The organism is Enterobacter cloacae complex sp. P13B (assembly GCF_014895915.1).
GTDB lineage: Bacteria > Pseudomonadota > Gammaproteobacteria > Enterobacterales > Enterobacteriaceae > Enterobacter > Enterobacter bugandensis.
Map to the genome: position 1 here is coordinate 1 of NZ_JADBQN010000037.1, position 56,972 is coordinate 56,972.

General features: G+C 55.6%; 57 protein-coding genes and 1 tRNA gene (1 of these 58 running past the window's edge). 37 read left to right on the forward strand and 21 right to left on the reverse strand.

Features of this window, described 5'->3' with window-relative positions; translation table 11 throughout:
- Window positions 1–83 precede the first annotated feature (83 nt).
- Window positions 84–158, forward strand: a tRNA-Gln gene (locus tag IM273_RS16020).
- Between the two features lie 108 nt (window positions 159–266).
- Here IM273_RS16020 and ubiF read toward each other — a convergent pair.
- Window positions 267–1,442 carry a 3-demethoxyubiquinol 3-hydroxylase gene (gene ubiF, locus IM273_RS16025; RefSeq protein WP_193051159.1) on the reverse strand — a complete coding sequence of 392 codons (1,176 nt, stop codon included), beginning with the start codon at window positions 1,440–1,442 and terminating at the stop codon, window positions 267–269.
- 135 nt (window positions 1,443–1,577) lie between these two features.
- On the opposite strand from ubiF, the gene miaB reads away from it, so the two are divergent.
- The 10 genes from miaB (at window position 1,578) to rihA (ending at window position 11,801) form a co-directional block, all read left to right on the forward strand.
- Complete coding sequence (miaB, locus tag IM273_RS16030) at window positions 1,578–3,002, forward strand: tRNA (N6-isopentenyl adenosine(37)-C2)-methylthiotransferase MiaB (RefSeq protein WP_028012350.1); 1,425 nt, start codon at window positions 1,578–1,580, stop codon at window positions 3,000–3,002.
- Between the two features lie 162 nt (window positions 3,003–3,164).
- Window positions 3,165–4,211, forward strand: a complete 1,047-nt coding sequence (locus IM273_RS16035; RefSeq protein WP_028012349.1) for a PhoH family protein — start codon at window positions 3,165–3,167, stop codon at window positions 4,209–4,211.
- Window positions 4,208–4,675, forward strand: a complete 468-nt coding sequence (gene ybeY / locus IM273_RS16040; protein WP_003858677.1) for an rRNA maturation RNase YbeY — start codon at window positions 4,208–4,210, stop codon at window positions 4,673–4,675. Before IM273_RS16035 ends, ybeY begins: the two co-directional genes overlap by 4 nt.
- Before the next feature lie 84 nt (window positions 4,676–4,759).
- Window positions 4,760–5,638: a CNNM family magnesium/cobalt transport protein CorC gene (corC, locus tag IM273_RS16045; RefSeq protein WP_021242574.1), complete on the forward strand. Its 879-nt coding sequence runs from the start codon at window positions 4,760–4,762 to the stop codon at window positions 5,636–5,638.
- A gap of 5 nt (window positions 5,639–5,643) precedes the next feature.
- On the forward strand, window positions 5,644–7,182 hold the full coding sequence (lnt, locus tag IM273_RS16050; RefSeq protein WP_193051157.1) for an apolipoprotein N-acyltransferase: 1,539 nt from the start codon (window positions 5,644–5,646) through the stop codon (window positions 7,180–7,182).
- Window positions 7,183–7,537: 355 nt separating this feature from the next.
- Complete coding sequence (locus IM273_RS16055) at window positions 7,538–8,443, forward strand: amino acid ABC transporter substrate-binding protein (RefSeq protein ID WP_014831086.1); 906 nt, start codon at window positions 7,538–7,540, stop codon at window positions 8,441–8,443.
- Between the two features lie 156 nt (window positions 8,444–8,599).
- Window positions 8,600–9,340: an amino acid ABC transporter permease gene (locus IM273_RS16060; protein ID WP_028012347.1), complete on the forward strand. Its 741-nt coding sequence runs from the start codon at window positions 8,600–8,602 to the stop codon at window positions 9,338–9,340.
- Complete coding sequence (gene gltK, locus IM273_RS16065; RefSeq protein ID WP_028012346.1) at window positions 9,340–10,014, forward strand: glutamate/aspartate ABC transporter permease GltK; 675 nt, start codon at window positions 9,340–9,342, stop codon at window positions 10,012–10,014. Before IM273_RS16060 ends, gltK begins: the two co-directional genes overlap by 1 nt.
- Window positions 10,014–10,739 (forward strand): amino acid ABC transporter ATP-binding protein, encoded by a 726-nt coding sequence (locus tag IM273_RS16070; RefSeq protein WP_014883001.1) that lies wholly within the window; start codon window positions 10,014–10,016, stop codon window positions 10,737–10,739. Before gltK ends, IM273_RS16070 begins: the two co-directional genes overlap by 1 nt.
- A 120-nt stretch (window positions 10,740–10,859) precedes the next feature.
- Complete coding sequence (rihA, locus tag IM273_RS16075; RefSeq protein ID WP_028012344.1) at window positions 10,860–11,801, forward strand: pyrimidine-specific ribonucleoside hydrolase RihA; 942 nt, start codon at window positions 10,860–10,862, stop codon at window positions 11,799–11,801.
- 54 nt (window positions 11,802–11,855) lie between these two features.
- On the opposite strand, the gene IM273_RS16080 is transcribed toward rihA, so the two are convergent.
- Window positions 11,856–12,338 carry a zinc ribbon-containing protein gene (locus tag IM273_RS16080; protein ID WP_028012343.1) on the reverse strand — a complete coding sequence of 161 codons (483 nt, stop codon included), beginning with the start codon at window positions 12,336–12,338 and terminating at the stop codon, window positions 11,856–11,858.
- A gap of 216 nt (window positions 12,339–12,554) precedes the next feature.
- Between IM273_RS16080 and leuS the strand changes: the two genes are divergently transcribed.
- The 14 genes from leuS (at window position 12,555) to lipA (ending at window position 27,512) form a co-directional block, all read left to right on the forward strand.
- On the forward strand, window positions 12,555–15,137 hold the full coding sequence (gene leuS / locus IM273_RS16085) for a leucine--tRNA ligase (RefSeq protein WP_048338851.1): 2,583 nt from the start codon (window positions 12,555–12,557) through the stop codon (window positions 15,135–15,137).
- A gap of 14 nt (window positions 15,138–15,151) precedes the next feature.
- The gene (gene lptE, locus IM273_RS16090) at window positions 15,152–15,721 is read left to right on the forward strand and encodes an LPS assembly lipoprotein LptE (protein ID WP_045630867.1); all 570 of its coding nucleotides are present in this window, start codon (window positions 15,152–15,154) and stop codon (window positions 15,719–15,721) included.
- Complete coding sequence (holA, locus tag IM273_RS16095) at window positions 15,721–16,752, forward strand: DNA polymerase III subunit delta (RefSeq protein WP_028012340.1); 1,032 nt, start codon at window positions 15,721–15,723, stop codon at window positions 16,750–16,752. The genes lptE and holA overlap by 1 nt, the downstream gene beginning before the upstream one ends.
- Entirely contained in the window at window positions 16,745–17,410 is a 666-nt protein-coding gene (nadD, locus tag IM273_RS16100; protein WP_028012339.1) for a nicotinate-nucleotide adenylyltransferase, read from the forward strand. Before holA ends, nadD begins: the two co-directional genes overlap by 8 nt.
- Window positions 17,411–17,678: 268 nt before the next feature.
- The gene (gene rsfS, locus IM273_RS16105) at window positions 17,679–17,996 is read left to right on the forward strand and encodes a ribosome silencing factor (RefSeq protein ID WP_003858696.1); all 318 of its coding nucleotides are present in this window, start codon (window positions 17,679–17,681) and stop codon (window positions 17,994–17,996) included.
- A gap of 3 nt (window positions 17,997–17,999) precedes the next feature.
- Entirely contained in the window at window positions 18,000–18,467 is a 468-nt protein-coding gene (rlmH, locus tag IM273_RS16110; RefSeq protein WP_003858701.1) for a 23S rRNA (pseudouridine(1915)-N(3))-methyltransferase RlmH, read from the forward strand.
- 28 nt (window positions 18,468–18,495) lie between these two features.
- Window positions 18,496–20,397, forward strand: a complete 1,902-nt coding sequence (gene mrdA / locus IM273_RS16115) for a peptidoglycan DD-transpeptidase MrdA (protein ID WP_028012338.1) — start codon at window positions 18,496–18,498, stop codon at window positions 20,395–20,397.
- A 2-nt stretch (window positions 20,398–20,399) separates the two neighbouring features.
- Window positions 20,400–21,512, forward strand: coding sequence for a peptidoglycan glycosyltransferase MrdB (mrdB, locus tag IM273_RS16120; RefSeq protein WP_013097590.1), 1,113 nt, complete (start codon window positions 20,400–20,402; stop codon window positions 21,510–21,512).
- A 16-nt stretch (window positions 21,513–21,528) separates the two neighbouring features.
- On the forward strand, window positions 21,529–22,638 hold the full coding sequence (gene rlpA, locus IM273_RS16125) for an endolytic peptidoglycan transglycosylase RlpA (RefSeq protein ID WP_193051155.1): 1,110 nt from the start codon (window positions 21,529–21,531) through the stop codon (window positions 22,636–22,638).
- 139 nt (window positions 22,639–22,777) lie between these two features.
- Complete coding sequence (gene dacA / locus IM273_RS16130; protein ID WP_193051153.1) at window positions 22,778–23,989, forward strand: D-alanyl-D-alanine carboxypeptidase DacA; 1,212 nt, start codon at window positions 22,778–22,780, stop codon at window positions 23,987–23,989.
- Between the two features lie 105 nt (window positions 23,990–24,094).
- Complete coding sequence (gene ybeD, locus IM273_RS16135) at window positions 24,095–24,358, forward strand: DUF493 family protein YbeD (RefSeq protein ID WP_003858718.1); 264 nt, start codon at window positions 24,095–24,097, stop codon at window positions 24,356–24,358.
- 94 nt (window positions 24,359–24,452) lie between these two features.
- Complete coding sequence (lipB, locus tag IM273_RS16140; protein WP_028012335.1) at window positions 24,453–25,094, forward strand: lipoyl(octanoyl) transferase LipB; 642 nt, start codon at window positions 24,453–24,455, stop codon at window positions 25,092–25,094.
- A gap of 291 nt (window positions 25,095–25,385) precedes the next feature.
- On the forward strand, window positions 25,386–26,339 hold the full coding sequence (locus IM273_RS16145) for a YbeF family transcriptional regulator (RefSeq protein ID WP_047367726.1): 954 nt from the start codon (window positions 25,386–25,388) through the stop codon (window positions 26,337–26,339).
- Window positions 26,340–26,546: 207 nt separating this feature from the next.
- Window positions 26,547–27,512, forward strand: a complete 966-nt coding sequence (lipA, locus tag IM273_RS16150; protein ID WP_028012333.1) for a lipoyl synthase — start codon at window positions 26,547–26,549, stop codon at window positions 27,510–27,512.
- Window positions 27,513–27,593: 81 nt separating this feature from the next.
- On the opposite strand, the gene tatE is transcribed toward lipA, so the two are convergent.
- Window positions 27,594–27,794, reverse strand: coding sequence for a twin-arginine translocase subunit TatE (tatE, locus tag IM273_RS16155; RefSeq protein ID WP_028012332.1), 201 nt, complete (start codon window positions 27,792–27,794; stop codon window positions 27,594–27,596).
- Between the two features lie 125 nt (window positions 27,795–27,919).
- On the reverse strand, window positions 27,920–28,708 hold the full coding sequence (locus tag IM273_RS16160; RefSeq protein WP_193051152.1) for a deaminated glutathione amidase: 789 nt from the start codon (window positions 28,706–28,708) through the stop codon (window positions 27,920–27,922).
- Window positions 28,709–28,775: 67 nt separating this feature from the next.
- On the opposite strand from IM273_RS16160, the gene crcB reads away from it, so the two are divergent.
- On the forward strand, window positions 28,776–29,159 hold the full coding sequence (gene crcB, locus IM273_RS16165) for a fluoride efflux transporter CrcB (protein WP_041910922.1): 384 nt from the start codon (window positions 28,776–28,778) through the stop codon (window positions 29,157–29,159).
- Window positions 29,160–29,377: 218 nt separating this feature from the next.
- Here crcB and cspE read toward each other — a convergent pair whose 3' ends face one another.
- Window positions 29,378–29,587 carry a transcription antiterminator/RNA stability regulator CspE gene (gene cspE / locus IM273_RS16170; protein WP_002439184.1) on the reverse strand — a complete coding sequence of 70 codons (210 nt, stop codon included), beginning with the start codon at window positions 29,585–29,587 and terminating at the stop codon, window positions 29,378–29,380.
- Window positions 29,588–29,777: 190 nt separating this feature from the next.
- Window positions 29,778–30,395 carry a lipid IV(A) palmitoyltransferase PagP gene (gene pagP / locus IM273_RS16175; RefSeq protein ID WP_047363730.1) on the reverse strand — a complete coding sequence of 206 codons (618 nt, stop codon included), beginning with the start codon at window positions 30,393–30,395 and terminating at the stop codon, window positions 29,778–29,780.
- Window positions 30,396–30,789: 394 nt separating this feature from the next.
- Between pagP and dcuC the strand changes: the two genes are divergently transcribed.
- Together dcuC and rna are read left to right on the forward strand one after the other, a co-directional pair.
- On the forward strand, window positions 30,790–32,157 hold the full coding sequence (gene dcuC / locus IM273_RS16180) for an anaerobic C4-dicarboxylate transporter DcuC (RefSeq protein WP_028012328.1): 1,368 nt from the start codon (window positions 30,790–30,792) through the stop codon (window positions 32,155–32,157).
- A gap of 94 nt (window positions 32,158–32,251) precedes the next feature.
- Window positions 32,252–33,061 (forward strand): ribonuclease I, encoded by an 810-nt coding sequence (gene rna, locus IM273_RS16185; RefSeq protein ID WP_193051150.1) that lies wholly within the window; start codon window positions 32,252–32,254, stop codon window positions 33,059–33,061.
- Here rna and IM273_RS16190 read toward each other — a convergent pair.
- Window positions 33,055–33,675, reverse strand: a complete 621-nt coding sequence (locus tag IM273_RS16190; RefSeq protein ID WP_193051149.1) for a flavin reductase family protein — start codon at window positions 33,673–33,675, stop codon at window positions 33,055–33,057. The genes rna and IM273_RS16190 overlap by 7 nt on opposite strands.
- Window positions 33,676–33,945: 270 nt before the next feature.
- Between IM273_RS16190 and rnk the strand changes: the two genes are divergently transcribed.
- On the forward strand, window positions 33,946–34,356 hold the full coding sequence (gene rnk / locus IM273_RS16195; RefSeq protein WP_028012325.1) for a nucleoside diphosphate kinase regulator: 411 nt from the start codon (window positions 33,946–33,948) through the stop codon (window positions 34,354–34,356).
- 123 nt (window positions 34,357–34,479) lie between these two features.
- Here the strand turns inward: rnk and IM273_RS16200 are convergent, their stop codons facing one another.
- Window positions 34,480–35,718, reverse strand: a complete 1,239-nt coding sequence (locus IM273_RS16200; RefSeq protein WP_193051148.1) for a zinc-dependent alcohol dehydrogenase — start codon at window positions 35,716–35,718, stop codon at window positions 34,480–34,482.
- 181 nt (window positions 35,719–35,899) lie between these two features.
- On the opposite strand from IM273_RS16200, the gene uspG reads away from it, so the two are divergent.
- Complete coding sequence (gene uspG, locus IM273_RS16205; protein WP_028012323.1) at window positions 35,900–36,328, forward strand: universal stress protein UspG; 429 nt, start codon at window positions 35,900–35,902, stop codon at window positions 36,326–36,328.
- 39 nt (window positions 36,329–36,367) lie between these two features.
- Here uspG and IM273_RS16210 read toward each other — a convergent pair whose 3' ends face one another.
- From IM273_RS16210 to ahpC, 6 genes are all read right to left on the reverse strand, one after another.
- Window positions 36,368–37,135: a DmsC/YnfH family molybdoenzyme membrane anchor subunit gene (locus IM273_RS16210; RefSeq protein WP_069733587.1), complete on the reverse strand. Its 768-nt coding sequence runs from the start codon at window positions 37,133–37,135 to the stop codon at window positions 36,368–36,370.
- Window positions 37,135–37,692: a 4Fe-4S dicluster domain-containing protein gene (locus tag IM273_RS16215; protein WP_028012321.1), complete on the reverse strand. Its 558-nt coding sequence runs from the start codon at window positions 37,690–37,692 to the stop codon at window positions 37,135–37,137. Before IM273_RS16215 ends, IM273_RS16210 begins: the two co-directional genes overlap by 1 nt.
- Window positions 37,689–39,965 (reverse strand): molybdopterin-dependent oxidoreductase, encoded by a 2,277-nt coding sequence (locus IM273_RS16220; protein ID WP_063154718.1) that lies wholly within the window; start codon window positions 39,963–39,965, stop codon window positions 37,689–37,691. The genes IM273_RS16215 and IM273_RS16220 overlap by 4 nt, the downstream gene beginning before the upstream one ends.
- The gene (locus IM273_RS16225) at window positions 39,962–40,468 is read right to left on the reverse strand and encodes a molecular chaperone (protein ID WP_052683007.1); all 507 of its coding nucleotides are present in this window, start codon (window positions 40,466–40,468) and stop codon (window positions 39,962–39,964) included. Before IM273_RS16225 ends, IM273_RS16220 begins: the two co-directional genes overlap by 4 nt.
- A 258-nt stretch (window positions 40,469–40,726) precedes the next feature.
- On the reverse strand, window positions 40,727–42,292 hold the full coding sequence (gene ahpF, locus IM273_RS16230) for an alkyl hydroperoxide reductase subunit F (RefSeq protein ID WP_028012318.1): 1,566 nt from the start codon (window positions 42,290–42,292) through the stop codon (window positions 40,727–40,729).
- 126 nt (window positions 42,293–42,418) lie between these two features.
- Complete coding sequence (gene ahpC, locus IM273_RS16235; RefSeq protein WP_008501015.1) at window positions 42,419–42,982, reverse strand: alkyl hydroperoxide reductase subunit C; 564 nt, start codon at window positions 42,980–42,982, stop codon at window positions 42,419–42,421.
- A gap of 619 nt (window positions 42,983–43,601) precedes the next feature.
- Between ahpC and IM273_RS16240 the strand changes: the two genes are divergently transcribed.
- The 3 genes from IM273_RS16240 (at window position 43,602) to IM273_RS16250 (ending at window position 46,482) form a co-directional block, all read left to right on the forward strand.
- A complete protein-coding gene (locus tag IM273_RS16240; RefSeq protein WP_193051840.1) occupies window positions 43,602–44,507 on the forward strand; it encodes a LysR substrate-binding domain-containing protein in 906 nt (301 codons plus the stop codon).
- Window positions 44,508–44,647: 140 nt separating this feature from the next.
- Entirely contained in the window at window positions 44,648–45,871 is a 1,224-nt protein-coding gene (locus tag IM273_RS16245) for a phosphoadenosine phosphosulfate reductase (RefSeq protein ID WP_047367717.1), read from the forward strand.
- The gene (locus tag IM273_RS16250) at window positions 45,856–46,482 is read left to right on the forward strand and encodes a ParB/RepB/Spo0J family partition protein (RefSeq protein WP_028012316.1); all 627 of its coding nucleotides are present in this window, start codon (window positions 45,856–45,858) and stop codon (window positions 46,480–46,482) included. The genes IM273_RS16245 and IM273_RS16250 overlap by 16 nt, the downstream gene beginning before the upstream one ends.
- Here the strand turns inward: IM273_RS16250 and IM273_RS16255 are convergent, their stop codons facing one another.
- A complete protein-coding gene (locus tag IM273_RS16255; RefSeq protein ID WP_193051841.1) occupies window positions 46,483–47,643 on the reverse strand; it encodes a pyridoxal phosphate-dependent aminotransferase in 1,161 nt (386 codons plus the stop codon).
- 121 nt (window positions 47,644–47,764) lie between these two features.
- Between IM273_RS16255 and IM273_RS16260 the strand changes: the two genes are divergently transcribed.
- From IM273_RS16260 to IM273_RS16270, 3 genes are read left to right on the forward strand one after another with little or no spacing between them, the layout of a single operon-like run.
- Window positions 47,765–48,379, forward strand: coding sequence for a methylthioribulose 1-phosphate dehydratase (locus tag IM273_RS16260; RefSeq protein WP_048961266.1), 615 nt, complete (start codon window positions 47,765–47,767; stop codon window positions 48,377–48,379).
- Window positions 48,376–49,065 (forward strand): acireductone synthase, encoded by a 690-nt coding sequence (mtnC, locus tag IM273_RS16265; RefSeq protein ID WP_047367714.1) that lies wholly within the window; start codon window positions 48,376–48,378, stop codon window positions 49,063–49,065. Before IM273_RS16260 ends, mtnC begins: the two co-directional genes overlap by 4 nt.
- On the forward strand, window positions 49,062–49,604 hold the full coding sequence (locus IM273_RS16270) for an acireductone dioxygenase (RefSeq protein WP_193051842.1): 543 nt from the start codon (window positions 49,062–49,064) through the stop codon (window positions 49,602–49,604). Before mtnC ends, IM273_RS16270 begins: the two co-directional genes overlap by 4 nt.
- Before the next feature lie 53 nt (window positions 49,605–49,657).
- Here IM273_RS16270 and IM273_RS16275 read toward each other — a convergent pair whose 3' ends face one another.
- Together IM273_RS16275 and mtnA are read right to left on the reverse strand one after the other, a co-directional pair.
- Window positions 49,658–50,128, reverse strand: coding sequence for an SRPBCC family protein (locus IM273_RS16275; RefSeq protein WP_193051843.1), 471 nt, complete (start codon window positions 50,126–50,128; stop codon window positions 49,658–49,660).
- A gap of 42 nt (window positions 50,129–50,170) precedes the next feature.
- A complete protein-coding gene (gene mtnA / locus IM273_RS16280; protein ID WP_193051844.1) occupies window positions 50,171–51,187 on the reverse strand; it encodes an S-methyl-5-thioribose-1-phosphate isomerase in 1,017 nt (338 codons plus the stop codon).
- A gap of 104 nt (window positions 51,188–51,291) precedes the next feature.
- Here mtnA and mtnK point away from each other — a divergent pair, with 104 nt between their 5' ends.
- Complete coding sequence (gene mtnK, locus IM273_RS16285) at window positions 51,292–52,491, forward strand: S-methyl-5-thioribose kinase (RefSeq protein WP_193051845.1); 1,200 nt, start codon at window positions 51,292–51,294, stop codon at window positions 52,489–52,491.
- 40 nt (window positions 52,492–52,531) lie between these two features.
- On the opposite strand, the gene IM273_RS16290 is transcribed toward mtnK, so the two are convergent.
- The 4 genes in view from IM273_RS16290 to IM273_RS16305 are tightly spaced (at most 20 nt apart) and all read right to left on the reverse strand, a layout consistent with a single transcriptional unit that may run on beyond the window.
- Window positions 52,532–53,773 (reverse strand): LVIVD repeat-containing protein, encoded by a 1,242-nt coding sequence (locus IM273_RS16290; RefSeq protein ID WP_193051846.1) that lies wholly within the window; start codon window positions 53,771–53,773, stop codon window positions 52,532–52,534.
- Window positions 53,770–54,834, reverse strand: a complete 1,065-nt coding sequence (locus IM273_RS16295) for a sugar ABC transporter substrate-binding protein (RefSeq protein WP_193051847.1) — start codon at window positions 54,832–54,834, stop codon at window positions 53,770–53,772. Before IM273_RS16295 ends, IM273_RS16290 begins: the two co-directional genes overlap by 4 nt.
- Window positions 54,835–54,854: 20 nt before the next feature.
- On the reverse strand, window positions 54,855–55,850 hold the full coding sequence (locus IM273_RS16300; protein WP_193051848.1) for an ABC transporter permease: 996 nt from the start codon (window positions 55,848–55,850) through the stop codon (window positions 54,855–54,857).
- Window positions 55,847–56,972: the 3' portion of a sugar ABC transporter ATP-binding protein gene (locus tag IM273_RS16305; RefSeq protein WP_193051849.1), read on the reverse strand. The gene runs 377 nt beyond the window's last position; only the last 1,126 of its 1,503 coding nucleotides appear in the window; its start codon lies beyond the right edge, outside the window — the gene reads right to left on this strand; its stop codon occupies window positions 55,847–55,849. Before IM273_RS16305 ends, IM273_RS16300 begins: the two co-directional genes overlap by 4 nt.

Genomic DNA, 56,972 nt, shown 5'->3' on the forward strand with positions numbered 1-56,972 from the left:
GGATTCTGATTCCGGCATTCCGAGGTTCGAATCCTCGTACCCCAGCCAATTTAAAAGTCGTTAAGCAGTCTGTTTAATGCAATTGGGGTGTCGCCAAGCGGTAAGGCTCTGGTTTCTGATACCAGCATTCCGGGGTTCGAATCCCTGCACCCCAGCCACTTAAAACAAACAAGCCCGCTCTGCGGGCTTTTTTGTTTTTGTTGCTCAGAATAGTGCGGCCTGATGCCCTCACCCTACCCCTCTCCCACGGGGAGAGGGAATTAAGATTAAAGTCCGAGGGCGTATTTCAGCGCCTGAAGCTTCAGCCCACCGGCACGCTCTGCCGCCATTAAGCCAATGTTACGCAGAATGCGCACCGGGGCCAGGTCATTGCTGAAACCGGCATAGAACAGATCCATCCCTGACTGCATGATGAAGTTATCCGCCATACGGCGCGTCTGGTAGCGCTTCAGTACCTGATGGCTGGCCCAGGCTTCCGCGTGAGCGCGTGCGTTGCCCAGCACGTCCAGTAACGCATCGACGTCACGGTATCCAAGATTGACTCCCTGCCCCGCCAGCGGGTGGATAGTGTGTGCCGCATCGCCCACCAGCGCCAGCCCTTCTCGGGCATACTGTAAAGCATGACGGCGCGTGAGCGGGAATGCACCTGCGGTGACTGGCGTCACGTTGCCAAGGCGGGTCGGGAAGTGAAGCAGGATCTCGCGCTGCAGCTGCTCCATCGACAGCCCCTGCAGCTGGCGAATGCGCGCCGGTTTGTCGTACCACACCAGCGAAGCCCAGTTATCAAACAGCGGCAAGAATGCATGCGGGCCGTTCGGCGTAAAGTGCTGCCAGGTGCTTTCGCCCGGCGCATTCTCACACTGAACGGTGATTAACATGCAGGATTGCTGATATTGCCAGGCATGAACCCCAATACCCGCCATCTCCCTGACCTGCGAGTTAGCGCCATCGGCCCCGACGACCAGCTTCACGGCCAGTTCATCGCCGCTGTCGAGCGTCAGCAAATAGCCGCTTTCATGAGGATGCAGTGCCTTAAGTGACGCAGGCATACGCAGCGTCACCTTCGGATGTGCCTCCAGCGCCTGCCAGAGCGCCAGCTGGAGCACGTTGTTTTCCACCATATAGCCCAGGCGCGGCAGCTTCAGCTCGGCGGCGTCAAACGACACGTGGGCATTTTCCCACTCCCAGGTTTCAAGGCGGCTGTAAGGGTGCGCGCGCATCGCCTGCACCGCCTCCCAGACGCCCAGGCCGCGCAGCAGATCGACGGACGCCGCGCTGATGGCGGAAATGCGCACGTCCGGTTTGCTGGCGGGATCGAATGCCGGGGGAGCCGCCTGTTCAATAACGGTTACATCAAATCCCTGCTGCGCCAGCCCCAGCGCCAGCGCGCCGCCGACCATACCGCCGCCGACAACGGCAACTTCGGTGTGTTGGAGTGTCATGGTCAATTTTCCTTATTGGAGAATCCCTTAAGTTTACCGGATTTTTGCGGTCCTGAGACACACAACCTTCATACTGGTCACAACCCCACCAAAGCATTACAATACGCGGCTTGCAATCCTGAGCTGAGCAAGTCGATGACTAAAAAACTCCATATAAAAACCTGGGGCTGTCAGATGAACGAATACGATTCATCCAAGATGGCCGATCTGCTGGATACCACCCACGGATACCAGCTGACTGAAAATGCGAAAGAAGCCGATGTGCTGCTGCTGAACACCTGTTCAATTCGTGAAAAAGCACAGGAAAAAGTCTTTCATGTGTTAGGCCGCTGGAAGCTTCTTAAACGGAAAAATCCGGACCTGATCATTGGCGTCGGTGGCTGCGTCGCGTCGCAGGAAGGTAAGCTGATCCGCCAGAGAGCCCCGTATGTGGATATCGTCTTTGGTCCTCAGACCCTGCACCGCCTGCCGGAGATGATCAATCAGGTTCGCGGTAACCGTAGCCCGGTCGTTGACGTCAGCTTCCCGGAGATCGAGAAATTTGACCGTCTGCCAGAGCCGCGCGCCGATGGCCCGACCGCCTTCGTCTCGATCATGGAAGGCTGCAACAAATACTGTACCTACTGCGTGGTGCCTTACACCCGCGGTGAAGAGGTCAGCCGCCCGGCGGACGACATTCTGTTTGAAATTGCCCAGCTTGCCGCGCAGGGCGTTCGCGAAGTGAACCTGCTGGGCCAGAACGTTAACGCCTGGCGCGGCGAGAACTACGACGGCACCACCGGCAGCTTTGCCGAACTGCTGCGCCTGGTGGCCGCGATTGACGGCATCGACCGTATTCGCTTTACCACCAGCCATCCGATGGAGTTTACCGACGACATTATTGACGTCTATCGCGATACGCCAGAGCTGGTGAGCTTCCTGCACCTGCCTATTCAGTGCGGATCTGACCGCGTGCTGAACCTGATGGGCCGCCCGCATACGGTGCTGGAATATAAATCCACCATCCGCAAGCTGCGCGAAGCGCGCCCGGATATCCAGATTAGCTCTGACTTTATCGTCGGCTTCCCAGGCGAAACCGCTGATGACTTCGAGCGCACCATGAAGCTCATCGGTGAAGTGAACTTTGACGTCAGCTACAGCTTCATCTTCTCAGCGCGTCCCGGCACGCCTGCGGCCGATATGGTTGACGATGTGCCGGAAGAGGAGAAAAAGCAGCGTCTGTATATTCTTCAGGAACGCATCAACCAGCAGGCCAACGCCTGGAGCCGCCGTATGCTCGGCACCGTCCAGCGCATTCTGGTGGAAGGTACTTCCCGCAAGAGCATCATGGAGCTGTCCGGTCGTACCGAGAACAACCGCGTGGTGAACTTCGAAGGCACCCCGGACATGATCGGTAAGTTTGTGGACGTCGAAATTGTCGAAGTGCTGACCAACTCGCTGCGCGCGAAGGTGGTACGCACCGAGGACGAAATGGGCCTGCGTATCGCAGAGTCACCGGAATCCGTTATTTCTCGTACCCGCAAAGAAAACGATTCTGGCGTTGGGATTTACCAGCCTTGATCCTTAGGCCTGCCTTCCTGGCAGGCCTTGTATTTCCTCTCATCACCCCCAATATCTACCGCAACGCTTGCGCCTTTATTCTGTGGCGTGAATAATTTCGGTAATGACCGTTCTATTGCGCCGTGTGGCAGCGGGTCAGTTAACCATTTAAAGAGGAACAGTTTGAACATAGATACGCGTGAAATTAGCCTTGAGCCCGCAGACAACGCTCGCCTGCTGAGCCTGTGCGGGCCGTTTGATGACAACATCAAACAACTGGAGCGACGTCTGGGTATCGAAATCAATCGTCGCGATAACCATTTCAAACTCACCGGACGCCCTATCTGCGTCAACGCGGCAGCAGATATTCTACGCAGCCTGTATGTCGATACCGCCCCGATGCGCGGCGAAATTCAGGATATCGAGCCGGAACAGATCCACCTCGCCATTAAAGAGGCGCGCGTGCTTGAGCAGAGCGCGGAAAGCGTGCCGGACTACGGCAAGGCGATCAATATCAAGACCAAGCGTGGCGTCATCAAGCCGCGTACGCCGAACCAGGCGCAGTACATCGCCAACATTCTTGACCATGACATCACCTTCGGCGTGGGTCCCGCGGGTACAGGTAAAACCTATCTTGCGGTTGCCGCTGCGGTGGATGCGCTGGAGCGTCAGGAGATCCGTCGTATCCTGCTGACCCGTCCTGCCGTTGAAGCGGGTGAAAAACTCGGCTTCCTGCCGGGCGATTTGAGTCAGAAAGTGGACCCCTATTTGCGCCCGCTGTACGACGCGCTGTTTGAAATGCTCGGCTTCGAGAAAGTGGAGAAGCTGATCGAACGTAACGTGATCGAAGTGGCCCCGCTCGCCTACATGCGCGGCCGCACGCTCAACGACGCGTTCATCATTCTCGATGAAAGCCAGAACACCACCATCGAACAGATGAAAATGTTCCTGACGCGTATCGGCTTCAACTCGAAAGCGGTGATCACCGGTGACGTCACCCAGATCGACCTGCCGCGCAGCACTAAATCAGGCCTGCGCCACGCCATTGAGGTGCTGTCAGAGGTAGACGAAATTAGCTTTAACTTCTTCCACAGTGAAGACGTCGTTCGCCACCCGGTGGTCGCGCGCATCGTTAACGCCTATGAAGCCTGGGAAGAGGCGGATCAAAAACGCAGGGCCGAACAGGCCGCGGAACGTAAGCGCGAAGCGCAGGAGCAAGAACAGAAATGAGTCAGGTGATCCTCGATTTACAGCTGGCATGTGAAGACAATTCCGGCATGCCAGAAGAGGCACAGTTTCAGAAATGGCTGGATGCGGTAATCCCCCAGTTTCAGGAAGAATCAGAAGTCACGATTCGCCTGGTGGATGAAGCGGAAAGCCATGAGCTTAACCTGACCTACCGCGGGAAAGATAAGCCAACCAACGTGCTCTCTTTCCCGTTCGAAGCGCCGCCGGGTATTGAGATGCCGCTGCTGGGCGATCTGATCATCTGCCGTCAGGTGGTTGAGCAGGAAGCCAAAGAGCAGCAGAAACCGCTGGAAGCCCACTGGGCGCATATGGTGGTACACGGCAGCCTGCACCTGCTGGGCTACGACCACATTGAAGATGACGAAGCGGAAGAGATGGAGTCCCTTGAGACAGAGATAATGCTTGCTCTGGGCTATGAGGATCCGTACATTGCCGAGAAAGAATAGTCAGTTACTGACTACCATGCCGCCGCGCAGGGACATAGCGCGGCGGTTAACATTGAACTAACAAGAGAACCCTTAACAAACGCCATGAGCGACGACAATTCACACAGTAGCGACACGACAACCAGTAAAAAGGGATTTTTCTCCCTCATTCTGAACCAGCTTTTCCACGGCGAGCCAAAAAACCGTGATGAACTGCTGGAGCTGATTCGTGATTCCGGGCAGAACGACCTTATCGACGAAGATACGCGCGAAATGCTCGAAGGGGTCATGGACATTGCCGACCAGCGCGTCCGCGACATCATGATCCCCCGCTCGCAGATGATCACCCTGAAACGTAACCAGACGCTGGACGAGTGCCTTGATGTGATCATCGAATCCGCCCACTCGCGTTTCCCGGTCATCAGCGAAGATAAAGATCACATCGAAGGGATTTTGATGGCCAAAGATCTGCTGCCGTTTATGCGCAGCGATGCCGAAGCCTTCAGCATGGAAAAAGTGTTACGCCAGGCCGTGGTCGTGCCGGAAAGTAAACGTGTGGATCGAATGCTGAAAGAGTTTCGCTCTCAGCGTTACCACATGGCGATTGTTATTGATGAATTCGGCGGTGTCTCAGGTCTTGTCACGATCGAAGATATTCTTGAGCTGATCGTGGGCGAAATCGAAGACGAGTACGACGAAGAAGAAGATATCGACTTCCGTCAGCTTAGTCGCCACACCTGGACCGTGCGCGCGCTGGCCTCGATTGAAGATTTCAACGACGCCTTCGGTACTCACTTCAGCGATGAAGAGGTCGATACCATTGGCGGGCTGGTGATGCAGGCCTTTGGCCATCTTCCGGCGCGCGGTGAGACCGTTGACATCGACGGTTACCAGTTCAAAGTGGCAATGGCCGACAGCCGACGTATTATACAGGTTCACGTCAGAACGCCGGACGATTCACCGGTGCCAAAACTGGAAGATTAATGTAAATGGCATTTGCCCCATTGCTTGAACGCCAGCGCGTCCGTTTGCTGCTGGCGCTGATACTCGGAGCCAGCGGTACGCTGGCTTTTTCTCCTTACGATATCTGGCCCGCGGCCATTCTCTCCCTGATGGGGCTTCAGGGGTTAACCCTGAATCGTCGTCCGGTACAGGCCGCTGCGATCGGCTACTTCTGGGGGCTGGGGCTATTTGGCTCCGGCATTAACTGGGTCTACGTCAGCATCGCACAATTTGGCGGGATGCCGGGGCCGGTTAACGTCTTCCTGGTCGTTCTGCTCGCCGCCTATCTCTCGCTCTATACCGGTCTGTTCGCCGGGATTCTCTCTCGCCTGTGGCCTAAAACCACCTGGCTGCGTGTCGCCATTGCCGCGCCGGTGGTCTGGCAGATTACCGAGTTCCTCCGCGGCTGGGTGCTGACCGGCTTCCCGTGGCTGCAGTTCGGCTACAGCCAGATTGACGGCCCGATGAAAGGTCTGGCACCGGTAATGGGCGTTGAAGCCATTAACTTCCTGCTGATGGTGGTAAGCGGCCTGCTGGTACTGGCGCTCGTCACGCGCGGCTGGAAGCCGCTGGCTGTGGCGCTGGTGCTGTTCGCTCTGCCCTTCCCGCTGCGCTACATCCAGTGGTTCACGCTCGAGCCCGAGCGCGCCATGCAGGTTTCCATGGTGCAGGGGAATATCCCGCAGTCCATGAAGTGGGACGAAAAAGAGCTGCTGAACACGCTGAAGATCTACGCCAACGCCACCGAAGAGGTGATGGGCAAATCGCAGCTGATTATCTGGCCAGAATCCGCTATTCCCGATCTGGAAATTAACCAGCAGCCGTTCCTCAACATGATGAACGATCTGCTGGTGGCGCGCGGCAGCACCCTGATTACCGGCATTGTTGATGCGCGCCTGAATCAGCAGAACCGCTACGACACCTACAACACCATTATTACGCTAGGCAAAGACAGCGAATACAGCTACCACTCCACCGACCGGTACAACAAGAACCACCTCGTGCCGTTCGGTGAATTTGTGCCGCTAGAGTCTATTTTGCGTCCTCTGGCACCGTTCTTTGATCTGCCGATGTCCTCCTTCAGCCGCGGTCCGTACGTTCAGCCCCAGCTTCACGCGCACGGTCTGGCCCTGACGGCCGCCATCTGCTACGAAATCATCCTCGGCGAGCAGGTGCGCGATAACTTCCGCCCGGACACCGACTATCTGCTGACCATCTCCAACGATGCGTGGTTCGGTAAATCGATTGGCCCGTGGCAGCACTTCCAGATGGCGCGCATGCGTTCTCTGGAGCTGGCGCGTCCGCTGCTGCGTAGCACCAATAACGGCATCACCGCCGTGATTGGCCCGCAGGGCGAAATCCAGGCCATGATCCCGCAGTTCACCCGTGAAGTGCTGACAACCAAAGTCACGCCAACCACGGGCCTGACGCCGTACGCCCGCACCGGCAACTGGCCGCTGTGGATCCTGACCGCGCTGTTCGGCTTTGGCGCCGTGCTGATGAGCCTGCGTCAGCGTCATAAATAATCTTGCCTTCTGATGCCGGGTGGCGGCTGCGCCTTACCCGGCAATTTCCTCCCAATCTTCAATTCTGGCACGCCTGTTGCTTTATTTATTCATGTAAACGCTGTCTGGCTTAACGTGCAACCTTGTCGCACCAGTGTAGATCGTCGCTAGCACCGAAACGGTGCAACGGGAGATTATTGCCTCTGAATGGTGCGGCGCGCTTCGCAAAAATAAACAATAACGCAGCAAAATCTTTACATTAAGCCAGACTAAATGTTAACAAGCTTGCATAACACTGCACTCGCATTGCGCGAGATATAACAACATCACAATGGGTATCTATGCGTCACTGGCGCTGATAAGAAAGGAGTTGGGTATGCAATTACGTAAACTGGCCACAGCAATGCTGGTTATGGGAATGTCCGCAGGCGTGGTTCACGCTGAAGACGCTCCGGCAGCAGGCAGCACTCTCGACAAGATTGCCAAAAACGGCGTCATCGTGGTCGGCCACCGTGAATCTTCCGTCCCGTTCTCTTACTACGACAACACGCAAAAAGTCGTGGGCTATTCACAGGATTACTCCAACGCTATCGTTGAAGCTGTGAAGAAAAAGCTGAACAAACCTGACCTGCAGGTGAAGCTGATCCCAATCACTTCACAGAACCGTATTCCACTGCTGCAAAACGGCACCTTTGACTTCGAGTGTGGTTCCACCACCAACAACCTCGAGCGTCAAAAACAGGCGGCCTTCTCTGACACCATCTTTGTCGTGGGCACCCGTCTGCTGACCAAGAAAGGCGGCGCGATCAAAGATTTTGCGGACCTGAAAGGCAAAGCGGTCGTTGTGACCTCCGGTACCACTTCTGAAGTCCTGCTGCACAAGCTAAACGACGAGAAGAAAATGGATATGCGCATCATCAGCGCGAAAGACCATGGCGACTCCTTCCGTACGCTGGAAAGCGGTCGTGCCGTCGCGTTTATGATGGATGACGCCCTGCTGGCGGGCGAACGTGCGAAGGCGAAGAAACCAGACAACTGGGATATCGTCGGTACCGCGCAGTCCAAAGAAGCCTACGGCTGCATGCTGCGTAAAGACGATCCGCAGTTCAAAAAGCTGATCGATGACACTATCGCCCAGGTGCAGACCTCCGGCGAAGCGGAAAAATGGTTCGACAAGTGGTTTAAGAACCCGATTCCACCAAAAAATCTCAATATGAACTTTGAACTGTCTGACGACATGAAAGCGCTGTTCAAATCTCCAAATGACAAGGCTCTTAACTAATTAGAACAACAGGGGCGGGATCTCCTGCCCTCTCGATTGTCGGGAAGCATGGACAGACATATACGCTGAGTGGTCGTTCCCCACTAAGCGCGAAAAAAGAGCTTCTCACCAATCTTCGAGGGTAGCGCTGCTACCCTCTTTTTTCTGGAGTTTATTATGTCAATAGACTGGAACTGGGGCATCTTCCTGCAACAAGCCCCGTTCGGCAACACCACCTATCTTGGCTGGCTGTGGAGCGGCTTTCAGGTTACCGTGGCATTATCGATAACGGCGTGGATCATCGCGTTTCTTGTCGGTTCGCTGTTCGGTATTCTGCGCACCGTCCCTAACCGTTTTCTTTCAACAATTGGCACACTGTATGTGGAACTGTTCCGTAACGTTCCGCTCATCGTGCAGTTCTTTACCTGGTATCTGGTCATCCCGGAACTGCTGCCGGAAAATATTGGCATGTGGTTCAAGTCGGAGCTGGATCCGAACGTGCAGTTCTTTGTCTCCTCCATGATGTGTCTGGGGCTGTTTACCGCTGCGCGCGTTTGCGAGCAGGTGCGTGCCGCCATTCAGTCATTGCCACGCGGACAAAAAAATGCGGGCCTGGCGATGGGCCTGACCCTGCCACAAACCTACCGCTACGTGCTGCTGCCTAACGCCTACCGCGTTATCGTTCCACCGATGACCTCTGAGATGATGAACCTGGTGAAAAACTCGGCCATCGCCTCAACCATCGGCCTGGTGGATATGGCTGCACAGGCGGGCAAGCTGCTGGATTACTCCGCTCACGCGTGGGAATCCTTCACCGCGATCACGCTCGCGTATGTTCTGATTAACGCTTTCATCATGCTGGTGATGAACCTGGTTGAACGCAAAGTACGCCTGCCGGGCAATCTGGGAGGCAAATAATGTACGAATTTGACTGGAGTTCTATTGTTCCATCCATGCCTTACCTGCTCGATGGCCTGGTGATTACCCTCAAGATCACCGCGATCGCTATCGTCGTGGGTATCGTCTGGGGCACCCTGCTGGCCGTCATGCGCCTGTCGAGCTTTAAGCCGCTCGCCTGGTTTGCGACTGCCTACGTTAACGTCTTCCGCTCCATCCCGCTGGTGATGGTGCTGCTGTGGTTTTACCTGATTGTTCCAGGCTTCTTACAGAATGTGCTGGGACTGTCGCCGAAAACCGACATCCGCCTGATCTCTGCGATGGTGGCGTTCTCGATGTTTGAGGCCGCTTACTATTCAGAGATTATCCGTGCGGGTATCCAGAGTATCTCCCGTGGGCAGTCCAGCGCCGCGCTGGCGCTGGGAATGACGCACTGGCAGTCCATGCAGCTCATCATTCTGCCTCAGGCGTTTCGCGCCATGGTTCCGCTCCTGCTGACCCAGGGTATCGTGCTGTTCCAGGATACCTCTCTGGTTTACGTTCTGAGTCTGGCGGACTTCTTCCGTACCGCGTCGACCATAGGTGAACGTGATGGTACGCAGGTCGAGATGGTGCTCTTCGCGGGTGCGGTCTATTTTGTGATTAGTTTAAGCGCGTCGCTGTTGGTCAGCTGGCTGAAGAAAAGGACGGTATAATGATTTCCCTGAAAAATGTTTCTAAATGGTATGGGCACTTTCAGGTGCTGACCGACTGCTCCACCGAAGTCAAAAAAGGCGATGTGGTGGTGGTGTGCGGGCCGTCCGGTTCCGGTAAGTCTACGCTGATCAAAACGGTTAATGGTCTGGAGCCTGTGCAGCAGGGCGAAATTGTTGTTAACGGCACGAAAGTGAACGACAAGAAAACCAACCTGGCCCAGCTTCGCTCTCACGTCGGCATGGTGTTCCAGCATTTTGAGCTGTTCCCTCATCTGTCCATTATTGAGAACCTGACGCTGGCTCAGGTCAAAGTGCTCAAGCGTGATAAAAAAGCGTCGCGCGAAAAGGGGCTCAAGCTTCTGGAGCGCGTGGGGCTTTCTGCACATGCCGATAAGTTCCCGGCACAGCTTTCCGGCGGCCAGCAGCAGCGTGTGGCGATTGCGCGCGCGCTGTGCATGGATCCGGTGGCGATGCTGTTCGATGAGCCCACGTCAGCGCTCGATCCTGAAATGATCAACGAAGTGCTGGACGTGATGGTCGAGCTGGCGCACGAAGGGATGACCATGATGGTGGTGACGCACGAAATGGGCTTCGCCCGTAAAGTGGCCAACCGCGTGATCTTCATGGACGAAGGGAAAATTGTCGAAGACTCACCGAAAGAAGAGTTCTTCGCCAACCCGAAATCCGAACGCGCCAAAGATTTCCTCGCGAAAATTCTGCACTAATCTTCTCGGTGCGCAATCTGCGGATTGCGCACTGCTTCACGCTTTAGATCTCTTTTTCTATTCGGCGTCACATCGCAGCGTTAACCTTGTCACAAAATAATGCTAAGAATGGAGAACGCTATGGCACACCCTATAATTCTCGACTGCGATCCGGGTCATGATGACGCGATCGCGCTCGTCCTCGCGCTTGCCTCCCCTGAACTGGACGTGAAAGCGGTCACCTCGTCCGCTGGAAATCAGACGCCGGACAAAACCCTGCGCAACGTTTTACGAATGCTGACGCTGCTGAAACGCACCGATATTCCTGTCGCAGGCGGCGCCGTTAAGCCGCTGATGCGCGAGCTGATCATTGCCGACAACGTTCACGGTGAAAGCGGGCTGGATGGCCCGGCGCTGCCGGAGCCGGGCTTTGCACCGCAAAACTGCACCGCCGTGGAGCTGATGGCGAAGGTGCTGCGTGAAAGCGCAGAGCCCGTCACCCTGGTGGCTACCGGCCCGCAGACCAACGTTGCGCTCCTGCTGAACAGCCATCCTGAACTGTACAGCAACATCGCCCGTATCGTCATCATGGGCGGATCAATGGGGCTGGGGAACTGGACGCCTGCGGCCGAATTCAACATCTTTGTTGATCCGGAGGCTGCGGAGATCGTCTTCCAGTCGGGCCTGCCGATTGTGATGGCGGGGCTGGACGTGACGCATCGGGCACAGATTATGGCAGACGATATTGAGCGCTTCCGCGCCGTGGGCAACCCGGTTGCGACAACCGTAGCCGAGCTGCTCGACTTCTTTATGGAGTATCACAAAGCCGAGAAATGGGGCTTTCACGGCGCGCCGCTGCATGACCCGTGCACCATCGCCTGGCTGCTGAAGCCTGAAATGTTTACCACGGTGGACAGATGGGTTGGCGTGGAGACGCAGGGGAAATATACCCAGGGGATGACGGTGGTGGATTACTATTCGCTGACGGGAAATAAACCGAATACGACGCTGATGGTGGATATCGACCGGGAGGCGTTTGTGGATTTGCTGGCGGAAAGACTTGCTTACTATTGTGCGGCCTGACGCCCTCACCCTGGCCCTCTCCCACGGGGAGAGGGAACTAAACTGCGCTTTTACTTATGGCTCAAACGGGCGACGCTGGAACTGATCGTGCCCGCACTTCGGGCACAGCGGCAACACATCCGGCGTATATACCGCAATATGGTGATGGCACTTCTCGCACACCAGATTCCCCAGCCCCACCACTTCACCGCTCTGGTACACGCCGTGATGATTTAAATCCTGGAACACCTCGCGCCACTCCAGCTGGGTTTTATCGGTAATATCCGCCAGCTCCTGCCACAGGCTCTCTTTGATCACCCGCATAAAGACGCTGTCGGCGATCTCATCCTGGCTCTCTTCGTAGCTGCGCGCGAACTCTTCCAGATCGCGGCGTACGGCGCGCGTCACCTCTTCCACTTCGGTTCGCGTTAACTCACCCGTTTGCGTCACCCGTTCACGCGCCTGTTCGACCAGCGCGTCAATATCGCGCTCGCCGTTACGCAGCCGTTCCGTCAGTGTCGCCACCAGTTCGCGGTAAAATTGAGCAACCTTGTTCATCATTTTGCCTCCCGGGTAAGTAACTATTTCTAATAATAGACCTTATTTCGCCGCCGCTTTGTCAGGTGAAGCACAGACCCGGTAAATTCCTGCAAAGTGCAATTGCGCGAAAGGCTGTTTTGACGCGGGCGTTTGGGCTATGCTATGCGGATCTGAATTACCACATCCATTGGCTACATTTTTGTAGCTGTATTGAACACAGGACCACTGGCTGCCATGCAAGAGCAATACCGCCCGGAAGAGATAGAATCAAAAGTCCAGCAACACTGGGACGAGAAGCGCACCTTTGAAGTAACCGAAGACGAGAGCAAAGAGAAGTATTACTGCCTGTCGATGCTTCCCTATCCTTCTGGTCGACTACACATGGGCCACGTGCGTAACTACACCATCGGTGATGTGATCGCCCGTTACCAGCGCATGCTCGGCAAAAACGTTCTGCAGCCAATCGGCTGGGATGCGTTCGGCCTGCCTGCAGAAGGCGCAGCGGTAAAAAACAATACCGCTCCGGCACCGTGGACGTACGACAACATCGCGTACATGAAAAACCAGCTCAAAATGCTGGGCTTCGGCTATGACTGGAGCCGCGAGCTGGCGACCTGTACCCCGGAATACTACCGCTGGGAGCAGAAGTTCTTCACCGAGCTGTACAAAAAAGGCCTGGTGTACAAGAAGACCTCTGCCGTTAACTGGTGCCCGAATGACCAGACCGTTCTGGCGAACGAGCAAGTTATCGACGGCTGCTGCTGGCGCTGCGACACCAAAGTTGAGCGTAAAGAGATCCCACAGTGGTTTATCAAAATCACCGCTTACGCTGACGAACTGCTGAACGATCTGGATACGCTGGATCACTGGCCTGACACCGTTAAGACCATGCAGCGCAACTGGATCGGCCGTTCTGAAGGCGTGGAAATTACCTTCAACGTTGAGAACTACGACCAGACCCTGACCGTCTACACCACCCGTCCGGACACCTTCATGGGTGCGACCTATCTGGCCGTGGCCGCAGGTCACCCGCTGGCGCAGAAAGCGGCAGAGAACAACCCGGAACTGGCGACCTTCATCGACGAATGCCGCAACACGAAAGTGGCCGAAGCCGACATGGCGACGATGGAGAAAAAAGGCGTTGCGACGGGCTTCTATGCTAAGCACCCGCTGACGGGCGAAGCGATCCCGGTCTGGGCAGCAAACTTCGTTCTGATGGAGTACGGTACTGGTGCTGTCATGGCCGTTCCGGGTCACGATCAGCGCGACTACGAGTTTGCCACCAAATACAACCTGCCGATTAAAGCCGTTATTCTGGCCGCCGATGGTTCTGAACCTGACCTGTCCGAGCAGGCGTTGACCGAAAAAGGCACCCTGTTCAACTCCGGTGAGTTCAGCGGCCTCAGCTTCGAAGAGGGCTTCAACGCCATCGCCGATAAGCTGGCCTCACTGGGCGTGGGCGAGCGTAAAGTGAACTTCCGTCTGCGCGACTGGGGCGTGTCCCGTCAGCGTTACTGGGGTGCGCCAATTCCAATGGTGACCCTGGAAGACGGCACCGTCATGCCAACGCCTGAAGATCAGCTGCCCGTGATCCTGCCGGAAGACGTGGTCATGGACGGCATCACCAGCCCGATCAAAGCCGATCCTGAGTGGGCCAAAACCACCGTCAACGGCCAGCCTGCGCTGCGTGAAACTGACACCTTCGATACCTTTATGGAGTCCTCCTGGTACTACGCGCGCTACACCTGCCCGCAGTACAAAGAAGGCATGCTGGATTCTGACGCCGCCAACTACTGGCTGCCGGTAGATATCTATATTGGTGGTATCGAACACGCCATCATGCACCTGCTCTACTTCCGCTTTTTCCATAAGCTGATGCGCGATGCCGGCATGGTGAACTCTGACGAGCCCGCTAAACAGCTGCTGTGCCAGGGTATGGTGCTGGCAGACGCCTTCTACTATGTTGGCGCGAACGGAGAGCGTAACTGGGTTTCTCCGGTTGATGCGATCGTTGAGCGCGACGAGAAAGGCCGTATCGTGAAGGCGACAGACGCTGAAGGCCATGAACTGGTTTATACCGGCATGAGCAAGATGTCCAAGTCTAAAAACAACGGCATCGACCCGCAGGTGATGGTTGAGCGTTACGGCGCGGACACCGTACGTCTGTTCATGATGTTTGCTTCTCCGGCTGATATGACCCTTGAGTGGCAGGAATCGGGCGTAGAAGGCGCGAACCGCTTCCTGAAACGCGTCTGGAAGCTGGTGTACGAACATACCGCACAGGGTGATGCTCCGGCACTGAACGCCGCTGCGCTGAGCGAAGATCAGCAGGCGCTGCGTCGTGATGTTCATAAAACGATCGCGAAAGTGACCGATGATATTGGCCGTCGTCAGACCTTCAATACCGCAATTGCGGCTATTATGGAACTGATGAACAAGCTGGCGAAAGCCCCGCAGGACGGCGAGCAGGATCGTGCCATCATGCGTGAAGCGCTGCTGGCCGTGGTTCGCATGCTTAACCCGTTCACGCCACACGTCAGCTTCACCCTGTGGCAGGAGCTGAAAGGCGAAGGCGATATCGACAACGCGCCGTGGCCGGTGGCTGACGAAGCAGCGATGGTGGAAAACACCACGCTGGTGGTGGTCCAGGTCAACGGCAAAGTCCGTGGTAAAATTACCGTGGCGGTCGATGCAACTGAAGATCAGGTTCGCGAGCGCGCGGGCCAGGAACCTCTGGTTGCGAAATATCTTGAGGGCGTTACCTTACGTAAAGCGATCTACGTACCGGGTAAACTGCTCAATCTGGTCGTTGGCTAAGCGCGGGAGGAAACGTGCGACAACTGGCAACAATACTCTTATCTCTGGCGGTGCTTGTCACCGCTGGCTGTGGCTGGCACCTGCGCAATACCACGGCGGTGCCTGCTGAGATGAAAACAATGATCTTTGATTCCGGGGATCCAAACGGACCGCTCAGCCGGGCCATTCGTAATCAGCTGCGCCTGAACGGCGTTGAGCTTATTGAGAAAGGTACGCTGCGCCAGGATGTACCGTCTCTGCGCGTACTGGGAATGACGCTGGGCCAGGATACGGCGTCCATCTTCCAGGACGGCCGCACGGCTGAATATCAGATGGTGCTGTCGGTCAACGCGGCTGTACTGATCCCGGGTAAAGACATCTATCCGATCAGCGCAAAAGTGTATCGTTCGTTCTTTGATAACCCGCAAACCGCGCTGGCAAAAGATGCCGAACAGCAGATTATCATCAACGAAATGTACGACAAGGCGGCGGAACAGCTGATCCGCAAACTGCCGGGTATTGCAGCGTCTAACCGAGAAGGCTCTGACATTATTGAAAAACCGGATGCCAGTACGCCTCCTGTTTCTACCTCTCTGGGTAAATGATGATCAGGCTGTATCCTGAACAACTCCGCGCGCAGCTCAATGAAGGGCTGCGCGCGGCGTATCTGCTGCTCGGAAACGACCCGTTACTACTTCAGGAAAGCCTGGATGCCGTGCGGCATGCGGCCGCGGCTCAGGGCTTTGATGAACACCATACCGTTCAGGTGGATAACGCCACCGACTGGAACGCCCTCTTCTCACTCTGTCAGGCGATGAGCCTTTTTGCGTCGCGCCAGACAATCCAGATCCTGCTGCCGGAGAACGGCCCTAACGCTGCCATCAATGAGCAACTCGCCACGCTGGTCAGCCTGTTACACAGCGATCTGCTGTTGATTGTGCGCGGCAGCAAGCTCACCAAAGCGCAGGAAAACGCGGCATGGTTCACCCAGCTCGCGACCCACGCGGTGCTGGTCACCTGCCAGACGCCTGAGCAGGCGCACCTGCCTAAATGGGTCGCCGCGAGAGCGAAGCAGCACAACCTTCAACTGGACGATGCGGCGAACCAACTGCTCTGCTACTGCTATGAAGGCAACCTGCTGGCACTGGCACAGGCGCTGGACAGGCTCTCCCTGCTCTGGCCGGACGGCAAGCTGACTTTACCGCGCGTTGAGCAGGCGGTTAACGATGCCGCACACTTCACGCCGTTCCACTGGGTGGATGCTCTGTTGTCGGCGAAAAGCAAACGCGCCCTGCATATTCTCCAGCAGCTGCGCCTGGAGGGCAGTGAACCCGTCATTCTGCTGCGCACGCTGCAGCGCGAGCTGTTGCTGCTGATAACGCTCAAGCGCCAGTCGGCCCATACGCCGTTACGCTCCCTGTTTGATAAACACCGGGTGTGGCAAAACCGGCGGGCAATGACCACCGAGGCCATCAACCGCTTGAGCCATGAACAGCTGCGCCAGGCGGTGCAGCTTCTGATGCGCGCCGAGCTCACCCTAAAACAAGATTACGGCCAGTCGGTGTGGGCGGAGCTGGAAAGCCTTTCCCTGCTGCTCTGCCACAAGGCGCTGGCTGACGTATTTATTGATGGATAGTATGCACTCTTTACAGGCCCTGTATGGCGGCACCTTTGACCCGGTACACTACGGGCATCTGAAGCCGGTAGAAATTCTGGCAAATCTGATCGGCCTGCAGCGCGTTACCATCATGCCCAATAATGTTCCGCCGCACCGCCCCCAGCCTGAAGCAACCAGCGAGCAGCGCAAAGAGATGCTCGCTCTGGCTATCGCGGATAAGCCGCTCTTCAGGCTGGATGAACGGGAATTGCGTCGCGACACCCCCTCGTGGACGTCGCAAACGCTGCAGGAGTGGCGGGCCGAGCAAGGGCCTGACCAGCCGCTCGCCTTTATCATCGGTCAGGACTCCCTGCTCAACTTCCCCACGTGGCACAAGTATGAAACCATTCTGGGGAACAGCCACCTGCTCGTCTGCCGCCGTCCGGGCTACCCGCTGACCATGCGCGAAGCGCAATATCAGCAGTGGCTTGAAGACCATCTCACCGATAACGTTGAAGATCTTCACAACCAGCCCGCCGGGAAGATTTATCTGGCGGAGACGCCGTGGTTCGACATCTCTGCGACCGTTATTCGCGAACGTTTACAGCAGGGTTTAGCCTGTGACGATCTGCTGCCTGCCCCGGTGCTGGCGTATATTCATACGCACGGGTTGTATCAGAAAACCGCAGATAAATAGCCGGAGGGCATAAAAAGCAGCATATTGATTATCCTGCCTTGACAGGTTAAGCCATACTGTTATCCTCCGCTGCCAGACTTTCCCGCCGATCGTTGCTTTACAGAAATTGTTTTACAAAAATGGCGATGCAATCTCAGGCGGAGGGTGGGATGATACCCGCCTTCAAAAGCCCGGACGGTGACATTTGTCCCGACAGGGGCGTCAGTTCAGGTATACTGTCTGGCCACGAATTCATAGTTGTACAATCTCATTCACCCAGGGGGAAAACTTGCAGGGTAAAGCACTCCAGGATTTTGTTATCGACAAAATTGATGACCTGAAAGGTCAGGACATCATCGCTATCGACGTTAAGGGTAAATCCAGTATTACCGACTGCATGATTATCTGCACCGGTACCTCTACGCGTCATGTTGTTTCGATTGCCGACCATGTGGTTCAGGAATCGCGCGCAGCAGGACTCTTACCGCTTGGCGTTGAAGGTGAAGCGACCGCTGACTGGGTGGTTGTGGATCTCGGCGATGTGATTGTCCACGTCATGCAGGAAGAGAGCCGTCGCCTGTATGAGCTGGAAAAACTCTGGGGTTAATGCGTGAAGTTGCAGCTGGTCGCCGTCGGCACCAAAATGCCGGACTGGGTACAAACCGGTTTTACTGAATATCTGCGTCGTTTTCCCAAAGATATGCCGTTCGAACTGGTGGAGATCCCCGCCGGGAAGCGCGGTAAGAACGCGGATATCAAACGTATTCTCGACAAAGAGGGTGAACTGATGCTTGCTGCCGCAGGCAAGAACCGCATCGTCACCCTTGATATTCCAGGTAAACCCTGGGATACGCCGCAGCTGGCGCATGAACTGGAGCGCTGGAAGCAGGATGGCCGCGACGTCAGTCTGTTGATTGGCGGACCTGAAGGGTTATCCCCCGCCTGCAAAGCTGCAGCAGAACAAAGTTGGTCTCTCTCTGCGCTGACGCTGCCCCACCCGCTCGTGCGGGTCCTGGTGGCGGAAAGCTTGTATCGCGCGTGGAGCATTACTACCAACCACCCCTATCACCGCGAGTAATGACTGACCAGGGTAGATTAAGCAGCGGATGAAACTACAGAATTCTTTTCGCGACTATACGGCTGAGTCCGCGCTGTTTGTGCGCCGGGCGCTGGTCGCCTTTACGGGGATTTTGCTGCTTACCGGCGTGCTGATCGCCAACCTTTATAATCTGCAAATTGTCCGCTTTACCGATTACCAGACGCGTTCTAACGAAAACCGCATTAAGCTGGTGCCTATCGCACCCAGCCGCGGCATTATCTACGACCGTAACGGCACCCCTCTGGCGTTAAACCGCACCATCTATCAAGTCGAGATGATGCCGGAGAAGGTCGATAACGTGCAGAATACGCTGGAAGCGCTAAGGAGCGTTGTCGATCTTAACGATGATGATATCGCGGCCTTCAAAAAAGAGCGCGCCCGCTCTCACCGTTTCACCTCCATTCCGGTTAAAACCAATCTGACGGAAGTCCAGGTCGCCCGTTTTGCGGTGAACCAGTACCGCTTCCCCGGTGTGGAAGTGAAGGGTTACAAGCGTCGCTACTATCCTTACGGATCCGCGCTGACGCATGTGATTGGCTACGTTTCCAAGATTAACGATAAAGACGTCGAGCGCCTCGATAAAGACGGCAAGCTGGCAAACTACGCCGCGACGCACGATATCGGCAAGCTGGGGATTGAACGCTACTACGAAGATGTCCTGCACGGGCAGACCGGCTATGAAGAAGTTGAGGTTAACAACCGTGGCCGCGTCATCCGCCAGCTTAAAGAAGTGCCGCCTCAGGCGGGGCACGACGTCTATCTGACGCTCGATCTCAAACTGCAACAGTATATTGAAACCCTGCTGGCGGGCAGCCGCGCCGCCGTGGTGGTCACCGACCCGCGCACCGGCGGCATTCTGGCGATGGTTTCCATGCCAAGCTATGACCCGAACCTCTTTGTTGACGGCATCTCCAGCAAAGACTACTCCGGCCTGCTGAATGACCCTAACACCCCGCTGGTGAACCGCGCCACGCAAGGCGTTTACCCGCCGGCATCAACGGTTAAACCGTACGTGGCGGTCTCAGCGCTGAGCGCGGGCGTCATCAACCGCAATACCAGCCTGTTTGACCCGGGCTGGTGGCAGCTACCGGGCTCTGAAAAACGCTATCGCGACTGGAAAAAATGGGGCCACGGCCATCTGAACGTTACGAAATCTCTGGAAGAATCTGCGGATACCTTCTTCTATCAGGTGGCGTATGACATGGGCATTGACCGCCTGTCTGAGTGGATGAGCAAATTCGGCTACGGACATTACACCGGCGTGGATCTGGCTGAAGAGCGCTCCGGCAACATGCCAACCCGTGAGTGGAAGCTGAAGCGCTTTAAGAAGCCGTGGTATCAGGGTGATACCATACCGGTGGGTATCGGCCAGGGTTACTGGACGGCCACCCCGCTTCAGATGAACAAAGCGATGATGATCCTCATTAACGACGGCGTGGTGAAAGTTCCGCATCTGCTGCAAAGCACCGTTGAAGATGGCAAAAAAGTGCCGTGGGTGCAGCCCCATGAAGCGCCGGTAGGCGACATCCATTCCGGCTTCTGGGAAATAGCGAAAGACGGTATGTACGGTGTGGCAAACCGTCCAAACGGAACCGCGCACAAGTATTTCGCCGGTACGCCATATAAAGTGGCCGCGAAATCCGGTACGGCGCAGGTCTTTGGCCTGAAAGCCAATGAAACCTATAACGCACACCGCATAGCCGAACGTCTGCGTGACCATAAGCTAATGACGGCGTTTGCCCCTTATGATAACCCGCAGGTGGCGGTGGCAATGATTCTGGAGAACGGCGGCGCTGGCCCGGCAGTAGGGACCATCATGCGCCAGATCCTGGACCACATTATGCTGGGTGATAACAACACCGAACTGCCGGCTGAAAATCCGGCCGCCGCTGCGGCGGAGGACCAATAATCATGACGGATAATCCAAATAAAAAATCGCTGTGGGATAAAATTCACATCGACCCAGCCATGCTGCTGATCCTGCTGGCCCTGCTGGTTTACAGCGCCCTGGTTATCTGGAGCGCCAGCGGCCAGGACATCGGCATGATGGAACGCAAGATCGGCCAGATCGCGATGGGTCTGGTCATTATGGTGGTGATGGCGCAGATCCCGCCGCGCGTCTATGAAGGCTGGGCGCCGTATCTCTACATCTTCTGTATTATTTTGCTGGTGGCGGTAGATGCGTTCGGTGCCATCTCAAAAGGGGCACAGCGCTGGCTGGATCTGGGCGTTGTTCGTTTCCAGCCCTCGGAGATTGCCAAAATCGCAGTCCCGCTGATGGTGGCGCGCTTTATCAACCGTGACGTCTGTCCGCCGTCGCTGAAAAATACCGCTATCGCCCTGGTGCTGATATTCCTGCCGACACTGCTGGTTGCGGCGCAGCCTGACCTCGGCACCTCGATCCTTATCGCCCTCTCCGGCCTGTTTGTCCTGTTCCTGTCGGGCTTAAGCTGGCGTCTGATTGGTATCGCGGTGGTGCTGGTTGCAGCGTTTATCCCTATCCTGTGGTTCTTCCTGATGCATGACTACCAGCGCCAGCGCGTCATGATGCTTCTCGATCCGGAAACCGATCCGCTCGGTGCGGGCTATCATATTATTCAGTCCAAGATTGCGATTGGCTCCGGCGGCCTGCGCGGTAAAGGCTGGCTGCACGGCACCCAGTCGCAGCTGGAGTTTTTACCGGAGCGCCACACCGACTTTATCTTTGCGGTACTGGCGGAAGAACTGGGACTGGTTGGCATCCTGATCCTGCTGGCGCTCTACGTGCTGCTCATCATGCGAGGTTTGTGGATTGCGGCCCGCGCGCAGACCACCTTCGGCCGCGTCATGGCAGGCGGACTGATGTTGATTTTATTCGTTTATGTCTTCGTAAATATTGGTATGGTGAGTGGTATTCTGCCGGTGGTAGGCGTACCGCTGCCGCTGGTGAGTTACGGAGGCTCGGCACTGATCGTGTTGATGGCCGGGTTTGGTATCGTGATGTCGATCCACACCCACAGAAAAATGTTGTCAAAAAGCGTATAAAAATAAGGGGATCGGAATGCGTAAGCAGTGGCTGGGTATCTGCATTGCGGCAAGTTTACTTGCGGCCTGTACAAGTGATGATGGTCAGCAACAGGCAACCGTCGCGCCGCCGCAGCCTGCGGTGTGTAATGGCCCAATCGTTGAAATTAGCGGTGCCGATCCCGTTTATGAACCGCTGAATGCCAGCGCGAATCAGGATTACGAGCGCGACGGCAAAAGCTACAAAATTGTGCAGGATCCGTCCCGCTTTAGCCAGGCTGGCTTTGCCGCCATTTATGATGCTGAGCCGGGCAGTAACCTGACGGCATCGGGTGAAACATTTGACCCAATGCAGCTGACTGCGGCGCACCCGACGCTACCGATCCCTAGCTACGCCCGTATCACCAACCTGGCGAACGGCCGTATGATCGTCGTGCGTATTAACGACCGCGGCCCGTACGGTAATGACCGGGTGATTTCCCTATCCCGCGCGTCTGCCGATCGCCTGAATACCTCGAACAACACCAAAGTTCGCATTGACCCAATTATCGTAGCGCAGGATGGTTCGCTCTCCGGGCCGGGAACCGCGTGTACCACGGTGGCGAAACAGACCTATGCCCTCCCCGACCGCCCAAATCTGGACGGCGGAATGGGAAGCGTCTCCTCGCCGGCAGAGCCTTCTCAGCCGGCGGGAGAAATACGCCCAATCAGCAATGACACGCTGCAAAGCGATGATGCCACTGGCGCACCGGTAAAAAGCAGCGGCTTCCTTGGCGCACCAACGAACTTAGCCTCGGGCGTGCTGGAGAGCAGTGAGCCGACGCCAGCCCCAGTTGCCGCCCCCGTCGTGCAGCAGCCTGCCCCGGTAACGGCTCCGGTCACGACCCAGAGCGCAGCCGTTGCCGCTCCCGCAGCAGCCAGCGGCGGCTTTGTCGTTCAGGTGGGCGCAGTGAGCGATCGGGCCCGTGCCCAGCAGTATCAGCAGCGTTTAAGCCAGCAGTTTGGCGTGCCAGGACGCGTTGAGCAAAACGGTGCGGTCTGGCGTATTCAGATGGGGCCGTTTGCCAGCAAGTCGCAGGCGGCATCCCTGCAGCAGCGTTTGCAGAATGAAGCTCAGCTTCAGTCCTTTATCGCTGTTGCAAAATAATTAATCGGCGGTATCCGAAATGTCAGTTTGTGTAAAACACATTCACAAACTCATGCTTAAAGTCGGATGCCTGCCTGAATAGCATTTGCTATAGTAAGGCACTTTTTTTAATTCCATCACGGATGTCGTAGTTCTGACCATGAAGACCACTTTTTCTGCTCGTTTTGTGCAGCGCATGGCGCTGACCACGGCCCTTTGCGCGGCTGCACTCTCTGCAGCTCATGCTGATGACCTGAATATCAAGACCATGATCCCTGGCGTTCCGCAAATCGACGCGGAATCCTACATCCTGATCGATTACAACTCTGGCAAAGTGCTGGCAGAACAGAATGCCGATGCCCGCCGTGACCCGGCCAGCCTGACCAAAATGATGACCAGCTACGTCATCGGCCAGGCAATGAAAGCCGGTAAGTTCAAAGAGACGGATCTGGTCACCATCGGCAACGATGCGTGGGCTACCGGGAACCCGGTTTTCAAAGGTTCCTCGCTGATGTTCCTGAAACCAGGAATGCAGGTTCCGGTTTCTCAGTTAATTCGTGGCATTAACCTGCAGTCCGGTAACGATGCCTGCGTAGCGATGGCCGATTTCGCCGCCGGTAGTCAGGATGCGTTCGTGGGCCTGATGAACAGCTACGTAAATGCCCTGGGTCTGAAGAACAGCCACTTCCAGACCGTACACGGTCTCGATGCAGACGGTCAGTACAGCTCCGCGCGTGATATGGCGCTGATCGGTCAGGCGCTGATCCGCGACGTACCTAACGAGTACTCTATCTACAAAGAGAAAGAGTTCACCTTCAACGGCATTCGTCAGACCAACCGTAACGGCCTGCTGTGGGATAACAGCCTGAACGTTGACGGCATCAAAACCGGCCACACCGACAAAGCCGGTTACAACCTGGTGGCCTCTGCCACTGAAGGCCAGATGCGCCTGATCTCTGCCGTGATGGGCGGTCGCACCTTTAAAGGTCGCGAAACCGAAAGTAAGAAGCTGCTGACCTGGGGCTTCCGTTTCTTCGAAACCGTGAACCCGCTGAAAGCAGGCAAAGAATTTGCTTCTGAACCCGTCTGGTTCGGCGATAACGATCGTGCTTCTCTGGGCGTGGATAAAGACCTCTACCTGACCATTCCACGCGGTCGTATGAAGGATCTGAAAGCAAGCTATGTGCTCAACACCACCGAACTGCATGCCCCGCTGCAGAAAAACCAGGTGGTGGGTACCATCAACTTCCAGCTGGACGGTAAAACCATCGACCAGCGTCCACTCGTGGTATTGGAAGAAATTCCTGAAGGCAATTTCTTCAGCAAAATCATTGATTACATTAAATTGATGTTCCATCACTGGTTTGGCTAAAAATCGAACACTTGAAAGTGTGATTTTGATCCCCATATACTAAGTATCCTGATAACTCCCACCTGACGTGGGAGTTATTCTTTTTGACGTTACGCCGGAGCTGACATGAAAACCAAACTTAACGAACTGCTTGAATTCCCTACCCCGTTTACCTACAAAGTAATGGGTCTGGCGAAACCTGAGCTGGTTGATCAGGTGGTTGAAGTGGTACAGCGCCATGCGCCGGGTGACTACTCTCCGTCAGTAAAACCAAGCAGCAAGGGCAACTACCACTCGGTTTCTATTACCATCACTGCCACACATATCGAGCAGGTTGAGACGCTGTACGAAGAGCTCGGCAATATCGAAATCGTTCGTATGGTGCTGTAGTCCCTTTGCGGTTACCCGGTTTACCGGGTAACCCCTCTTCCCCGCTGTGATATACTCCCCCTCATCTTTTGTTTCTCGTCTTCGGAGACGCGTTTTGTATCAGGATAAAATTCTGGTCCGTCATCTCGGGCTGCAACCTTATGAGCCTGTCTCTCAGGCTATGCACGAGTTCACCGATTCACGCGATGACACAACCCCTGATGAGATTTGGCTGGTCGAACATCTGCCGGTATTTACGCAGGGCCAGGCGGGAAAAGCGGAACACTTATTAATGACGGGCGATATCCCGGTGATCCAGAGCGATCGTGGCGGTCAGGTCACGTACCACGGTCCGGGTCAGCAGGTCATGTACGTCCTGCTTAATCTGAAGCGCAGAAAGCTTGGCGTACGTGAGCTGGTGACGTTACTGGAACAGACCGTCGTCAACACGCTGGCGGAGTATGGTATTGACGCGCATCCACGTGCCGATGCGCCGGGCGTCTACGTTGGCGAAATGAAGATCTGCTCTCTCGGGCTACGTATTCGTAAAGGTTGTTCCTTCCACGGTCTGGCATTGAATATTAATATGGATCTTACGCCTTTCCAGCGCATAAACCCCTGCGGCTACGCCGGCATGGAAATGACGCAAATGCGCCAGTGGGTCGATACCGCTACGCCAGAAAATATACGTCCCGTGCTTCTGAAGAATGTGTTAGCGCTACTTAACAATCCCCCGCACGAATATATCCCTGCTTAATATATCATCCAGAATGGCTCGATAATTTGACGGGCCACTGTTTATTTACCGCTTTTACGCTTTACAATAATCCGCAGATTCTATATTTTCGAAGCGCCCGAATATTGCCCTTACATATTATTTAGCCTCCGGACAGCACGGCATACACAGGCTAAGTAACTTGAGTGATAATCACACAACTGTTTGTTTTTGATAAACAAGTGGAACAAAAGCAACACTTTACGAATCTCTACAAGCATAATAAATAAATTGAACTATCATTCATGTTGTGAATGTATACGGAGTGAAAGCGTGGAGTATAATAATTTACCAGCCAAACGCCTGAATGACCCTGGTGGCGAAGATAAGCCGCAAATTTTTCGGACTTTACGTAATATTGATCTCAATTTACTGACTATTTTTGAGGCAGTATATGTCCATAAGGGTATCGTTAACGCTGCGAAAATTCTTAATCTCACGCCATCGGCAATAAGTCAGTCAATTCAAAAGCTACGGGCTATATTTCCCGACCCCTTATTTATCCGTAAGGGCCAGGGCGTCACGCCAACGGCCTATGCGACACATCTCCACGAATACATCAGCCAGGGGCTGGAGTCGATTCTGGGTGCGCTGGATTTAACCGGAAGCTATGACAAACAGAGAACCATCACCATCGGCTGCTCCCCTTCTGTCGGCGTGCTGGTGATGCCCGCGATCTTCCAGGCAGTGAAAGAGCATGCGCCTCAGCTTCTGCTTCGCAATGTGCCTCTTAACGAACCTGACGTTCAGCTTGCTCAGTTCCAGACGGACCTGGTCATCGAAAGCGGCAGCTTTAGCGCCCGAGCGCTGGGGCAAAATGTGCTTTACGCCGATAACCTGGTGCTGGTTTGCCGCAGGCAGCACCCCGTCCTCAGCGAGCCGTTATCCATTGAAAACCTGCGCAACTACGACCACTCGTCTTTCATGACCGAAGGACAGTCTAACCACGCTCTGCGTCAGCGTATTGACGAAATTTTCCCGGAACGTCAGATCAGTTTCAGCAGTTACAATATGTTCACCACCGCATCCCTGATTGGCAGCAGCGATATGCTGTGCATCATGCCTTCACGCCTGTATAACCTGCTGCGGAAATGCTGGCCGCTGGAGAGTATTCCGCTAAGCCAGCTCAATGCAGAATCTATCGAGATTTCACTGCATTACAACAAGCTCAGCTTGCGCGATCCGGTACTGGAAAACGTCATCCGCATTATCCGTCAGGCCTTCTGACAGAGCGTACCCGTACACGTCCCTGCCGCTCGCAGGGCAAAAGGCACAAAACAACAACTATTTTACAAATTGGCGACCTGGCAGGCTGCTTTAACGCCCCTATAAATGATATACTGCCTGTCGTTCGTTCAAAAATAGTTGATAAATACAACATTCCCTTGAATTGAAACGCTTTCCTTCGATATTCGCAACTGGAACACGCACGCTATGAGTAAACCCATTGTGATGGAACGCGGTGTTAAATACCGCGATGCCGATAAAATGGCCCTTATCCCGGTTAAAAACGTGGCTACAGAGCGCGAGGCGCTGTTAAGAAAACCGGAATGGATGAAAATCAAACTTCCGGCAGACTCTTCGCGTATCCAGGGGATCAAAGCGGCGATGCGTAAGAATGGCCTTCACTCTGTTTGTGAAGAAGCCTCTTGCCCGAACCTTGCTGAATGTTTCAATCACGGCACCGCGACGTTTATGATTCTGGGTGCCATCTGTACCCGCCGCTGCCCATTCTGCGACGTGGCGCATGGCCGCCCGGTGGCCCCCGATGCCAACGAGCCGCAAAAACTGGCGCAAACCATCGCCGACATGGCGCTGCGTTATGTGGTTATCACCTCCGTTGACCGCGACGATCTGCGTGATGGCGGTGCTCAGCACTTCGCTGACTGCATTACTGCCATTCGCGAAAAAAGCCCGAACATCAAAATCGAAACGCTGGTTCCTGACTTCCGCGGCCGTATGGACCGCGCGCTGGATATCCTGACCGCGACGCCGCCAGATGTGTTTAACCACAACCTGGAGAACGTTCCGCGTCTTTACCGTCAGGTGCGTCCGGGAGCCGACTATAACTGGTCTCTGAAGCTGCTGGAGCGCTTTAAAGAAGCACATCCGCATATCCCGACCAAGTCAGGTCTGATGGTTGGTCTGGGTGAAACCAATGACGAAATCATCGACGTCATGCGCGATCTGCGCCGCCACGGTGTGACCATGTTGACGCTCGGCCAGTATCTGCAGCCAAGCCGTCACCACCTGCCGGTACAGCGCTACGTGAGCCCGGATGAATTTGACGAGATGAAAGCCGAAGCGCTGGCGATGGGCTTTACCCACGCGGCTTGTGGTCCATTTGTTCGTTCTTCTTACCATGCGGATATGCAGGCGAAAGGCGAAGAAGTCAAATAACGCCGTAATATTCATTTACAGTAATGCAAAAAAACCGGCCTCATGAGCCGGTTTTTTTTCGCAAGCCCTCAGGCATTGCCGTTACTCTTTGTGGGAAAGCTTCTCTGCCGGGATGTCGTCAGCGCTTTTCTTCGCGGCTGCGTCATCGTCGTTCATCGCTTTCTTGAAGCCTTTGATGGCAGCCCCCAGGTCACCACCCAGCGTGCGTAACTTCTTGGTACCAAACAGCAGGACGACCAGTGCGGCAACCACCAGCAGTTTGGTAATACTAATCTCACCCATAGATACCTTCTTTACTTAAAACAGGCTGCATTCAGCGCCAAAACCCGATCGTATTAACGGTCATTTGACGCGTGCACACAATAGCAATCTGTAACAAGGTGAATCAAGCATTGTTGAAAAAAACATCACAATAATTGCGGTGGCGCAAAGCGACGGTTGCGAAGAACAGGTAATTGCTGACGCGCAAGCGCAACTCTTTCTAAAATTATCTCCGCCATCAGCAGAACCGGCGCTTCCGCTGCGGCGGCAATCGTCACTCCCAGGGGATCAACCACCCTGCTCTGCCCGATGTTTTTATTGCCGCACTCCCCGGCGGCAACAACATAACAGGTCGTGTCCAGCGCGCGTGCCGCAAGCAGCGTAGCCCAGTGTTGCTCTTTTAGCGGCCCCTTAACCCATGCGGCAGGCAATACCAGCACCTCCGCCCCCTGCAGCGCCAGATGCACCGCCAGCTCCGGGAAACGCAGGTCATAGCAGGTCATCAACCCCACCTTAAACCCGTCGATATCAATGAGCGGTGGGACGACATCTCCCGGATCAACGCGTCGCGACTCCTGAATGCTGAACGCATCATAGAGATGAAGCTTGGCGTAGCGCGCAATAATGGCACCGTCACGGATAGCCACCAGCGTATTCACTGCGCGACCCGGCGTTGAGGGAACGTGCACGGTTAAGACGGTGGTCATCGTACTGCCTACGCTCTGAGCGAGCAGCTGTTGTAAAAATTCGCCGTCAAGGACCTGTGCGGACTTCACGGACAAATCCGGGTCATTATCATCCCTTGCCAGCAACGCCTCAGGAAGCACCAGCAGCGACGCGCCTTTCTGTCGGGCCTGTATCATCAGGTTAACGCACTGCACTGCGTTAACCCGCCAGTCAGGCGTGACCGCAAACTGCCCTACCGCAACATACATATTTGTCCCCTCATTATAAACAGCGTTAAACTCGCTACTCTTACACATCAAATAGCAGGTATTTAGCGTGTTACAACTCCTTTTAGCTGTTTTTATTGGTGGAGGCACGGGGAGCGTTGCGAGGTGGTTACTGAGTATGCGGTTTAATCCCCTGCACCAGGCGATCCCATTAGGAACGCTGGCCGCCAACCTGATTGGTGCTTTTATTATTGGTATGGGGCTGGCCTGGTTTAACCGGATGACGCACATCGATCCTATGTGGAAGGTCTTGATTACCACCGGCTTCTGCGGCGGTTTGACGACCTTTTCAACCTTTTCCGCGGAAACGGTTTTTCTCTTTCAGGAAGGTCGTATCGGCTGGGCGCTGGTGAATATCGCGATCAACATGATCGGATCTTTCGCGATGACGGGGATCGCATTTTGGCTTTTTTCCTCTGTAAGCACGCATTAACTGCCGGAGCGTTAATGTTGGCTTAATTTTTCTCTGTCACTCTGAAGGCAATACTGAACGAGGGTGACAAATGAAACAGAGTCTGATGAGCGCAGGCATGGTGTTGTTGAGCGTACTGATCGTGGCCAGCTTCCTGAAAATTTACCTGCTTGGCTGATTCATAACGAAAAAAACCCGCTCAATGAGCGGGTTTTGAAATTCTTGCTGACGCGTCTGAATTACAGAGCGATTACGTTAGCAGCAGAAGGGCCTTTGGCACCGTTAGTGATTTCGAACTCTACACGCTGACCTTCAGCCAGAGTTTTGAAACCATTAGACTGGATTGCAGAGAAGTGTACGAACACGTCTTTGCTGCCATCTTCAGGAGTAATGAAACCGAATCCTTTGGACTCATTAAACCACTTAACGTTACCTTTAATCTTAGACATCAAAATTACCTTTACATTAAAAAACGACACAAATGCTGTGTCGGTTACCAGTACATCAATTGTGGGACCTTTTGTCCAGCGGATCTTTGACAAAAAGTGACTAAAGTCGCGTTAATTTTCACTGACAGATTTTTATCGCTTACGAATCAACGGCTGCACGTTTTTTCACCGCCAGGTAATGTTTTGTCAGTTAAAACTGAAAACGCATCCAGGCGAAGTAAACGTTACCGTTGTTATACGTTCCCGGAATGTAGGTCATCTGGAACGTTGCAGGGCCGTAACCAACAGAGGCCAGAGGCAGCAATACGGGGATCGGAATGTACTTCCAGTTGTCGCGCGCGGTCACCCCGGCGGTATAGCCCAGACCAACGTGGAAGTTCTCATCCGCCAGCGGGCGCCAGGTTTTTTCCCAGCCGTAGCCGCCAATCGGTTCCCACTTGTTAAAGGAGTCTTTGAAGGCCATCAGATAGATGCCATGCCAGTTTCCTTTTTCATCCCAGCGCGACTGACCAAAACCCGCTCCCCAGGGACGCTCGTTGTATTTATCCGTTTTCTCTTTGTCGTAAGCAAAGCGCGCATGCCACGTTATTGCCGGGACATAGAGATCATAATGTTCAGGCGCTGACCAGGTCTGCGAAACATTATCCGTAAAAGTAGAGAACCAACCTTTATCCGTCGCGTTGTTCTCTGCCTGTGCAACAGAAGAAAACGTTAACTGGCCAATAATAAACAATAAAATAGAGAAAAAAGTATTACGTACAATCACAATGCAATTACCATTCTTGATATTCGAGGCAAAGTTTAACATAGAATAATTGAACCAAGCCTTAACGGCATCACCCCTACTCTTAAATATCAGGCCGCTTTTCGGGAATATTCTTAAAGCGGCGTTCTGCTTATCCCGAATAAACCCACATCATGTACGCCTAATGTCTGTTAACGGTCTCCAGTACTAACAGGCCAGACCACACAAAAGTTTAACATTTTGTTATCATTACATAGACATGTTACGCTGTCATTGCCGGTCAAGATCCTTATGACATAAATGCCTTAGCCATGGCAAAAACGCTGTTATGCTGTTCGTTAGTCGTCTGTTTATTGATTTTAATCAGCAAGGGCGGGCCATTAATTCGGCACATTTTCATCCTTCTTTTTTTATATTAATTTTTTATATCTCAGGGCAGAAAGACACAGGGGAAATCATGCTTACGTTTATCGAACTCCTAATTGGGGTCGTCGTCATTGTGGGTGTAGCTCGCTACATCATTAAAGGATACTCAGCCACGGGCGTTTTATTTGTCGGTGGTTTAACGCTGCTGATAATCAGCGCAGTAATGGGTCATCAGGTTTTACCTGCCAGCGCAGCCAGCACGGGCTACACCGCCACGGATATTGTTGAATATATTAAAATCCTGCTCATGAGCCGCGGTGGCGATCTGGGTATGATGATCATGATGCTGTGCGGTTTTGCAGCCTATATGACCCATATCGGCGCGAACGACATGGTTGTGAAGCTTGCCTCGAAACCCCTGCAGTACATTAACTCGCCGTATCTGTTGATGGTTGCCGCCTATTTCCTCGCCTGCCTGATGTCGCTGGCCGTTTCATCGGCAACCGGGCTTGGCGTACTGTTAATGGCCACGCTGTTCCCGGTGATGGTAAACGTGGGGATCAGCCGTGGGGCAGCGGCGGCAATTTGCGCCTCCCCGGCGGCCATTATTCTCTCCCCGACGTCAGGAGACGTTGTGCTGGCGGCGAAAGCAGCCGAAATGTCGCTTATCGACTTCGCCTTTAAAACCACGCTGCCGATCTCGATTGTCGCCATTGTGGGAATGGGTATCGCGCATTTCTTCTGGCAGCGCTATCTCGATAAGAAAGAGAACATCAGCCATGAAATGATGGATGTAAGCGAAATCACCACCACCGCGCCGGCGTTCTATGCCATTTTGCCGTTCACGCCGATTATCGGCGTGCTCATTTTTGACGGGAAATGGGGCCCGCAGCTGCACATTATTACTATCCTGGTTATCTGTATGCTGTTAGCCGCTGTGCTGGAGTTCGTGCGCGGTTTCAACACCCAAAAAGTCTTCTCCGGCCTTGAGGTCGCGTATCGCGGTATGGCAGATGCGTTTGCTGGCGTGGTGATGCTGTTGGTTGCAGCAGGTGTCTTTGCCCAGGGTCTGAGCACGATCGGCTTTATCCAGAGCCTGATCTCCATCGCCACCTCGTTTGGCTCGGCCAGTATTATCCTGATGCTGGTCCTGGTGGTACTGACCATGCTGGCGGCAATGACCACCGGTTCCGGGAATGCGCCATTTTACGCCTTCGTTGAGATGATCCCTAAGCTGGCTCACTCGTCCGGTATCAACCCGGCTTATCTTTCCATTCCCATGCTCCAGGCCTCAAACCTGGGTCGTACCATCTCGCCTGTCTCAGGCGTGGTGGTGGCGGTTGCCGGGATGGCCAAAATCTCGCCGTTTGAAGTGGTGAAACGCACGTCAGTGCCGGTGCTGGTTGGGCTAATCATCGTCATTATTGCTACCGAAGTGCTGGTTCCCGGCGCCGCCTAAGTGAAATTCCTGATTACCTAAAAGCGCCTGCGGGCGCTTTTTGTGCTTTAATAACCCACAAAAATGAATTGCGCACAACCAATCAGGAAATCACATGTTCAGGAAGGATTTCGTTATCCCGTCTGGCGCAGTAGCGCTTGCACTCAGTCTCTTCTCAGCACAGGCCGAACCCCTCAAGGCCACGCAGTACGGCGATTTCGATCGCTATGTGCTGGCTTTATCCTGGCAAACGGGATTTTGTCAAAGCATGGTCGAGCGTAACCGCAATGAACCGGATGAATGTCGTCTGCAAAAAGAGCGCGACAATAAAACCGATTTTCTGACCGTTCACGGGCTATGGCCCGGCCTGCCGAAATCTATTGCCGCACGCGGCGTGGATGAACGTCGATGGATGCGGTTTGGCTGCGCCACGCGCCCTATCCCGAACATGCCTGAAGTGAAGGCCAGCCGCAAATGCGCAGCAGCCGAAACCGGGCTGTCGCTTTCCGGCGCGGCTAAGCTGAACGAGGTCATGCCGGGTGCGGGTGGAAACTCCTGTCTGGAACGTTACGAATATGCCAAACATGGCGTCTGCTTTGGTTTTGATCCCGATGCCTATTTCGGCACCATGGTGAGAATGAATCAGGAAGTGAAAAACAGCGCCGTCGGTCATTTCCTTGCGGAAAATTACGGTAAAACCGTCAGCCGGAGTGATTTTGACAACGCCGTTGCCACAAGCTGGGGCAAGGAAAATATCAAAGCCTTCAAGCTGACCTGCAACGGTAATCCGGCGTATCTGACCGAGATGCAAATTTCACTCAAAGCAGACACCATTAACGCCCCGCTTTCTGCGACATCCTTTGCCCCGCAGCCGCATCCAGGCAACTGCGGAAAACAATTTGTCATTGATAAGGCCGGTTACTGATCGCCCACCACCGGTCGCACCATGTCAAACCGGTGTTCGTCACTGATGCCATAGTAAGCCGTCGGCCCACCCGCACGCAGGATGGGCTGCGCTTTCGCCGTCTGGTATAGCCCCTCTTCCAGCAGCGTTTCGGCAATATGGATCCCGACCACTTCTCCCAGCACCAGCCAGGTATCCACCGGCGTACCGTCGGCGCCGGTAAGCTGAATGCACTGAGACAGGCGGCACTCAAAGTTGACCGGGCTTTCCGCCACGCGGGGGGCGCTCACAAGCTGGCTTGCCGCAGGCGTTAATCCGGAAAAGGTAAATTCGTCCTGGTCGTGAGGCAGCATGGCAGAGGTCTGATTCATCGCTTCCGCAAGATCGCGCGTTGCCAGATTCCAGACAAACTCCTTTGTTTCAACAATATTACGCACGCTGTCCTTCCAGCCGTTGCTGGAAAAGCCAATGATCGGCGGGCGATAGTTAAAGCAGTTGAAGAAGCTATACGGCGCAAGGTTGAGCTGACCGGCCTGGTCGCAAGAGGAGATCCAGCCAATCGGACGGGGGCCGACAATGGCGTTCAGCGGGTCATGCGGCAGGCCATGCCCCTGAGACGGTTGGTAGAAGTACATAGCGCTCTCTCGTTGGTAAGGGCTGTGGCGAATGATGTTTCGCGCAGCGCCCGGGTTCAGAACATACAGCGTAACGCAATCCGCCAAAAATGAAGACTGAATAAATTTCAGTGAAAATTCATATGGCACATGAATGTGACCTTCATCACTTCAAACTTGCGCGTTCAGCCAGTATCATCGGGAGAGTTAAACCCTCGCTGCCAGACGGCGAGGGTTTTCTTTTGGATTGGTTTCTGCGTTAGACGCAGCATTAACGACATGGAGTAAAAAATGTCCAGACCTACAATCATCATCAACGAGCTCGACGCAGAACGTATCGACAGGCTGCTGGAAAAAGCAGAATTTGCCTCACTTCCGGTGGCCGATGCCCTGAATGAGGAACTCGACCGGGCGCAGATGTGCACGCCTGAGACGATGCCGCATAACGTGGTCACCATGAACAGCCAGGTGAAATTCCGCAATCTGACCACCGGTGAAGAGCTGACACGCACGCTGGTTTACCCGGCCCAGATGACCGACAGCAGCGCACAGCTTTCCGTTCTTGCGCCGGTGGGGGCCGCACTGCTGGGGCTGCGCACGGGCGATACCATCCACTGGGACTTGCCGGGCGGTGCCTCCACCCATCTGGAAGTGCTGGAGCTGCTCTACCAGCCAGAAGCCGCGGGCGATTACCTGCGTTAATGTCATTCTGAACAAACGCGACCCGCGTTGCACAGAGGATGCGCCTGCATCCTCTTTCCGAACATCTTCACCCGATTGCGCTACATCGCAGGACAATACCTTGAGCGCCACCGACGAGTGACCTCACACCACGCCGCCCGGGAACGCATTTACCAGGCCCTTCACTTTTTGCTCAGCGGCCTCAGGCGTTTCCGCGCCGGGCACCAGAATCACCTTCCGGCACTCCTCCTCCCGTTTTTCGAAAATCTTATAGGCACGTTCCGCATCCGCCAGCGGGAGATAATGCGTCACAATCTCTTCCGGCGTCAGCAGCCCTTTTTCGATCAGCGGTAACAGTTCGCCCAGCCAGGCGTGGACGTGCGTCTGGCCCATCTTAAACGTCAGCCCTTTATCGAAGGCATCCCCAAACAGGAAGCCATGAATAAACCCGGCATACACGCCGGGTACGCTGACCACCCCGCCGCGCCGGACGGCAGCGATACACTGACGCAGCGCTTTGCCGCTGCTGCCCTCAATTTTAAGGTTGCTGAGGATCGTCTCCGTGGTGCTGCCCTTGGCTTCGAACCCGACGGCATCAATGACGGCATCGACACCCCGCAGCCCGGCGGTTTGCTCGATTATCTTTTCCGCCGCGTCGTTATCATCATCAAAATTGATGGGGATAGCACCGTAGCGCGCCTCGGCAAACCGCAGCCGGTAGGGGTGATGGTCGATAACAAAGATCTGCTCAGCCCCTAACAGCCGTGCGCAGGCAATCGTCAACAACCCCACCGGACCGGCACCGAAAACGGCGACGCTGGAGCCTTTTTCAATCTGCGCATTTTTTGCCGCCTGCCAGGCTGTGGGTAAAATATCAGAAAGAAACAGGGCCTTATCATCGGAGAGCAGCTGCGGCACCTTAAACGGTCCGACGTTGCCTTTCGGCACGCGCACATATTCCGCCTGCCCTCCCGGCACGCCGCCGTAGAGATGGCTATAGCCAAACAGCGCTGCTGGCGCGGGAATTTGCTTTTTGTTCAGCGCAGCGCCCTGCCCGGCATTGGTATTCTCACAGGCAGCGTACTGCTGCAGACGGCAAAAGAAGCAGTCACCGCAGGCGATGACAAAGGGGATCACCACGCGATCGCCTTTTTGCAGGTCCTTCACCTCTCGACCACACTCGACGATCTCGCCCATAAATTCATGTCCAAAAATGTCGCCGTGCTGCACCTTTGGGATCTTTCCACGATAGAGATGCAGGTCGGAGCCGCAAATCGCCGTGGCCGTGACGCGCAGGATGATATCGTCGGGCTGTTCAATGATGGGATCGGGGACATTCTCAACGCGAACATGGTGCGGACCGTGGTACGTGAGTGCTTTCATGCGACCTCCGGAAGGTTTCAGGTAAGTTTATAAAGGGTAGCTACCCCTGAAAGTCTGCCGGGAAATACGCGCCTTTTGAGATTTATCCTGGCGAGAGAGGAAAAGTGCCGAAGCGCTTACAGAAACCATTCATATTTTGTGGTTGAATGTATCCAGCGTTTATAAACAAGGAGAAACGGTTATGTATAAGACAATCATTATGCCGGTTGATGTTTTCGAAATGGAACTGAGCGACAAAGCTGTTCGCCACGCGGAATTCCTCGCGCAGCAGGACGGAATTATTCATCTTTTACACGTATTACCGGGCTCTGCCAGCCTGAGCCTGCACCGCTTTGCCGCCGACGTGCGTCGCTTTGAGGAGCACTTACAGCACGAAGCCGAAACGCGGCTGCAGACCATGGTCGGGCATTTCAGCATCGACCCTTCCCGCATCAAAACCCACGTCCGGTTCGGTAGCGTGCGCGATGCCGTCAATGAACTGGCCGCGGAGCTGAATGCAGACGTGGTGGTGATCGGTTCACGTAATCCTTCCATTACCACTCACCTGCTGGGGTCGAACGCCTCCAGCGTGATCCGCCACACCCATATTCCAGTGATGGTGGTCCGGTAAATACCAACAAAAAACCCCGCTTTCGCGGGGTTTTGTTTATCAGTACAGGTGACCAATATTGACGATGGTGCTGATGGTATCGCCGAAGAAGGTCAGGCGGCTGAGCACCACGCCCACCAGCAGGAGCGCAAACACCGCTTTCTGCATCGGCTGGCGCTTCAGCGATAACGCGCCACCCACAACGCAGCACAGCAGGCTGCCCAGATAGAGCGGCGAGCTTAACCAGGCGTGAGCGGTCATTTTCATGATGGTACCGCCGCTGAGCCACATCACCGGCGCGGCAATCAGCAGCGCCATCAGGGCGATAATCCCCTGGCGCAGCGCGGCGTTTGATCCTTTCAGCCCGAGCAGCGGCGTTGCGGCACAGCCCATCACCCAGACCGTCGCAAAGAACAGCATCATGGTGATGCCGTTGGCAATGGCCTGCATCGCCGGTGCCGCGTAGGTCATTCCCTGCACCACCACCAGCAGGATCCCGAACAGGGACGCCAGCAGCGCTGCGCCTTTGTTTCCCTTACTCAGGAAGGCCAGCCCAATCATGGCGCCGTACAGGGTCGCGCCCAGAATTTCACGGCTCAGCCAGGCATGTTTCAGGTTAATCAACGCGTTGTATGCGTGTTCCGGGTGCGCCAGATGCAGCACGGCGGCAATGGAGGCAACGCCCAAAATCAGCCCGGTAATCAGCCAGTGAAGGCGGGTGCCATGCACTTCACCACGCAGCGTGCGCCAGGTCAGGAGCAGCGTCATCCCGACGGACATCTGGCTCAGCACGGTAAAGATAACGAGCGGTAATTCATACTTTTCCATTATTTATCCCCCGGCTGTTTTGGCTGACGGGCCAGAATGAAGCGCGTACCCGGATTAAGCTGAGGCATCTTCGGGAAGCCCGGCGGATACTGCACGGCATTGTTCGGCAGCGGATCGGCATCCAGATCGATAATCGACAGGGCACCGACCGGACACGCGTTCACGCAGGCCGGAGCCATACCGATATCCAGACGTTCATAGCACATGCTGCACTTCTCCGCCTTTTGCGTCTCTTCATTGAAGCGCGGCGCGCCGTACGGGCAGTTACGGATGCAGTTTTTACAGCCGATACAGCGTTCAGGGTTATGGACCACCACGCCGTCATCACGTTTGGTGTAGGCTTCCACCGGGCACGCCGCCAGACAGGCCGGGTTTTCACAGTGGTTACAGGCCAGCGAGAAAAACGCACGCTCCTCATGCGGATAAATTTCTTTATCCAGCGGATAGACATAGCGCCAGAAGCGATCCGGCTCAAGCTGGTTAAAGCTCTTGCAGGCCATGGCGCATCCGCGGCAGCCAATACATTTATCACTGTTCACTAAAAATGCGCGTCTCATGCGTCTGCTCCTTCATTCGCGATAAGGGCAATGTCGACAAACTGGCTGTGGATCGCCGCGCCAGGCGCGCCGGTTGCCATCTTGCCCATATCGGCTGGCGTATCTTTCACGACGTTCTGCACGTTGTACTTAAGCTTGTTAAACCAGGACTCATACATCACCAGGAAATCTTCCGGCACGTTGGTGGTGATTTTCGCCCGCAGCTCCACTTCGCCCACGTCGTTAAACACGCGGACTTTCGCCAGCTCGCGAATCCCCTTCTTGTGCGCGGCGGCTGGGTGGATATAGACAAACGGCTCCGGCCAGAAGACCTGCATCCAGTCGAGGTTGACGAACTGAGAGTGGAGGCCGTACTGCAAATGCGGGGTAAACAGATGGAACGGCAGCTTGCCCTCCGCGGCAGGCAGATACTCCGGCAGCGCTTTATGGCCGTTCTTTTCACACAGCTCGGAGAGGAACTCATACTTGCCCGATGGCGTTTTAAACTTGCGGTCGTGCCAGGCCGCCGAGCTGACCATTTTGGCTTTCACCGGCCCATCCAGCAGATCGTCCCAGGAGCGGATGCCGAACTGCTTCGCCATGCCCTCATTGAACTCAAGGTCGAGCCATTTTTTCTGGTCAATGTCCTGCGGGAAGGTACAGGAGCCCGGCTCCATTTTGTTGATGGTACGCGAGAGCAGCACGGCAATATCCAAATCGCTCTTGCACTCGTACATCGGTTTAATGGCCGGTTCATTCACCGAAAGCCAGTAATGCCAGTAAGACGATGACAGGTTCCAGTGCTCAAAGGTGGTGGTCACCGGCAGCACAATATCGGCATGCTGCACCGTCTCGTTGAAGAACTGATCGACGCAGACCACCATCTCCAGCTTGCTGAAGGCTTTTTCCATTTTGTTGCGGTCAAAGTCCTGCGCGAACGGGTTCTTGCACGCCACCCACAGCATACGAATGGGCGGATCGTTGGCATCAAGAATGCTCTGCGCGGTCTGGTTCAGGTTCAGCGCGCGGTCGGAATAGTGGCTCTTTTCGCCGCTGTCGCTGACGAACTCCCCTACCGGGCCGCTTTCTCCCACCATGCCAACAGATCCGACCGGTGGCTTCTGCGTCATCGCATGATAGTTGTAGCCCCAGGTCTGCAGATGGCCGTAGCGGGCACCGCCGCCTTCCACACCGATGTTGCCTGTCATGGCAACAAAAGCGTCAATGGCGCGCACGTTCGCCCCACCGTTGACGTGGCGCTGCATCCCGTAGCCGATCCAGACGGTGGCAGGTTTTACCGCGGTGAACTCTTCCGCCAGCTGGCGAATCACCTCTGCCGACAGGCCACAGATTTCAGATGCCCACTCCACGGTAATATTGCTGCGCAGATACTGTTCAAATTCCGGGAAACCGTGCGCGAAGTTGTTCACAAACTCCTGGTCGACGCGGCCAATATCCAGCAGGTGCCGCGCCATTCCCAGCGCCAATGCGCCGTCCGATCCCGGGCGCACGCGCAGATACAAATCGGCTTTCGCGGCGGTTTGCGAGAACAGCGGATCAATGACCACCACTTTCGCCCCTTTCTCACGCGCCTGATAGATGTACTTCATGGTATGCATGGAGCACCAGGCCGGGTTTGCGCCCCAGATAATGATGTATTTGGCTTTCACCAAATCTTCCGGGTCGTTACACCACATGTCGCCCATGTCGTAGTGCTGGGCATCGATCCCTGCTGGCCAGCATGGCGTACCGGCGAACCGCGTGGTGTAACCGAGAGAAGACATCATCCCCTCCACGGCATAACTCATCACGCCGAGGTTGCCGGAGTATTTCGACAGCGCCAGACCGAGCATCGATCCGTCTTTCTTTTTAATCTCCAGCATCTTGCTGGCAATGCGCTGCATGGCCTCATCCCAGGAGATGCGACGCCATTTACCGCTGCCGCGCCCATCCTGGATCATCGGGTATTTAATACGGTCCGGGGAGTAGACCCGGCGCGGGTAGGTCAGCCCTTTCACACACGGGGCACCGTGTGTAAACGTGGACTCGCTTGCCCCGTCAACGAAGGTGATGACGTCATCTTTGACCCAGGTTTTTAAGCTGCAGGTGTCGTAGCAGTTACGCGGGCAAGCGTTACGGAAAATTTTGTAGGTTTTTGGGTTAAACGGAATGGGGGGCTGTGCCATGGCACATCGGGATGATAATAGTCCGCCGGGTAATGCGGCAACGGTACCCAGCGCAATCAGTCCTTTTAAAAAGGATCGCCGATTTAGCTGCCCTTTATCAATACTCATAATATTACTCTCGTCTTTAATTCATCAAACCAATTAGTCATCTGCAACGCGAGACATTTAATTGCGGATGTTTTCGCGCAATCCTTTATTTTTGCAATAAATGCGGGGAGCCATAATTCAAGATGCCCCTGCACAAAGCGGGCGAGTGCGTCATGATATTGCGGCGAATGTCTGGCATGCGCGGAGAGCATCACCACCAGCTCCATTTCATAGCTGACGTGATCGTCGGGAACGCTATTTTCCCCGGTCACAAAAAGCCCGATGCTGCGCAGGAATTCGCGTACGCTCAGCGTTGTAGCGCCCATCAGCAGAGGCTCTTCGTCCAGATACACCGAGGCATAAGGCGGCGCCAATAGCGTTGCAGGGCCGACAAACAGGGCGTTGAAATCATACTCAACCTCTAACGCCTCATCCTGCTGCCAGGTTTTACTTTCCGGGAATAAAGGATGTAACGAAGCGCATCGCGATGCCATGTCCGCCGCGTTAAAGAAATCACGAAACATCAATCCCTTTATTTCAAATGGGGTTAACGTCTCATATATTGAAGAAGTAGATGTATCTTTGTCATTCATATTAAATATAAATATTTATCGCTATAAAAAACGACAAGATATTATCAGCAGGCTTATTATTTTCTTTGATCGAAGCAGGTAATTAACGCATGAAGGGGTTAATAACGAGGATAATTGAGGGTAAAAAAATCTAAAAAAAAGCCACCTCATAAAGAGGTGGCTACTGCAGGTATGTCTTACTTTCTTTTATTATGCGGTTTTGGTGCGGATCAGGTAGTCAAACGCGCTCAGGGACGCTTTTGCACCTTCGCCAGTCGCAATGATGATCTGCTTGTACGGCACGGTGGTGCAATCGCCCGCGGCAAACACGCCCTTCACGCTGGTTTCACATTTGGCATCGATGATAATCTCGCCCATGCGGTTGCGCTCAATCGCGCCTTCCAGCCAGGTGGTGTTCGGCAGCAGGCCAATTTGTACGAAGATCCCCGAAAGCTGAACGCTATGAACGTCGCCGCTTACGCGGTCACGGTACTCCAGACCGGTCACTTTGCTGCCGTCGCCCTTCACTTCCGTGGTCTGCGCGTTCAGCACGATGTCGACGTTTTTCAGGCTGCGAACTTTATCCTGCAGCACCTGGTCGGCCTTCATCTCAGGCGCGAACTCCAGCAGCGTCACGTGTTCAACAATCCCCGCCAGGTCGATAGCCGCTTCCACGCCGGAGTTACCGCCGCCGATCACCGCCACCCGTTTGCCTTTAAACAACGGGCCGTCACAGTGCGGGCAATAGGTCACGCCTTTGGTACGGTACTGATCTTCGCCCGGCACATTCATGTTGCGCCATTTTGCCCCGGTGGCAACGATCACGCTGCGAGCTTTCAGCACCGCGCCAGAGGCGGTTTCAATCTGGTGTAAGCCCCCTTCCACCGCCGCCGGAATCAGCTTGCTGGCGCTCTGGCTGTCGATCACATCTACCTCGTAATCGCTGACATGAGCCTTCAGCGCACCGGCCAGCTTCTGACCTTCGGTTTTTGGTACGGAAATGTAGTTTTCAATGTCCACGGTATCCAGCACCTGTCCGCCAAAGCGTTCGCCCATAAGACCGGTACGAATACCTTTACGTGCAGAGTAAACCGCTGCCGCCGCGCCCGCAGGGCCGGAACCGACAATCAGCACATCGTACGCATCGCGTTTGTTCAGCTCTTCCGCCGCGCGTTTTTCCGCGCCGGTATCCACTTTGGCAACGATTTCCGTCAGCGTCATGCGGCCCTGGCCGAACTCCTGACCGTTCAGATACACCGCCGGAACACCCATCACGTTGCGATCGGTGATCTCATTCTGGAACGTACCGCCGTCAATCGCCGTATGCTTGATGCGCGGGTTCAGAACCGACATCAGGTTCAGCGCCTGCACCACGTCCGGGCAGTTGTGGCAGGAGAGCGAATAATAGGTTTCAAACTCAAAATCACCGTCGATATCGCGGATCTGCTCCAGCAGCGCCTGCGCTTCTTTTGACGGATGACCGCCGGTCCACAGCAGCGCCAGCACCAGTGAGGTAAATTCATGCCCCAGCGGAGAGCCGGCAAAACGCGGTCCCTTGTCCGAGCCCGGGTTAGTAATCAGGAAAGAGGGTTTACGAACCGCAAGCGAATTGTCTTCTTTGAAGGTCACTTTCGGCGACAGTTCAGCGATCTCTGCCAGCAGCTCTTTGATTTCTGCCGATTTCGCGCTGTCGTCCAGCGTGGCAATCAGCTCAACGGGTTTAGTCAGTTTCTCAAGGTAGGCCTTGAGCTGGGTTTTCATATTGGTGTCGAGCATAGTTCTTCCCTCTCTTAAGACGTCATCATGCAAGCTGCCTTTGCGGGCGGCCTGAATGCAACTTGCATCATGGTGCTGGAATGAAATGGGCGCGGGGGCGCCCATTGATTGCCGGATGGTGAAAACTTAGATTTTACCGACCAGGTCCAGGGATGGAGCCAGGGTCGCTTCGCCTTCTTTCCATTTAGCCGGGCACACTTCACCTGGGTGAGAAGCCACGTACTGAGCCGCTTTCACTTTACGCAGCAGGTCAGAAGCATCACGGCCGATACCTTCAGCGGTAACTTCGATAGCCTGGATAATGCCCTGCGGGTCAACCACGAAGGTTGCACGGTCGGCCAGGCCTTCATCTTCACGCATGTTGTCGAAGTTACGGGTCAGGGCGCCAGTCGGGTCGCCGATCATCGCGTATTTGATTTTCGCGATGGTTTCAGAGCTGCTGTGCCACGCTTTGTGGGTGAAGTGGGTATCGGTAGAGACAGAGTAAACGTCTACGCCCAGCTTCTGCAGTTCGTCGTAATGGTCAGCTACGTCGCCCAGTTCGGTCGGGCAAACGAAGGTGAAGTCAGCCGGATAGAAGAAGAAGACGCTCCAGCGACCTTCGGTATCTTTCTCGGTTACTTCAATGAACTCACCGTTTTTGAACGCCTGGTTTTTGAAAGGTTTAATTTTAGTGTTAATCAAAGACATCTGTACTTCCTCCGTGTTTTCGTTGAGAGCTAAGGTAACCAACTTTGCTCATCGGGGCTAATGCGTATGCTTTATCAAATCAATCAGCCAAACCTTACAACTTCAACAAGACAGCAAGGTGAACCTGCTGCGGTACTCCAGAAAGTATAAAGGCCGCCTCAACGGGCGGCCCTGATACCTGAATTCCCCGCAGGTACATTCAGTGCCAGCCGAGGCTGGCGTTGCGTTGCGCTCTACATACCTTGTATCAAGGTCGTAACAGCAGGTTGATTACACCACCAGCACCCATCGAGAGCAATCCATCAAAAGCGCGTTCCTGCCTATGGCTGTGATAGGTTTTGACTGAGAGAAATACATTACGCTCGTAAATTAACTTTACGTAATCAATTTACGGCAATATATAAATGTCAACATTTATTAAATTGAACCCAGCCCATTCAAAGATAAAATTATCTTAATCTCACATGTAATTCTATTTCAATAATCCGATGGCGTGATATATTAAGATAACTTAAATAACACTTTAAGTGAGTTAACCACAAGGATTGTAAATGGTTAGCTTTAATCTATAGTTATCATCAATATGTTAACAACAGACTCACGGCAAACAGGATGACACATGGCAAATCTTTATGACCTTAAAAAATTCGACCTTAATTTACTGGTTATTTTTGAGTGTATCTATCAACATCTTAGCATCAGCAAGGCCGCTGAAACGCTTTACATCACCCCTTCAGCCGTCAGTCAGTCTTTGCAACGCCTGCGTGGCCAGCTTAACGATCCGCTGTTTATCCGTTCCGGCAAGGGGATCACCCCCACGACCGTCGGAACTAACCTGCACCTGCATCTTGAGCAAAACCTCAATCAGATTGAGCAGACCATCAACCTGATGCACCACACCGACATCATGAAAAATTTTGTCATTTATTGTTCTCAGATGGTGACGCCAGGCTATCTTCTCGACCCCATTCAACTGTTAATGTCTCAGGAGAATTGTGAGGTAGAACAACGCGATATGCTTGTCTCGGCGGAGTCAGCAGAGGATTTACTGGCCTACCGTAAAGCCGATCTCATTTTTACCGTTGCGCCCGTGAATAACCGGTCCGTTGTCTGCTCGCATTTCACCACCATTCCCACCGTGATGATCTGCCGCGAAGACCATCCGAGAATAGGTACAGAAGTCTCCGTCGAGCAGTTATACAATGAGAAATTCACGATGTATCAAAGCACGAATACGGGCGTGAAAGAGTATCAGGTTCGAGCCAACGAAGCGTTCCCGGAGAGAAACATCGCGTTCCGTTCGGACTCTCTCAGTTCGCTCCTCTCTATGATCAGCATGTCTGATTTAGTCGGCTATATTCCTCTTTCCATTTTTGAAACCTATAAACACGCTTTAAAATTAAAGTCCGTAGCCGCGCCCTTCAAGTTGCCCGAAGCGCAAATCTATATGGTCTACAACCGCGCGTCGTTAAACAGCAGCGTATTCGCCAGCTTTATTGAAAAATTGAATAAGTTGGCTCAATAGAATGGACGCGTCATCGCGAATGTATTTCCAGCAAGAATAGAGTGAAGGCGTAAAATAATTAGTTGAGAATGAAAACATATAATAACATGATGGCAGTTTAATAGCCTTAACGGTATTCCATACGCAGGATGCGACTCATCATGTCTATCTATAAATACCCTCTTCAGGAAAACGTTCTGGAGGCTGCTTCAGAACGCATAAACTGGACGCTGCAAAATTTTACCCGCGTGTGCGTCTCTTTTTCTGGCGGAAAAGATTCAACGGTGATGCTTCATCTTGCTGCGCAGCGGGCGCGGCAGCTGAACAGAAAAATAGATGTCCTCTTTCTGGACTGGGAAGCACAGTTCTCCTGCACCATTGAGCATATTGAGAACATGAGGACCCAATATCGTGACGTCATCAATCAGTTCTGGTGGGTGGCGCTGCCGATCACCACGCAAAATGCCCTCTCTCAGTACCAGCCGGAATGGCAGTGCTGGGAACCCGGCATAAGCTGGGTCAGACAGCCTCCGCCTGATGCCATCACCAGTACGTGTTATTTTGATTTTTATCAGCAGGGGATGACCTTCGAGGCCTTCGTCAGGGACTTTGCCGAATGGTATGCGCGAAGGCGCCCCGCCGCAGTGATGGTGGGCATCCGCGCCGACGAATCCTATAACCGCTTCCTGGCAATCGCCTGCGCGCGCAAGCAGCGCTTTTCCGACGACAAACCCTGGACGACCGTCGCGCCCGGCGGTCATGCCTGGTATATCTATCCTCTCTACGACTGGAAAACCGCCGACATCTGGACCTGGTTTGCCAAAACGGGCTGCGCCTATAACCCCCTCTACAATCTCATGTACCAGGCCGGCGTGCCGCCGCGCTACATGCGCATCTGTGAACCCTTTGGCCCGGAGCAGCGACAGGGTTTATGGCTCTATCATGTCGTTGAACCTGAACGCTGGGCCGCCATGTGCGCACGCGTCAGCGGCGTGCGCAGCGGCGGAATTTACGCGGGGCACGACAACCACTTCTACGGTCACAGAAAGATCCTCAAGCCCGACCACCTCAGCTGGCAAGAGTATGCCATGCTGCTCCTCGACAGCATGCCGCAACAGACGGCTGAACATTATCGCAATAAAGTCGCGGTGTACCTGCACTGGTATCAGAAGCGCGGGATGTCCGATCTTCCCGATACGCAGGAGGGTGATATCGGCTCAAAGGATATCCCGTCCTGGCGGCGAATATGCAAGGTTCTGCTCAACAACGATTACTGGTGTCGGGCCCTCTCCTTTAGCCCGAACAAACCAAAGCACTATCAGCGCTATAGCGAACGGATGAAATCAAAACGCAATGAGTGGGGGATCTTATGCAGCAACGACTGATTACCGAACTGGAAACCTATTTGCAGACGCTCACCGACGAGCAACGTATAGATGCCATCAATGCTTTTCGCCAGGCCATGCATCATCTCAGCCCCTTCAGCGACCAGCCCGTCGACTGCGTGCTGTGGATAAAGCAGGACGCTATCGTTGCCAACGACTACAACCCGAATAACGTGGCGCCGCCGGAAAAGCGTCTGCTGAGTCAATCGCTCGAGCTCGACGGGTTTACGCAGCCCATCGTAGTGACGGAAAGCGAGCCGGCGCATTACGAAATTGTCGACGGCTTCCATCGTCACGAAATCGGTAAAAGCAGGGCCGCGCTGAAGCGCCAGCTTCGGGGCTATTTGCCCGTCACCTGCCTGCGCAAAGATCGCCAGCAAAAGCTTGACCGGATGGCCGCCACCATCCGCCACAACCGTGCGCGGGGACGCCACCAGATCAACGCCATGTCCGACATCGTCCGGGAGCTGGCCCAGCTTGGCTGGAACGATGAGAAAATTGGTAAGGAACTGGGGATGGACAGCGACGAGGTGCTGCGCCTGAAGCAGATCAACGGCCTGCTGGAGCTGTTTGCAGACCGTCGCTATTCCGAAGCCTGGACGGTGAAATAGTCAGAGCGTCGCCAGACGCTCCGCCGCCGCCAGCAGCGTCGATTCCTGTTTCGCAAAGCACAGGCGAATCAGCTTATGCGGGAAGGGATCGGCGCAGAACACCGACAGCGGAATAGCCGCCACGCCCACCTCCTCCGTCAGCCACCGGCAAAAGCTGACGTCGTCCAGATCGGAAATCGCGCTGTAGTCCGCCAGCAGGAAGTATGTCCCTTCACACGGCAGAATTTCCAGACGGCTTTTGCTCAGCGCATTTACAAACATATCCCGACGCGCGCGGTAAAAATCCGGCAGCTCGCGATAGTGCTGCGGTTCGCTGCGCAGCATATCCGCCAGCGCCAACTGGGCAGGCGTGTTGACCGCAAAGGTCAGGTACTGGTGCACCTTGCGCAGCTCCGCGCTGATGGCCGCCGGGGCCACGCAGTACCCTACCTTCCAGCCGGTCATATGGTAGGTCTTGCCAAATGACGACACCGCTACCGCGCGCTCGCGAAGCTGCGGATGGGCCAGCACGCTGGCGTGCCCTTCCTCCGCAAAGCAGATGTGTTCGTAGACTTCATCGCTCAGGACGTAAATTTCCCGCTCGGCGATAGCCTGCCACAGCGCGGCAAAATCGGCCTTTTGCCACACCGTCGCCGACGGGTTGTGCGGGGTATTCAGGATCACCAGGCGCGTTTTATCACTCAGCAGCGCGGCGAACGCCTGCCAGTCCGGGCGGAAATGCGGCGGCTGGAGCGCCACGCGCTTCACCACGCCACCGGAGAGTTCAACCGCAGGCGCATAGCTGTCGTAGCTTGGGTCAAAGCAGATGACTTCATCCCCCGCGCGCACCAGCGCGGTGATGGCAGCATACAGCGCTTCGGTCGCCCCTGCCGTCACCGTGATATCGCTGTTCGCATCGGGGTGATAGCCATACAGCGCCGCCGTTTTGTCTGCAATGGCTTCCCGCAGCGCCTGCACGCCGGTCATCGGCGCATACTGATTCGCACCCTGCGCCACGTGGTGCGCCAGACGTTCCTGCAAATATTTCGGACCATCGAAATCGGGGAACCCCTGCGAGAGGTTAATGGCATTGTGCTGCTGCGCCAGGGCGCTCATCTGCGTAAAGATGGTGGTACCGAGATTAGGAAGTTTACTCTGCGGGATCAATACGTTATTGCTCATGTTGTCGTGCCTGCTTGTAATACTTATGTTGCTGCCACTATAACACGATGTTAGTCTTTGGCAATCAAGACGCTTAGACGTCTAAACCATATCAATATTCCTGGCCGAGGGGTAAAAGGAAATGACAGACAACCTGCTGCTCACACACCTGGTCGACGCCTGCCGCTGGATAGGCGCCAAAGGCTGGGCACCCGCCACCGGCGGTAATATGTCGGTGCGTCAGGACGAGCACCTCTGCTGGCTCAGCGAATCCGGCAAGGACAAAGGCAGCCTGACCACCGACGATTTTCTACAGGTTGAGATCGCCACCAACCGGGCGCCGTCCGGTCGAAAACCGTCGGCGGAGACCGGGCTACACACCCTTATCTATCGCCTGTTCCCGGAGGCTAACGCCGTCCTGCACGTTCATACCGTTAACGCCACGGTGCTGTCGCGTCTGGTCAAAGAAGCCGAACTGAATATCAGCGGTTTCGAGATGCAGAAATCGCTTACCGGGCAGACTACCCATCTGGATACCGTCGCCATCCCGGTGTTTGATAACGACCAGGACATCGACGCCCTCGCCTCGCGCATCGCTCATTACGCCCAGGAGCGTCCGCTTAATTATGGTTTTCTTCTGCGCGGCCATGGCTTAACCTGCTGGGGACGCGACGTGGCCGAAGCCCGCCGTCATCTGGAAGGTTTAGAATTCTTATTTGAATGCGAAATGCGTTTACGACAACTGGAGAGAGTATGATTCGCGCGATTGTGACGGATATTGAAGGAACCACCAGCGATATTCGTTTTGTCCATGACGTTTTGTTCCCCTACGCGCGTGAGCGGCTGGCGGCCTTCGTGACCGCCCAGCAGTACGCCGAGCCGGTCAAATCGATTCTGGACAACCTGCGCGATGAAATCAGCGATCCGCATGCCGGCGTCGGCGATCTCATCAACGTGCTGTTTAGCTTTATGGATGAAGACCGCAAATCGACGGCGCTCAAAGCCCTGCAAGGCATCATCTGGCAGGAGGGCTACATCAACGGTGACTTTACCGGCCATCTGTACCCTGACGTTCTGCCCGCGCTGGAAAAATGGAAGGCGCAAGGGATTGATCTCTATGTTTATTCCTCAGGCTCCGTTGCTGCGCAGAAACTGTTATTTGGCTACAGCGACGAAGGTGATATTACTCATCTGTTCAGCGGCTATTTTGATACCCACATCGGCGCCAAGCGCGAGGTGCAGTCTTACAAGAACATAGCGGCACACACGGGCATCGCCCCGTCGCAGATCCTGTTCCTGTCGGATATTCATCAGGAGCTGGACGCGGCTGAACAGGCGGGTTTTCGCACCCTGCAACTGATTCGCGGTGAAGATGACGGCGCGAGCCATCACCATCAAATCCACCAGTTTGACGAGATTAATCCGGAGCAGATCCCTTCATGAGCGCATTGACCATTTATTCCGATAAAGACGCAAGTAAGCTTCTGTGGCACAGCACCGACGCCGCCGAAATCGCTCAACAGCTGTACGCTAAGGGCGTGCGCTTTGAGCGCTGGGCGGCAGACCGTGATTTAGGGCAGGATCCTGCGCCCGAAGCCGTGATCGAAGCGTATCAACACGCGATCGACAAGCTGGTGGCAGAGAAAGGCTATCAGAGCTGGGATGTCATCAGCCTGCGCGCCGACAATCCGCAGAAAGAGGCGCTGCGCGCGAAGTTCCTGAACGAGCACACCCACGGCGAAGACGAAGTGCGTTTTTTCGTGGAAGGTGCGGGGCTGTTCTGCCTGCACATTGGCGATGAGGTTTATCAGGTGCTGTGCGAGAAAAACGACCTGATTTCCGTGCCGGCGGGCACGCCGCACTGGTTTGATATGGGTTCAGAGCCGAACTTTACGGCCATTCGTATTTTCGACAATCCGGAAGGCTGGGTGGCGCAGTTTACGGGCGATGCAATCGCGGATGCCTATCCACGCCTGGCCTGATCTTTTCTCCCTCTCCCTGTGGGAGAGGGTCGGGGTGAGGGCACCAGCGCGCACTAAGCGTTAAGCCCTTTCACATACTCCACCAGCTGATCCAGCACTATCCCCCACCCTTCGTGGAAGCCCATCTGTTCATGCTGCTCGCGGATTTCCTTCGTCGGATGGCGCGCAATCGCCGTATAGCGGGTTTTCCCCTCCCCGACTTCTTCCAGCAACAAAATTGCCGTCATAAACGGCTTCTCGGCCGGTTTCCAGCCTTCGGTATAGCCGTCGGTAAACACCAGCTTTTTCCCCGGGTCGATTTCCAGGAAGACACCCCGGTTATCCATCCGCTGCCCGTCCACCTCAAACACGGTGTTGAACCGCCCGCCCACGCGCAGGTCGAGGTCGCATTCGGTCACCTTGTGCGGAGCAGGAATGAAGAAGTTTTTGATGTGCTCGGGCGTGGTCCAGCAGAGCCAGAGCAGGTCGCGCGGTGCGTCCACCACGCGCTCCAGTTTTAAGTCTGTTTCAGGATCGAGCGTCACAATGTTGTCCTCTCAGGGAACCCCCTTAAAGGATAGCCGGACTCAGGCAAATTTCCCTTCCGCCACCTCATCCGGCGTGACCACACCCGTATCCAGCACCCAGCCGCTAATCAGCGAGGCAGGCGTGACGTCAAACGCCGGGTTATACACCACCGCGTTTTCCGGCGCCCACTGCACCGCGCCAAAGCTTCCGGCAACGCCCGTCACTTCGCTGGCGGCGCGCTGCTCGATGGGGATCGCATCCCCGTTCGGGCAGGCCGGGTCGAGGGTCGTTTGTGGGGCGGCGACGTAAAACGGAATACCGTGAAATTTCGCCAGCACTGCCAGCGAATAAGTGCCGATCTTGTTCGCCACGTCACCGTTAGCGGCAATGCGATCGGCCCCCACCCACACGGCGTCCACCTGCCCTTTCGCCATCAGGCTGGCGGCCATGGAGTCGGTAATCAGCTGATACGGCACCCCCAGCTCGCCCAGCTCCCATGCGGTCAGCCTGCCGCCCTGCAACAGCGGACGGGTTTCATCCACCCAGACGCTGCTGACGTTACCCTCCTGATGCGCGCGGGCAATCACGCCCAGCGCCGTACCGACGCCCGCGGTTGCCAGCCCGCCGGTGTTGCAGTGGGTCAGCAGACGGCTGCCGGGCTTCACCAGCGCGCTGCCCGCTTTTGCAATCGCGTCGCAAAGCCGTTTGTCTTCGTCAATCAGGCGCAGCGCCTCCGCCACCAGCGCCGGAACGAAATCCTCTTCCCCCAGCGCAAGCTTCATGCGGTCGAGGTTGTTCATCAGGTTTACCGCCGTCGGGCGGGATGCGCGAAGCGTTTCCAGCGCCACCGCCAGCTCATCGCGGCTTTTGCCGTTTTCCGCCAGCAGCGCCAGCAGCAGGCTTGCAGAGAGACCAATCAACGGCGCGCCACGCACGCGCAGAGCGTGGATATGCCCCACCAGCGCCTCCACCGTTGAGGCATCCAGCCAGCGTTTCTCCTGCGGAAGCGCCTGCTGGTCGAGAATAAAGAGCTGATTATCCGCCACCCGCAGGCTGGTCGTCTGTAATGTCTGCATGTCGTTAATTCCCTGTTGCGTTGTTGTAGCACATTGTGTCAGGATGAAATCCAGATGTATAGACGTCTACATGTCTTAATTAGTTAACTCGTGAGGAACAGGCCATGTCGCAATACCGTACCTTTACCGCTCAGGACGCCGTGGAGTATGCCAGGCAGTTTGGTGGGCTTGACGATCCGTCATCGCTGGTAGAGGCGCAGGAAGTGGGCGACGGCAACCTCAATCTGGTTTTTAAAATTTTCGACAGCGCGGGCGTCAGCCGCATCATCGTCAAACAGGCACTGCCCTACGTGCGCTGCGTCGGCGAGTCCTGGCCGCTGACGCTGGATCGCGCTCGCCTCGAGGCGCAAACCCTGATCGAGCATTACCAGCACAGCCCGCAGCACACCGTAAAAATCCACCACTATGACCCGGAACTGGCGGTGATGGTAATGGAAGATCTCTCCAGCCATCGCATCTGGCGCGGCGAGCTGATCAACAACATTTACTACCCGCAGGCGGCGCGCCAGCTGGGCGAATACCTCGCGCACGCGCTGTTTCACACCAGCGATTTCTACCTGCACCCGCACGCGAAAAAAGCGCAGGTGGCGAAATTCATCAACCCGGAGATGTGTGAGATCACCGAAGATCTGTTCTTCAACGATCCGTACCAGGTTCATGAGCGCAATAACTACCCTGCCGAGCTGGAAAATGACGTCGCCGCCCTGCGCGACGACGCCCCGCTAAAAATTGCCGTGGCCTCCCTGAAGCACCGCTTCTTCTCGCATGCCGAAGCGCTGCTGCACGGGGATATTCACAGCGGCTCGATATTTGTGGCCGACGGCAGCCTGAAGGCCATTGACGCCGAGTTCGGCTATTTCGGGCCGATTGGCTTTGACGTCGGCACCGCCATCGGCAACCTGCTGCTCAACTTCTGCGGCCTGCCGGGCCATCTGGGCATTCGCGATGCCGCCGCCGCGCGCGAGCAGCGCCTGACCGATATTCAGGAGCTGTGGAACACCTTCGCGGAACGCTTCCAGGCGCTGGCAAACGAGAAAGCCCGCGACGCCGCGCTCAGCGCACCGGGCTATGCCTCCGCGTTCCTGAAAAAAGTCTGGCATGATGCCATCGGGTTCTGCGGCACCGAACTCATTCGCCGCAGCGTCGGGCTTTCCCACGTCGCGGATATCGATAGCATCCAGGACGAGGCCATGCGCCACGAGTGTCTGCGCCACGCGATCGCGCTCGGCAAGGCGCTGATTGTCATTGCCGACCGTATCGACAACGCGGAAGATCTGGTGGCGCGGGTGCGGCAGTACAGTTGATTTTCTCCCTCTCCCTGTGGGTGAGGGCATCAAACCGCACTCACCCCAGATACTCAATCACCGACAGCCCGGCGTTATAGTCCGTGCTGTAGATAATTCCCTGCGCATCCACAAACACGTCACAGGACTGGATCACCTGCGGGCGATTCGGCCGCGTGTCCATCATCCTCTCCGGTGCCGCGGGCACCAGCGCACCGGTTTCCACCGGGCGATACGGATTGGAGATGTCATACGCGCGCACGCCCGCATTCTGATAGGTAGCAAAAATCAGCGTTGAGCTGACAAAGCTCCCCGGCCGGTTCTCGTGCAGGTTGTGCGGCCCAAAATGCGCCCCTTTTGCCACGTAGTCGGTTTCATTCGGCTGCGGGAAGGTCGAGATGCTGACCGGATTCGACGGCTCGCGAATATCAAACAGCCAGATCAGCTTCTCGCCGTCTTCCTGGTTATCCAGCACCGCTTCGTCCAGCACCACCAGCAGATCCCGGTCCGGCAGCGGCAGCGCGGTGTGCGTCCCGCCGCCAAACGGCGGGCTCCAGTTACGGTGGCTAATAAGCTTAGGCTGGGTACGATCCTTCACGTCCAGCAGCGTTAAGCCGCCGTCGCGCCAGCTGCCGTACGCCGTATCGCCGGCAATAATCGCGTGGTGGAGCGCGTAGCGTTTCCCTTCCGGCCAGTTCGGCTGTTCGCCTTCGGCCTGGTTCATGCCCGGCAGCCACCAGCGCCCCGCCACCTCGGGCTTGCGCGGGTCCGCCAGGTCGATCGTCAGAAAGATGTAGTCGGTAAAACCGTCGATCAGCGCTGACACGTACGCCCAGCGGCCACCGACGTACCAGATGCGGTGAATGCCGATGCCGCTCAGCGAGAGAAAGCCAATTTCGCGCGGCGCGTCCGGCGTGGAGATATCAAAAACGCGAAGCCCGGCGCTCCAGCCTTTGTCCTGCACGTCGCTAACGGTCTCTCCTACCTGACGGGTGTAGTAGACCTTCTCGTCGGCGAAGCGGGCATCGGCAAACAGATCCCGGGCGTTGATCACCAGCAGCAGGTCGTCATGCGCCTGGAGGTGCACGTTCCAGGTGCCCGGCGGCGCAGGAAAATAGCCCGCGGGTTTCGGGTTTTTCGGGTCGCGCACGTCGACAATCGAAAAGCCCTGCGACACCATATGGCCGATATAGGCGAAACCGCGGTGCACCATCAGCTGCACGCCGTCCGGGCGACCGCCCTGGTCGCTATGGCCGATCAGCCGCATATTGCGGCTGTATTCTGGCGTGGGGAGGATGCTCATTTATTTTTCGCTTCCAGCGTCGCAAACCACGGCGCGATAAAATCTTCCGTCTGGCCCCAGCCCGGAATGATTTTGCCCAGCGACGCTACGTTCACCGCCCCCGGCTGCGCGGTCAGCAGCGCCTGCGGGATCGCGGCGGCTTTGAAGTCGTAGGTGGCAGGCGTGGCTTTCCCGGCAATCTTGTTGGCGATCAGGCGCACGTTAGTCGCACCAATCAGCTTCGGATCCACCGCCACGCTCACCTTCCACGGGCTACCCGGCTCGCGCATCAGCTGCAGATCCTGGTTGGAGATGTCGATGCTGTAGAGTTTAATCTCGGTACGGCCGTTCTCCTTCAGCGCTTTATACGCCCCCTGGCTGAAGGCGTCCCAGGTGCCCCAGATGGCGTCGATTTTGCCTTTCGGGTATTTCGCCAGGATCGCGCCCACCTTGTTGGCGGTGTCGCCCTGCACGTCAGAAGAGACCGCGCCGATGGACTCCAGCTCTTTAATCTCCGGGTACTGCTTTTGCAATTCTTTATAGGCTGCCTGACGGCGCTCCATCGGCGGGAAGCCCGCTACCCACAGCTTGACGATATTCGCCTTGCCGTTGAAATCTTTCGCCAGTTGGCCGAAGGAGAGATTCGTCAGGGAGGCGTCGTCCTGCTGAGTGACGGTCACGCCCGGGATCTCGCCGTTTACGGCGGTATCAAATACGGCGACCTTGATCCCAGCATCCACCGCCTTCTTCACCAGCGCGGTGGAGTACGGATCGCGGCCCTGCGACAGGATGATCCCGTCATATTTCTGGCTGATGGCCTGGTTAACGAAGTCCTGGAATTTAGCATCATCCCCGTTGCTCAAAAAGGTGCTGACCTTAAAGCCGAGCTTTTTCCCTTCCTGAATGGCCCCGGCAACAAACTGCGTGGTGTTGTCGTCCGAGCCGAGGTTACGGATCACCGCGATGCGGATCGGTCCGTCGTGGTTCGCAATGGCGGCCGGAACCGGCGCGGGCGTGGCCGCGAATCCCGGCAGAGAAGTGAGTAACCCCAGTGCCACCAAAGAGAGCGCAATCTTTTTCATTTTTTTATCCCGTTGTGTTGTCAGCGTTTTTGTATGTAGGTAATCGCCAGCGCTACCGCGAGCACCAGCCCTTTTATTATGTCCATGGCGTAATACGGCACGGAGAGCATCACCAGCCCGTTTGACAGCACGCCGAGGATCACCGCCCCCACCAGCGTGCCCAGCGCGTTCGGCTTGCCAGACCCGGCCAGCGAGAAGCCAATCCACGCCGCTGCCACCGCATCCATGAGATAGCCGCCGCCCGCATTGACCTGCGACGATCCGATGCGGGAGGCCAGCAGAATGCCGCCCAGCCCCGCCAGCAGCGAGGCAATCACATAGGCCGCCACCTTGTAGCGCGTGGTGCGAATGCCCGAGAGGCGCGCCGCTTCAGGGTTGCCGCCAATGGCATACATCCGGCGTCCGTGAGTAGTCAGCGACAGCCCCAGCTGCGCCAGAAGGGTCACCGCCAGCATGATGATGACAATGGTCGGCACCTGCCCCAGCAGGCTGAACGCCGCCGGAATGGTCCCTTCCGCCATGTCGCCGCTCGGCAGCACCATGTTCTCGGTAATCGACCCGCCGTAGCTGTAGGTCATCGCCACGCCCTGAATGACAAACAGGCTGGCAAGCGTCGCGAGCATGTCCGGAATGCGCAGGATGACGATCAGAAAAGCGTTAAACAGGCCGACCAGCGTGCAGAGCGCGAGAGTGATTACAATCGACTCGGTGGTGCCAAAGCCGTGCCAGACGAAAAGCGAAATGACCAGCGCGTTCGCCAGCGAGGCGGTGGAGCCCACGGAGAGATCGAACCCGCCGATGGTCAATGAAATCGACACGCCAACGGCAATCACCGTCACGATGGCAATCGAGCGCAGAATATTGATGATGTTGTTCGGGTCGAGGAAACTGTCCGACGCCAGGCCAAAGACGGCCACCAGCGCGACGACGGTGAGCAGCATGCCCCATTTATAGAGAAAATCAAAAAGTTGCTGACGGCCAGACGCCGTCGCGTTTACTGAAAGGGCCTTGCTCACGACGCCGTTCCTCCGGTTGAATAATAAAGTAGTGTCTCTTCACGGGCCTCGGCCCCGGCGATTTCTGCCACGATGCGCCCGTCCCACAGGACGCAGATGCGGTCGCACAGTCCCACCAGCTCGGCAAACTCGCCGGAGGCGTAAATCACCCCTTTGCCCTCGCGAGCCAGGCCGTCAATCAGCTGGAACAGATCGGTTTTGGCCTTCACGTCCACGCCTTTGGTCGGCTCGTCGAAGATCAGCACGCTGGCGTCATTACGCAGCCACTTGCCGATGGCTACCTTCTGCTGGTTACCGCCGGAGAGACGTCGCAAAACCTGTCCGGGACCGCGGGCGCGAACGCCGACGCGGGCGATCACCTCCTCCGCCCAGCGCCACGCCTGACGATGGCCGAACAGGCTCCAGCGCGAGAAGCTGTTATCGGCGCACACGGCAAGGTTCATGCTCACCGGCTCGTCGATAAAAATGCCCTCTTTGCGCCGCTCCTCCGGCACCAGCGCCAGGCCGCGCAGCACCGAGTCTGCCGGATCGCGCGGCTGCCAGGATTGATGATTCAGCTCACCGCGCGCCACGCGGCTTTTGCTGGCGCCAAACAGCGCCTTGCAGAGTTCGGTTTTCCCCGCCCCCGCCAGCCCGGCAATGCCGAGAATTTCGCCCTTTCGCAGGTGCAGCGAAATATCTTTCAGCAGCGCGTCGTCGTGCAGCCCTTCCACTCGCAGCAGCGTTTCGTCGCCGTGCGGCGGCCGCGCGGGCGGGTAGATATCGCTCAGCACGTGGCCGAGCATCTTCTCAACAATCTCTTCACCGCTGAGATCGGCCATCGGGCCGGACTCAATCAGCTTGCCGTCGCGCAGCACCGTCAGGGTGTCGCAGATAGCTTTTAGCTCGTGAATGCGGTGGGAGATAAACACCACGCCGATGCCCTGCTGTTGCAGACGTCTTACCACCGCAAACAGACGCTCGCTCTCGTGCGCGTCCAGCGGCGCGGTGGGCTCGTCAAGAATCAAGAAACGGCAGTGGTGGGACAAAGCGCGTGCCAGCAAAATCTGCTGCTTTTCGGCAAGCGTGCAGCTGTCGATGGAGCGGCGAACGTCCAGCGTAACGTCGAGCTGCGCCAGCGCC

Coding starts and splice junctions, on each gene's coding strand:
- ubiF (WP_193051159.1), bottom strand. CDS start 1,442: ATGACACTCCAACACACCGAAGTTGCCGTTGTCGGCGGCGGTATGGTC.
- miaB (WP_028012350.1), top strand. CDS start 1,578: ATGACTAAAAAACTCCATATAAAAACCTGGGGCTGTCAGATGAACGAA.
- ybeY (WP_003858677.1), top strand. CDS start 4,208: ATGAGTCAGGTGATCCTCGATTTACAGCTGGCATGTGAAGACAATTCC.
- corC (WP_021242574.1), top strand. CDS start 4,760: ATGAGCGACGACAATTCACACAGTAGCGACACGACAACCAGTAAAAAG.
- lnt (WP_193051157.1), top strand. CDS start 5,644: ATGGCATTTGCCCCATTGCTTGAACGCCAGCGCGTCCGTTTGCTGCTG.
- IM273_RS16055 (WP_014831086.1), top strand. CDS start 7,538: ATGCAATTACGTAAACTGGCCACAGCAATGCTGGTTATGGGAATGTCC.
- IM273_RS16060 (WP_028012347.1), top strand. CDS start 8,600: ATGTCAATAGACTGGAACTGGGGCATCTTCCTGCAACAAGCCCCGTTC.
- gltK (WP_028012346.1), top strand. CDS start 9,340: ATGTACGAATTTGACTGGAGTTCTATTGTTCCATCCATGCCTTACCTG.
- IM273_RS16070 (WP_014883001.1), top strand. CDS start 10,014: ATGATTTCCCTGAAAAATGTTTCTAAATGGTATGGGCACTTTCAGGTG.
- rihA (WP_028012344.1), top strand. CDS start 10,860: ATGGCACACCCTATAATTCTCGACTGCGATCCGGGTCATGATGACGCG.
- IM273_RS16080 (WP_028012343.1), bottom strand. CDS start 12,338: ATGAACAAGGTTGCTCAATTTTACCGCGAACTGGTGGCGACACTGACG.
- leuS (WP_048338851.1), top strand. CDS start 12,555: ATGCAAGAGCAATACCGCCCGGAAGAGATAGAATCAAAAGTCCAGCAA.
- holA (WP_028012340.1), top strand. CDS start 15,721: ATGATCAGGCTGTATCCTGAACAACTCCGCGCGCAGCTCAATGAAGGG.
- nadD (WP_028012339.1), top strand. CDS start 16,745: ATGGATAGTATGCACTCTTTACAGGCCCTGTATGGCGGCACCTTTGAC.
- mrdA (WP_028012338.1), top strand. CDS start 18,496: ATGAAACTACAGAATTCTTTTCGCGACTATACGGCTGAGTCCGCGCTG.
- mrdB (WP_013097590.1), top strand. CDS start 20,400: ATGACGGATAATCCAAATAAAAAATCGCTGTGGGATAAAATTCACATC.
- rlpA (WP_193051155.1), top strand. CDS start 21,529: ATGCGTAAGCAGTGGCTGGGTATCTGCATTGCGGCAAGTTTACTTGCG.
- dacA (WP_193051153.1), top strand. CDS start 22,778: ATGAAGACCACTTTTTCTGCTCGTTTTGTGCAGCGCATGGCGCTGACC.
- ybeD (WP_003858718.1), top strand. CDS start 24,095: ATGAAAACCAAACTTAACGAACTGCTTGAATTCCCTACCCCGTTTACC.
- lipA (WP_028012333.1), top strand. CDS start 26,547: ATGAGTAAACCCATTGTGATGGAACGCGGTGTTAAATACCGCGATGCC.
- tatE (WP_028012332.1), bottom strand. CDS start 27,794: ATGGGTGAGATTAGTATTACCAAACTGCTGGTGGTTGCCGCACTGGTC.
- IM273_RS16160 (WP_193051152.1), bottom strand. CDS start 28,708: ATGTATGTTGCGGTAGGGCAGTTTGCGGTCACGCCTGACTGGCGGGTT.
- cspE (WP_002439184.1), bottom strand. CDS start 29,587: ATGTCTAAGATTAAAGGTAACGTTAAGTGGTTTAATGAGTCCAAAGGA.
- pagP (WP_047363730.1), bottom strand. CDS start 30,395: ATGTTAAACTTTGCCTCGAATATCAAGAATGGTAATTGCATTGTGATT.
- dcuC (WP_028012328.1), top strand. CDS start 30,790: ATGCTTACGTTTATCGAACTCCTAATTGGGGTCGTCGTCATTGTGGGT.
- rna (WP_193051150.1), top strand. CDS start 32,252: ATGTTCAGGAAGGATTTCGTTATCCCGTCTGGCGCAGTAGCGCTTGCA.
- IM273_RS16190 (WP_193051149.1), bottom strand. CDS start 33,675: ATGTACTTCTACCAACCGTCTCAGGGGCATGGCCTGCCGCATGACCCG.
- rnk (WP_028012325.1), top strand. CDS start 33,946: ATGTCCAGACCTACAATCATCATCAACGAGCTCGACGCAGAACGTATC.
- IM273_RS16200 (WP_193051148.1), bottom strand. CDS start 35,718: ATGAAAGCACTCACGTACCACGGTCCGCACCATGTTCGCGTTGAGAAT.
- uspG (WP_028012323.1), top strand. CDS start 35,900: ATGTATAAGACAATCATTATGCCGGTTGATGTTTTCGAAATGGAACTG.
- IM273_RS16210 (WP_069733587.1), bottom strand. CDS start 37,135: ATGGAAAAGTATGAATTACCGCTCGTTATCTTTACCGTGCTGAGCCAG.
- IM273_RS16215 (WP_028012321.1), bottom strand. CDS start 37,692: ATGAGACGCGCATTTTTAGTGAACAGTGATAAATGTATTGGCTGCCGC.
- IM273_RS16220 (WP_063154718.1), bottom strand. CDS start 39,965: ATGAGTATTGATAAAGGGCAGCTAAATCGGCGATCCTTTTTAAAAGGA.
- IM273_RS16225 (WP_052683007.1), bottom strand. CDS start 40,468: ATGTTTCGTGATTTCTTTAACGCGGCGGACATGGCATCGCGATGCGCT.
- ahpF (WP_028012318.1), bottom strand. CDS start 42,292: ATGCTCGACACCAATATGAAAACCCAGCTCAAGGCCTACCTTGAGAAA.
- ahpC (WP_008501015.1), bottom strand. CDS start 42,982: ATGTCTTTGATTAACACTAAAATTAAACCTTTCAAAAACCAGGCGTTC.
- IM273_RS16240 (WP_193051840.1), top strand. CDS start 43,602: ATGGCAAATCTTTATGACCTTAAAAAATTCGACCTTAATTTACTGGTT.
- IM273_RS16245 (WP_047367717.1), top strand. CDS start 44,648: ATGTCTATCTATAAATACCCTCTTCAGGAAAACGTTCTGGAGGCTGCT.
- IM273_RS16250 (WP_028012316.1), top strand. CDS start 45,856: ATGCAGCAACGACTGATTACCGAACTGGAAACCTATTTGCAGACGCTC.
- IM273_RS16255 (WP_193051841.1), bottom strand. CDS start 47,643: ATGAGCAATAACGTATTGATCCCGCAGAGTAAACTTCCTAATCTCGGT.
- IM273_RS16260 (WP_048961266.1), top strand. CDS start 47,765: ATGACAGACAACCTGCTGCTCACACACCTGGTCGACGCCTGCCGCTGG.
- mtnC (WP_047367714.1), top strand. CDS start 48,376: ATGATTCGCGCGATTGTGACGGATATTGAAGGAACCACCAGCGATATT.
- IM273_RS16270 (WP_193051842.1), top strand. CDS start 49,062: ATGAGCGCATTGACCATTTATTCCGATAAAGACGCAAGTAAGCTTCTG.
- mtnA (WP_193051844.1), bottom strand. CDS start 51,187: ATGCAGACATTACAGACGACCAGCCTGCGGGTGGCGGATAATCAGCTC.
- mtnK (WP_193051845.1), top strand. CDS start 51,292: ATGTCGCAATACCGTACCTTTACCGCTCAGGACGCCGTGGAGTATGCC.
- IM273_RS16290 (WP_193051846.1), bottom strand. CDS start 53,773: ATGAGCATCCTCCCCACGCCAGAATACAGCCGCAATATGCGGCTGATC.
- IM273_RS16295 (WP_193051847.1), bottom strand. CDS start 54,834: ATGAAAAAGATTGCGCTCTCTTTGGTGGCACTGGGGTTACTCACTTCT.